This is a genomic window from Prolixibacter denitrificans (assembly GCF_003014495.1).
Lineage (GTDB): Bacteria > Bacteroidota > Bacteroidia > Bacteroidales > Prolixibacteraceae > Prolixibacter > Prolixibacter denitrificans.
This window is the reverse complement of the sequence record NZ_PYGC01000010.1, coordinates 57,672-115,342: the sequence shown is the minus strand read 5'-3', so window position 1 is coordinate 115,342 and position 57,671 is coordinate 57,672. Positions and strand designations below refer to the sequence as shown.

The window sequence follows — 57,671 nt, the reverse complement described above, 5'->3', positions numbered from 1 at the left end:
TAGTCTGGATGCTTCAGGCGAGAATGTAATAACCGACACCTATACCGATCCGGTTGACCCACGTTTGGATTTCACCGTAGGACGTCCTGGTATTCCATATCTTGACTGGGGTATTCAGGGAAATAAAACCTGGGTACGTGACCTGGGTAACGGTGGTCCTTACCTGTACAAGAAGAATATGTTCCTGAAATCAGAAAGAGGAACGTTGTCAACTACTTCCGGTTGGGCAACCGGTGTAAATGCGAACAACTACCGTATGTATCGTCTGGCTCACGTTATTCTGTGGCGTGCTGAAGTAGCTGCTCAGGAAAACGATTTGGGTACAGCGATGGATTTAGTCAACCAGATTCGTAACCGTGCGAAGAATAGTTCTGTCGTTACGTTTGATGATGGTACACCTGCTGCCAACTATGATGTCGAGCCTTATACTTCATTTCCTGACCAGGCGTATGCATTGCGTGCTGTTCAGTGGGAAATGCGCCTCGAGTTTGCCATGGAAGGTATGCGTTTCTTCGATCTGGTACGCTGGGGTATTGCTGCTGACGTAATGAATGCTTACCTGACAGAAGAAGCTACTAAGCGCACTCACCTTACCGGTGCCAGCTTTACGGCTGGAAAGAACGAATACTTCCCGATTCCTCAGCAACAAATCGACCTCTCTGTGGTTGATGGACAAAGTGTATTGCAACAGAATCCGGGTTACTAACAGAACGAAGAATACATGAAATATAAAAGGGGTGGTTTAACCACCCCTTTTTATTTGCTTAGGATTATGATTTCTTACTGTCGAATTCTGAATAGAAAGATTTTTTTATTGAAGAAGTATTGTCGCTGCTGGGATTATTCCAAATAATAAACGAACCCAATGGTGGCATTCAGAGTAGAAAGCGTGTAGTGATTACTCTCCTCGCTAATGACTACTCTGGTGGTGTTTGATCCGGTTCCTTTGTCTACTTCTTTTTCTTCGCGGGAAATTTTGGCGGACGATTGAAAGTAGCTCAGGCCAACCTGCAAATTTGTCCGGGGAGAGACAGCGAAGCGTAAAGCTGTTCCTGCTTTCCACGCAAATGCCAGGTTGTTCCGGTTTGTGGCATGATTAATATAAAACCAGTTATTGTTCGGATTGTCGTAAGTAAGCTGCTGGTCGGGTACCAAATTGACATTTACGCCTCCCAGGGCCTGAAAATCCCAACTGAAGGTGTTGAAATTGATACTGTATCTCGGCCCTACCAAAATACTTCCCCAGAGCCAAGAGTTGGAATTTAGTTTTAGGTAATCCCGCTCAGCTGCGGTGATGTCGTAGTTCTCGTTGAACATGTTTTCCAGCTTGGTGCCAACACCGTCCCGGTTGACAGGATTGTTGCCGAAATTGAGCATTCCGGTGAGCGACAGATTATCCTGGAGTGCGTAATTCGACTCAAGCGTCATGTTGAAGCCTTTTTCAGCATGACCGGCTTTCATATTGTCTGGATTATTGTTTTTGAAGGCATTCACCGGCCAGGCGCCACCCATTGACAACGCAAACGACCAGTTTTCGGATTGCGCTGAAGCATTGACGGTGAATAGCAGAAGCAATGAAAGGACAGATATGTATTTCATATAATTCATTTTTAAGTAAAATCAACCAGATTGCTTAAGCCAAAGTATATTTTTTATTCGTATTAATCAGGCGGAATCCGGAATTTCTTCCCGCCGTTGAACTCTATCTACTTGACGGGAAAAGACGCAATAACGTTTCGTTGTCGGTTGTTAAAACTGACAATTTCGTGAAAATGATTTGACAACCAGTGTTTATCTGTGATGAGAAAGACTTATTTTTTTGTATCTACTCTTCGGATATGTCTTTCGCGAAAAGCATTTATCGAAGAATAATTATGAAAGCTACCCGATTCAGGTAAAGATATGCTCCCGGATTTTTTTAAATTTACGCCTGATTCCGCTCCGGCAGTAACAAATTGTTACCTCATCCGGACCCATCCTGAAATATAAAACGCTTTTTATGGCATTGAATTACATTTGGATTTTCTTTTTTCTTACCGCATTTGTTTTCGGTTTGGTCAAGCTCATATTCTTTGGCGATACCTCGGTTTTTACCGATATGGTAGCATCCACTTTTGATATGGCCAAAACCGGATTCCAGATTTCTCTTGGTTTAACCGGCGTTTTAACCTTATGGATGGGAATCATGAGGATAGGTGAAAAAGGGGGCGTGGTGAAGATTTTTTCCCGTCTTATCGGGCCTTTCTTCAATAAGCTGTTTCCCGATTTGGGGAAAGACCATCCGGCTTATGGTTCTATTATGATGAACCTGGCGGCGAATATGCTGGGACTGGACAATGCAGCTACTCCGATGGGATTGCAGGCTATGAAAGAGATGCAGGCAACCAATCCATCGAAGAAGACTGCCTCGAATCCGCAGATCATGTTCCTGGTACTGAATACGTCGGGGTTAACGCTCATTCCCATATCGGTGATGGTGTACCGGGCACAATTGGGAGCGGCCGATCCTGCGGATATTTTTATTCCCATATTGCTGGCCACTTTTTTTTCTACACTGGCCGGTGTTATCAGCGTTTCCATATACCAGCGCATCAAACTCTATGATAAAGTGATTCTGGCTTATCTTGGCGGATTGACACTTTTGATCGTCGGGATGATTGCCTGGATGTCGACTCTGTCGAAAGACCAGGTGACGCTTTACTCGCAGGTGGGGAGCAATGTGATTCTGTTTTCCACCATCATCGCATTCATCACGTTAGGAGTTGTCAGAAAGATTAACGTGTATCAAACCTTCATCGAGGGGGCAAAGGACGGCTTTTCAACAGCGATTAAGATTATTCCATACCTGGTGGCCATTCTGGTTGCTATTGGCGTGTTCCGGGCTTCCGGGGCACTGGATTTTATCACGAGCGGGATTGCCTGGATATTCCATTCGATGGGAATTAACACCGACTTTGTAGATGCATTGCCCACCGCTTTGATGAAACCGTTGAGTGGTAGCGGCGCACGGGGGATGATGGTGGATGCGATGAAAAACTACGGTCCCGATTCATTCGTCGGACGGGTAGCGTCGACCGTGCAGGGGGCGACTGATACTACTTTTTATATCCTGGCTGTCTACTTTGGTTCGGTTGGTATCAAAAATACCAAGTATGCGGTAACCTGCGGATTGATTGCCGATTTTACAGGCATTGTCGCAGCCATCCTGATTTCCTATATGTTCTTCCATTAAAATAAAAAGCAGGAAAGGGGAGTTGCCCACATTCCTGCTAATCTGTTTATTTCCGGGAAATATCTTTATAGCTGATTAACTGCTTGTCTCAGGATGGTGAGCCTTTTCAGCATGTTTTCCAGTTTGTCGAGGTGGAGCATATTGGCTCCGTCCGATTTGGCACTGGCCGGATCGGGATGTGTTTCGATGAAAAGACCGTCCGCGCCCACCGCAATAGCTCCCCGGGCAATCGTTTCAATCAGCTCGGGCTTTCCTCCCGTAACTCCGGATGATTGGTTGGGTTGCTGCAGTGAATGGGTAATGTCCATCACAACCGGGCACTCATTAGTTTCCTTCATTTCCGGTATACCGCGATAGTCCACTACCAAATCCTGGTACCCAAAGGTGCTTCCCCTTTCGGTGATGACCACATTCGGGTTACCGGATTCTCTCACTTTATCTACAGCAAACTTCATTGCTCCGGCCGAAAGAAATTGTCCCTTTTTAATGTTGACGACTTTGCCGGTTTCGGCAGCTGCTACGAGAATATCGGTTTGGCGGCAGAGGAATGCCGGTATTTGCAGCATGTCGACATATTCGGCTGCCATAGCCGCTTCAGGTGCGCTGTGGAAATCGGTAACGGTGGGTACACCGAACGTTTCATTCACTTTACGCAGAATTTTCAGCGCCTTTTCGTCGCCGATGCCGGTGAAGGAATCGAGGCGCGACCGATTGGCTTTCCGGTAGGAGCCTTTGAAAATATAAGGGATTTTCAAATCGCCGGTGATGCGAACAATGCGTTCGGCAATTTTCAGCGCCATCGTTTCGTCTTCAATAGCGCAGGGACCGGCCAGAAGAAAGAAATTGTCGCTCTCTTTATGCCGGATATGGTCAATTCCGTTAAAAATCATGGTAATGTACTTGTTCTTTGCTTTTCAAACTATCCCGTTATCAAACATTTGTATGCCGAAAACGAGACTGCAATGGTAGTGAAAAACCATTGAATTTTGATTGAATTCTGCTTGTTTTCGTGTCCGGAAGTGGTTCCTGCAAGCTGATTATTTGGTGAAACGTTGTTTCCACCATTGTTTCAGTCGTTCCAGAATTTTCTGCTCTGCCGGGTTGTTTTGCGGATGATAGAACCGCTTCGAGCGAAGTTTCTCCGGAAGGAAATCCTGTTCAGCGAAATTTCCATCGTACGAGTGGGCGTATTTATAACCTTTCTGGTAGCCTAATTCTTTCATTAGTTTGGTCGGGGCGTTGCGCAGATGCAGCGGCACCGGTTGATGACCGGAATTCCGAACCTCTGCCAGGGCACTGTCGATGGCTTCGTAAGCAGAATTGCTTTTAGGCGAAGTGGCCAGGTAAATCGTACATTCCGAAAGGATGATCCGGGCTTCGGGCATGCCTACTTTGTGGACGGCATCGAAAGTGCTTTGGCTCAAAAGTAGTGCATTGGGATTGGCTAACCCAACATCTTCGGATGCCAGAATAACGAGACGCCGGGCAATGAATTTGATATCTTCTCCGCCATCGAGCATGCGGGCGAGGTAGTAAACCGCTGCATCGGGATCGCTGCCACGAACCGACTTGATGAATGCCGAAATTACATCATAGTGCATTTCGCCTTTCTTGTCGTACATCGACAGGTTTTCCTGCAGCCGGTTGGTGACTTTTTCGTTGTTTAAAACAATTTCGTCACCTTCCTCGGAGTTGAGAACGACCTCGAGAATATTCAGCAATTTGCGGGCATCGCCACCGGAATACCGGAACAACGACTCGTGTTCGTCTACTGTTATTTTCTTTTTCGAAAGCTCGGTATCTTCTGTCAACGCGCGATTGAGGAGCGTCATCAGGTCTTCCGCTTCCAGCGATTTTAAGACATATACCTGGCAGCGACTGAGCAGGGGAGAGATGACTTCGAACGAAGGATTCTCCGTTGTTGCACCAATTAGCGTTACGATTCCCTGCTCAACAGCGCCGAGTAATGAATCCTGCTGAGCTTTGCTGAATCGGTGAATCTCATCGATAAAGAGAATTGGGTTGGGTGATGAAAAGAATTGCTGTTTTTGCGCTTTGTCAATCACCTCCCGCACATCCTTTACGCCGGAATTAATAGCGCTCAAGACATAAAAAGGCCTGTGCAAGGTGTTAGCGATGATTTTAGCGAGCGTGGTTTTCCCCACGCCGGGGGGGCCCCATAAAATGATCGAGGAGATATTTCCTGATTCAATCATTTTGCGCAGGACGGCATTCTCACCGACGAGATGTTTCTGCCCGATATAATCATGCAGGTTCTTCGGGCGCAGACGTTCAGCAAGAGGCTGGTTGCTGCTCATAATTCTCCTTTTCTTTTTCGGTATTCCCGGTAGTATTTGTTCGAACGCAGGATAAATGGTGTCAACGGAAAGAGTAGTACGACCAGCAGGACGTTACTCCGACCGGTTGCCAGCAGAAAAACCTCAAGCGCTATGATGAGTCCAACTGCGGCCCAGATAAGTGCGCGCAGTTGATTGATTTTACGCTTTAATTCATCATCTGAAAGATTTTTCAACCGATAGTTGTCCATACATCAATTGCAATATTGTTTGATAATGCTGTAGGCTTCGTCAATTCCCAGCTCACCAGCTTTACTCAAATCCAACGCGCCGCCATCGATATCGTTCAGATAAATCCGGGTCAGCCCCCGGTTGAAATAGGCTTCCGCAAAGTCAGGCTCGAGCTTAATGGCTTTCGAATAGTCATCCAGGGCACTGTAATAATCTTTTTTCTTCACTTTGGTATTGGCCATGTTGAACCATGCAAAGATGAATTTTGGATTCATGTAAATCACCGTTTCGTAATCCTTGATGACTTTTTCGTAGTCGAGTATTTGTTCCTGTGTCTTCGGTTTGTTGTTCTGTGAAGCGGCGTTTTTTCCACCTAGATTGATGGTCTCGGGCTCTGGCAACGTATTCAATGATTGAATATAATCGGTCATTTGCATGCGGGCTGTCGCTCTGCCGAAGTAGGCCAGCAGGTTATGCGAATCCTGAGAAATCACCTTGTCATAATTCTGAATTGCCTCGTTGAATTTGTTATCCAAAGCGTAATAAATCGCCCGGTTCAAATAAGCCCTTTCGTCTTTTGGATTGGTTTGAAGAATGGCAGTTTCCAGTGCTATCCGATCGCGGTATTGCTGCATGCGCCAGTCGTTGTCTCTTGCCGGCTTGTTCGTGATAACCAGGAATGGGTCGTTGTGATTCTTTTGGTTCAATGCATCGATGGTCATGCTGTAATACTGCAGCTTGTCGTAATCAACCGAGTCTTTGTGGAACATCGAGATGGAAAAATCCGGCTCCAGTTTGATGATGACATTCCGGTTTTGAACTTTGCCATCGGTTATTTCCGTTTCTTTCACGTCTCCTTCATCATCCACCACGATGAGGCGGCGGCGGCGTTTTCGGGTGTATGGGCCGGTTGCTTTCGATTTATTGCTGGTTGAGTCAGCTGCAGCCAATGTGTTGCCAGCCTGCACAGAAGATTTAGTTGAAGTCGAATCGACTTTGGCGGCCGTATTTTGCTGTTGTGTGCTTCCTGCTTGTGCTGTCTGTTTTCCTTGTTGTTGACTTTTTTTCTGTGAGGATGAAGAACCAGCCGAAGCATAGTATTGCTGTTGTTGACGACGCTGTTCTTCTTCGTATCTTCTTTCTTGTTCGGCAAAACGTGGGTCGAGCTGTTTTGCCATCGCGTAATCTTGTTTTGCTCCGGGCCTTCCCAGTGTTTCCCGGGCGATCCCCCTGTTCAACCAGGCTACCGCGATATTCGGATTCAGCTTAATGGCCATGTCATAGTCGATAATTGCACCTTCAGGGTCACCCAGTTTGTGTTTGACAATTCCGCGGTTGACAAATGCTTGTGCCATTTTAGAATCCAGTCGGATACAGATGTCGTAATCTTTTAATGCACCGGCATAATCTTCCTTTTCAAATTTGGCAATACCGCGCATCAGCCAGGCGCTGGCAAAGTGAGGACGCAAATGAATAGCCTTGTTACAGTCGGCAATGGCACCGTCCAAATCTCCTTTCATTTGCTTGGCCGAACTTCGGTTCAAATAGGCATTGGCCATTGTCGGATCGAGCTCTATCGCCTTGGTGTAATCTGCAATTCCGGAATCGATGCTGTCCATCGATACTTTGGCAATTCCGCGATTGTTGTATATCGCGGCATTGTCATTATCGAGTTGAATTGCTTTATCGTAATCGGCTATGGCTGCTTTCAAATCACCTAGTTCGTGGTTCGCCATACCGCGCTCCATGTAGGCTTCCGGGTAGAATGGTTTGATGGAAATGGCTTTGTCCAAATCTTCCTTGGCTCCACGATAATCTTCGAGGTAATACTTGGCAACAGCACGATAGAAATAGGGCTCGGGAAGGTAAGGCTTCAGTTTAATAACGATGTTGAAATTTTCGATAGCGCCTACGTAGTTGCCAAAATATATTCGACTCTTGCCGACATAAAAATAGTGGTCGGTGTTGAGCTGGGCCATGGCCGGCAACACGCTCATTACAAGAAATAATAGTGAAATCAGTCTTTTCATCGGCAAGAATCCCGGATTATATGATGAACAAAAATAACATTTTATAGGTGTTTCGTACCTGATGGTTTTTTAATTTTACCTTACAACAAAAAACAAGCCATGATGCACCGATGTTCCTGGAGTACCAACGAAGATATTTATATCCGTTACCACGACGAAGAATGGGGCGTTCCGGTCCATGATGATCGGAAACTGTTCGAATTCCTGATTTTGGAAGGAGCCCAAGCCGGGTTGAGCTGGATAACTATTCTGAAACGGCGTGAAGCCTACCGGGATGCTTTCGACCAGTTCGATCCGGAAAAGGTGGCTCGTTATGATGAAGCCAAAATTGAAGACCTGCTGCAACGTTCCGACCTGATTCGCAACCGGCTGAAAATTAATTCTGCCGTTACCAATGCGCAGGCTTTCCTGAAAGTGCAGGAGGAATTTGGGTCGTTCGATAAATACATCTGGAGCTTTGTTGACGGGAAACCGATTCAGAACAAGTGGAAGAAACTGAATGAAATTCCTGCACAAACTCCGCTATCAGTAAAAATCTCGAAGGATTTAAAAAAGCGCGGATTCAAATTCGTCGGGCCTACTATCGTGTATGCACACATGCAGGCTACCGGTATGGTAAATGACCACCTGGTAGATTGTTTCCGGCACCGCGAGGTTGCCAGGTAGCTCCGTCACAGGTACCGTTTTTTCAGGAAGTTGGCACGCGAAAAATCCAGCAGCCGGTAATGCGGGTGGTAAAGCTTTTCGTAAACCTGGCTGTGATGCCCCACGTAATTTTCTTTTTGCAGCTGGTCTTCGAGCGCTTTTTCGTCTTCGGCAAAATTGTTGAGCGCAGGTGTGATTTCCCTGATAATTTCGAGAATATCATTCCACTCTGCTCTCCACTCCGTTATTTCAGGTGGATTCACGGACTGCGCACTTTCCAGGAAAAGCGGAAAAAAGACCTCGATTGGAATAACATCTTCTTTCAGCAGTTTCAGGTTAACTCTGAAAAACTGCTGGCGGTAACCCAGAGGAAGCAAATCGGGAACATCAAACTGTTTCGCTTCTCTGACCTCTCTTTCCAGGTAGTCATACGCACGGTCGACATCTTCTACCAGATGGCCGGGGCCATAACGGTCCTGGAAGAAGTTTTTATATAGATCCGCTAGCCTTGCTTCCGGATGCCAGCGAAGTTCCAGTTTTAATGCGTCAATGATTTTATTTTTCCTGATAGTGCTATCCATTTTCTTATTTTCTTTTCTGTCTTCGGTGCAAAATATGCCAACCATTAAATTAAGAAAATGTTGTGTATTCCCTTAATTTACTAAGGTTTTTTATTGTTTTTTCAAGTTTTATGACGGTTGCTTTCTGTTGAAAACTGTCATTACTTGCTTCGCGGAAGCAACACTTCACTAACCCATTTGAAATCAGGGGCTTCGGTTAGTAGTTCTTTCAATAAATTGTTTGCTTCCTTTTTTCGGTTCTCTTCCAGATATGCGTTGCTCAGCCACGCCCCGACATAATAATAAAACCAGTTTTTTTTCGCATCAGGTTCGGCATTTATCAGTTTCCATGCTTTTTCATAATTCCGGATGGCTGTTTCGCGACTGCCACCAAAAATAGCCGGACGAAAGAAGTAACTGTTTCCCTCTTCAAACCATACACTAGGTTCCTTTGGATCTAGCTTTTTAGCCAGCTCAATGTTTTCCTGACTTTGTGGCCCCAACCAGGGCGCTTTCCATGGTTTTAAACCTATTTGATAACCGATGAGAGCTGCTATTAGGGTATATAATTTTGCCGAATCGGGGTATTGAATAATGGCCTCATCGAGCGTTGCCATTGTCTTTTCGATGCGCTGTTTGGCTTCTTTCTTCTTTTTTTCCGAAAGGAGATATCCAATATAGCCATATTGCGCCTGACAGAGCGTAAATATGAAGTTGAAATCATCCGACTTTGGTTGGCGTTCAAGTTGGGCCATGAGTGACGGCCAGTTGTCCATTTTACTTTGAAGATAGCTGGTTTTTATTTGATGCCGGATGGAATCAAGAGGTGTTTCTTTCGGTTGTTTTTCTTGCGGAAAAGCGTTGGACAGACCGGCAACCAGAAGAAAACACACTGTTAGCCAAAAGGTATTTCCCGATCTTTCCATTTTACGGTTTTTTTGTGTTTCCCCAGAAGGTTCCGGGCGATGATGTTTGTTAAGGCAGCCATTTGTGCCGGATGATAGTAGAGGTTGGTCCAAACTGATTGGCCGCTGTGCAACGAGATGATTATTCTCAAAAGAAGAATTTCACTGATTAATATTAACATCCCTGTTACCGGAAGCATCAGCAGGGCCAACAAAATTCCCGGAATGGTTAGTACCCAGAATAGAAACATAACAGCTGAACTGCCTCCGAAATACTGATGAATGTTCCTCGAGAACCCCTCCACAGCTTCCCGGTAGGTGGAGTACATTCGACAGGAAACGTCACCGAAGTTTGCCAGCACTTCTGTTCGATAACCTGTTTTCTTCATTTTTTTCATAATCAGGATGTCCTCTACATTCTCCTCTTTCACCTGCTGATGCCATCTATTTTCGTGGTAGTTGCCTGCTTCGAATAGCATGAACTGACCATTGGCAGCCGCCAAAGAAGGTTTTCTGGAATACCTGACCAACGGCAAAGGCAGGAGACTAATCAATATCCAGTTCATTAACGGAACGGTTGATTTTTCTCCCTTCGAATACATAACCTGCCGGGGAAAGATGGAGAGAAGCGAAAGTTTTGCCTGAATAGCCCTGCTGATTATGGGAGACAGAAAGTCGCGTTGAATAGTGACATCTGCGTCGAGGAAGAGCAGGTAATTTCCGGTTGCCTTTCCGGCCAACTGATGGCAGGCAAAATTCTTTCCCAGCCATCCAGTGGGAAGTTCTTCACTGGTGAACCATCGAAAATTTCCTGTTTGTTGCGTGAATTTGTCCAATATCTCAGGGGTGCTGTCTGTGGAATGGTCGTCGCATATGATGACTTCGTAATCCGGATAAGTCAACTTGCTGAGGGATTTGAGTAAAGCCGGTAAGTTATGTTCTTCGTTTCGGGCCGGAATCAGAATTGATACCGTCGGATTTTCTTCCGGTAGGGAAACCGTGAAATTTGTTGGGCGGGTGAGGAAGTTCACCAAGGCAATGATAAGCCGTAAACACAGGAATACAAACGATATGATGGCAAATGTGTACATCCTTATTGGTTGGTTTGCTGAGCAATGCAGTCACGGTAAAAGTGGTTGAAGTCGTTCTCTATGTCTGGGTAGGAATAACTTCCGGAAAGTCCTTTATCCTGAAAGTAGAGATACAGTCCAGGGCGGCGGTTGGAAAAATAATCGACCATAGCCACGTAGTAAACAATCCGGAAATTAAGATTGCTCCGGTCTGTCAGGAACCTAATCCCTTTCTCGAAAGAAAAAGAGCGGTTATATATTGACTGGATTTTTCCCTGTGGGTAGATGACCACCATATTACCGGAGTCCTGCAGCAATTCGGCGGTGTAATTCATGGTTTCCAGGATGCTGCGGTTGCCTTTGTTGATGGAGTAAGCGCCGGCTTTGTTCAGAAACATCCGCTGTGTAAGCTCTTTTTCCAGCATCATCACATGAAAGCACTTGTTCCAAAACTTTCGGTTGAGGTGATAAGCGATGAATCCGTCCCACCACGAAAAATGGTTGCCGATTAACAGAATCGGTTCATCTGAAACCGGAGGTTGGTTGACGAATGTTACTTTGCTAAAGTCCCATCGGAGGATGAGCGGAACATAAACGTTGAAGAAATTAGTTTGCCAAAAGAGATGTTTCGCTTTTATCATGGTTATTGCTCTTTTGTTTGATAGAGTCGCCACCAGGGAATACGCGGAAATAGATGATGCTCGTGATGGTAGCCGAAGAAATAGCAGGTAAGCATCGCTTTCACATGGTTGCGTTTCTGTGTTCGGGTCCGGTGAATATCCATGTCTGGCGTGTGTGGTTTCCGGTGAGGAACATAAGTTCCATAATAGAAAAGTTGTAGTGTACCCAGAAAAGCCGGGATGACCCAGAAAGCGAAAATCGCCGGTTGAGGGAAGATAATCGCCAACAGATTGAACAGTACTGCCATGATAATTAGCTGGTACCAGGTGACATAATTTTTCATGAAGCCAAACCACCAGAGCCAGAAGTTCTGATGGCGCTCATTGAAATCGGGGTCTTTTTCCGTACCCGGAAATTGATGATGAAGCATGTGCTTGCGCCGTAGTCGTGGAAACCACATGCCGGCAAACAGAAAAGCTGCGAGCCAGCCCAGGAAATTGTTGATTTTCCGGTTAACGGAAACCGTGCCGTGCATGGCGTCGTGAGCTGTGATAAACAGGCCGGTGTACAGGTAGCCCTGAACCAGCATATGAAACCACATCCACGGGTTGGCGATGGATGTCTGGACATAAAGCAGGGAATAGAGAAGGTGTGCAGTCCAGAAAAGGATGATAATGATGGCCAGCAAAATTCCCATGATTACAATAAAATTCCCAGGAAAAGAAAAAATACGAGCTGTATCGCCATTAGTGGCAAGGCCATATGATTTTTTGTTTTCAAGCGAAACAGATGAAACAGATCGAGCATCACGACTGACGTGATGAACCATGCCAGGTAGTTCTGAAACGGAACTTCACCATTACTCCAGTTCCACATCCCGGTTTTAACGGCTGCCGGTTCCAGTATCAAATCGAACACGACCAAAATCACGGCTCCGACAAGCGCTTTCAGCCATAGCGGAAATGAAAACGGTTCTAATATCGTATAAACACAATAGATTTGAATAAGCCATAAAACACCAATAATAATAGGCGTTTCAAAGAGTTTCGGGCCGAGTGTCGTGCCGTATTCATATACTCCAAAAACATGTCCTGTTTTTACGCCCATAACTTCAACGAAGAAACCGATGGCAAAAACCAGGAACGATGCAATATACAATCCCGGAGTCGGATTTTCCTCGAAGAGATAAAGCAAAACAACGGTTGCAACCAGAAAAATGGGGGTGATGGCCTGGAAAAATGGCCTTGAATCAGGGAAAACCAGCCCGATAAGGCCAACGGCGTAAAACAACATCAACACTCTTCGTAGAGTAACTTGTGAAACGTTTTGTAATGATTTTCGAAGGTTTTTCATGGTCGTTATTCTTTGGGTATCATGTCGGATACAATTTTTGCCGAAGCCAGGCAAAGAGGAATTCCACCTCCCGGATGCACACTCCCTCCGGTAAAATACAGGCCTTTCAGTTGTTTACTGAAATTAGGATGCCGCATAAAAGCGGAGAAAATGTTATTGGAGCTTGAGCCGTACAGGGCCCCGGCTTCAGAGCTGGTACGGCGCTCGATATCTCTTGGAGTTAAACGTTTTTCGACTAAAATATGTTTTTCGATTTCCATGTTGAGTTGTGCTTCCAGTTTGGAGATGATATGCCGACGCGTCCGCTCAATTAAATTGTCCCAGTTTTGACCGCTGTCAGCCGGGGCATTTACCATGACAAACCAGTTCTCCTTGCCAGAGGGGGCATCTGCGGTTTCCATCTTACTGCTGATGTAGAGATAAATGGTCGGGTCGTCGCTGATAGCGGCTTGCGAAAACAACATTCTAAACTCTTCCATGTAGTTGGAACTGAAGAAAATGTTGTGCAGACCCGTTTCGTCGCTTTGGGTGTCCATTCCCCAGAAGAAAATTAACGCCGAGGAAGACAATTCCGGCCGTTCTTTTCTCTGAACTTGCTGGTTTAGAAACTGTCGCTTGAAGTGATGAATGTCGATATCGCTGATGACTATATCGGCCGGGATGTGCTGGTTGCCGGCTTCCACTCCGGTTACTTTTCCATTTGCGGTTGTAAGTGATTCGACCCGTGTGTTGAACTGAAAAGTTATTCCGTGGCGCATAGCGAGTTGATGCAATTCGCTGGCAATTTTGTACATCCCTCCCGAGGGGAAAAATGCGCCTGTATTGTGTTCCAAATGGGAGATGATCTTCAGGGTTGCGGGAGCCCGGAATGGATCGGAGCCGTTGTAAGTGGCATACCGGTCGAATATCTGCTGTGCTTCCCTGGTCTGAAAAGCTCGTCTGTTAGCCTGATGCAGTGACCGAAACGGATCTAGCAAGCCGGGACGCATCAACGTGCCGAACGTTTTCCGGTTACGGAATGTTTTTAATCGATGAAGAGATGAGAAAATAAACAGGTCCGCTGTAAAGTGGTACAATCGTTTTGCCTTTTTCAGGTAGCGCAGTGTATTCTCTTTGGGTTCTCCTAATTTCGACTCAAGTTCATCGCTGAATCTTTCCGGCGATGTCCAGGCACGAATCCTTTTTCCTTCCGGATAAAAATAGCGGCACGATTCTTCCAGTCTTTGAATGGAAAGATAGTCTTCGGCTTTTTCGCCCAGCAGCTCAAATAGCTCTTCTACCAGGTGAGGTAAGGTTAACAACGACGGCCCCGTGTCGAAACGAAAATCTCCGGCCCGGATTTCGGACATCTTTCCGCCGGGTTGTGATTCCTGCTCAATAACAGTGACTTGGTGATTTTTCGCTGCCAAACGAATTGCTGATGCCAATCCTCCTATTCCTGCTCCGATGACGACTACCTTTTTCATGCGAATTATGTGGTGATTATCTTTTTATTTGTGTAAATTATACATAATTTAAGCTGTTGTCCTTGACATACTTGCAGCCTGACTAAATAGAATTTCTAACATTTTAATGAAAATAACCATTGCCCTTTGAACCAAAGGAAAACAATTTTGTTTAACTTTACGAATAAAAAATTAAACAATATTTTGATTTCTTACTGTTTTTAAGGACTCAATTTAATGATTTATAAAGCAAGAATCTTTCTAATCTATTGACGAATGGAAAAATCAGTTATAGTTGTTGGTGCCGGTCTTGGAGGCTTGTCTACCGCACTCCGTTTGTCGTCTGACGGGTATCGGGTGATGGTGGTAGAGAAGAATAACCAGGCCGGAGGCCGGTTAAATCTTTTACAGAAGGATGGTTTTTCCTGGGACCTGGGGCCGACCTTTTTTAGCATGAGTTACGAATTTCGCGAACTCATGGATTATTGCGGGTTGGAGATGCCCTTCCGTTTTGTAGAGTTAGATCCATTATATGCTGTTCATTTTGCTGACGAAAATAAACCACGCTTAATTTACAAGAATCTGAGCCTGCTGGCTAATGAATTCCGGGATGTAGAACCTGATTTTGAATTGAAGATGCGCCGTTTTTTGGATGAAACGGGCCGCTTGTTTCACGATACCGAACAGGTGATCATTCGACGAAATTTTGATTCGATTTTACAGTACGCGTTGCAATTAACGCGGGTTCCGCTGAAGCATGCGCCGAAATTGTTTCGAACGATGTGGAAAGAGCTGGAACGTCATTTTACCTCGTTCGAAGTAAAAGTGATTTTTTCGTTGGTTGGCTTCTTCCTGGGAAATACGCCGTTTAATACACCGGCGGTTTTCACTCTGCTGTCATATACCGAAATGGAACACGACGGCTATTACAACGTGGAAGGTGGCATGTACAAAATTGTCACTACGCTGATGGATGAACTGAAGAAGAGAGGCGTTCAGTTCGCCTTCGATACCGAGATTGTCGACTACCAGGCGGATGGTAAAAAGATAACCGGTTTGGTAGACGGTGAAGGAAAGGTTTGGAATGCCGATGCCTATGTGATAAACGCTGACGCAGCCTGGTTCCGTGGAGCAGTTTTGAAACGACCGGCTTATTCTGAAGCCAAGCTGGATAAGATGAACTGGACCATGGCCCCGTTGACGATTTACCTCGGAATCAAAGGGAAGCTGGATGACATGTATCACCATAACTATTTTCTGAGAAAGAACTTTGAGGAATATGCAGGGGGAATTTTTGAAAACAAAGTGAGCCTCGATCAGCCGTATTATTACGTCAATATTCCTTCGATGCATAATCCGGATTATGCTCCGGAAGGGCACGAAAGTGTTTTTATCCTTTGTCCTGTTCCCGATAGGAGATATAAGCCCTCCTGGGACGATGCCGAAGAAATTGCCGATCGGATTATCGATGACTTTTCCGAACGGACCGGAACGAATTTGAGGGAGCGCATTGTCTCGCGAACGGTTTTCTCACCTGTCGAATGGGAGTCGAAGTTCCGGTTATTCCGCGGAAGCGGATTGGGATTGGGACATAACCTGATGCAGGTTGGGGGATTACGTCCCCGAAATTTCGATGAATATTTCCGCAATGTATTTTATGTTGGAGCTTCGACCACGCCCGGTACGGGTTTGCCAATGACGGTTATCAGCTCCCGGTTAGTTACTGAACGAATAAACCAGGCTTATGGACTTGTATCTGAAAACCAGCATTGACTGTAGTCGTGTTACCACCCGTAACTACAGCACATCGTTCTCGCTGGGGATTTTGATGTTGAAACCCCGTTACCGTGATGCGATTTACTCCATTTATGGTTATGTCCGTTTTGCGGATGAGATTGTCGATACCTTCTTCGAGTATCAGCAGCGGGAGCTTTTGCAGGAGTTCCGGAAGCAAACCTACGAGGCAATTGAGCGGGGCATCAGTATGAACCCGGTGCTGAACAGTTTCCAGTATGTGGTAAACAAATATCATATTGCTCATCAGCTCATCGACGCTTTCCTCGACAGCATGGAGATGGACCTGGATTTTGATGTGTACGATGAAAAGCGGCTCAAGACCTATATTTATGGCTCAGCCGAAGTGGTTGGATTGATGTGTCTCAGGGTTTTCTACCCCGATGATGACAAGACTTACCAGGAATTAGTTCACCCGGCGAGAAAGTTGGGAGAGGTTTTTCAGAAAGTGAATTTCTTGCGCGACATCAAAGATGATTACCAGGGGAAAGGACGCCTTTATTTTCAAGATATCAACTTTTCATGTTTCGATGAGGAAGCCAAGCGAAAAATAGAGGAGGATATTGAAGCTGATTTTAAAGAGGCTTTTCAGGGAATCATCAGGCTACACCGCGACGTTCGTCTTGGAGTTTATCTTGCCTATTTGTATTATCGTAAATTATTCGAAAAAATTAAACATACCAAACCAAATCATATCCTGAAAGCGCGGCTACGTGTTCCGGGATTTCGAAAAATGACATTGCTTTTTACGGCGTATGCCCGTCATGCTTTTGGTTTGATTATTTAATTAAATGGCTACCGGAAAGTATACATATTTTATTCTTTTATTCCTGAGCCTTCTCGGGCCGTTATTGCTTAGTTTCGACAAGAAGGTGCATTACCATAAGCGTTGGAAATTTCTGTTTCCTGCCATCTTGCGGGCAGCGGTCTTATTCATCTTGTGGGATATCATTTTTACCCAGGCCGCTATCTGGGGGTTCAATGAAAAGTACATTGTTGGATGGCAGATTTGGCACCTTCCGGTGGAAGAGTGGCTTTTTTTCCTGATTATCCCGTTCAGCTGTCTGTTTATTTTTGATGTAATTGTTTTTTATTTCCCGGGAGCGGAATTTCGGTCAAAGCGTTTAAATAGAGCAATTTTGGTTGTTTTAGCTGGCCTCTTGTTAGCTTTCTCTCTTTATTTCAGAAGCCGGTACTACACCTTTATTGTGTCACTTCTGACTGCTTCTTATCTCGTTATGATTCTCATTTTCAGACGTCGTATCAATTGGCTGGCCCACTTTCTGATTGCCTACCTGATTGCCTTAATTCCATTCTCGATTGTGAACGGAATCCTCACCAGCCTTCCGGTGGTTCGGTACAACCCGTCCGATAATATCGGCATTCGTTTTATGACGATTCCGCTGGAAGATTTTATCTATTTGTTTTTGCTGCTTTTAATGGTGACTGATTTTTACAAAGTGCTTTTGCGGAAGAATAGTAAGTGACAGGTAATAAGTGTATTTGAAACACGAGAATACCTTTTTCGTTAATTTCCCGTTAACCAATTGTGATCTTAGTCGTTTGTTGCCGTTAATTATTTTCATATTTTCGTTGGCTATGAGTTAATTGTAGTTAACATATAAATCAAATATCTCTAATGAATCGATTTAAGTTTTTTATGCTCCTGGCTGGATTATTAGCATTTACATGGAATGTCTCGGCACAGGACAAGGAGAAGAGTAGCAAAGAAGAAGGCTATCATTTTACGACCGTCAAAGAGTTACCCCATACTTCGGTTAAAGACCAATATCGTTCGGGAACCTGCTGGGCATTTAGTGGACTCTCTTTTCTCGAGTCGGAAATGTTGCGTATGGGCAAGCCGAAGGTTAATCTTTCGGAAATGTTCGTGGTTTACCATTGCTATATCGACAAGGCAATTAAGACTGTACGTTTGCACGGAAACCTGAATTTTGGTCCCGGTGGTGCATTTCACGATGTGACCTACGTGCTGAAAAACTACGGTATTGTTCCGGAAGATGTGTACACCGGTCTTAACTACGGAGAGAAGAAGCACGTTCATGGCGAGATGGACGACGTTTTGAAAGGCATTGTTGACGCAGTGATTGAAAACAAAAACAAGAAGCTTTCTACTGCGTGGGAAGAATCAGTAACCGGAACGCTGGATGCGTATCTTGGTGACTTGCCGACAAAATTTGAATACAAAGGGAAAGAATATACTCCGAAGACTTTTGCCAACGAATATTGCGGTTTGAATCCTGATGATTATGTCGAGATTACATCGTTTACACATCATCCTTTCTACTCTAAGTTCAAGCTCGAAGTGCCTGATAACTGGGAGTGGGACGAAGTGTACAATGTTCCGCTGGACGAGATGATGAAAATTATCGACAATTCGTTGAATAGCGGTTATACCGTTGCCTGGGCTGCTGATGTGAGCGAAAAAGGATTTTCTACTTCGAAAAAAGGAGTGGCAGTTGTTCCGGATGCGGACGTGAAGGATATGACAAACACGGAGCTTTCAAAGTGGGAGAAACTGACTGCAAAAGAGAAAAACGAGCAACTCTACAAACTGGACAAACCCGGAAAAGAGAAGCACATTACCCAGGAAATGCGGCAGGAAGCATTCGACGATTGGCAAACAACCGACGATCACGGAATGCATATTATCGGTTTGGCTAAAGACCAGAACGGTACCATGTACTACAAAGTGAAAAATTCGTGGGGTGACTATAACGCATGGGACGGATACTTCTATGCTTCGAAACCTTACGTTCGTTACAAGACCACTTGTATCATGGTAAATAAAAATGCTATTCCGAAAGCAATTAGGGAAAAGCTGGGACTTTAAGAAGAAGTGCTGAAAAATATAAAGAGGTTGCGGGCTTGATGTCTGCAACCTTTTCTTTTTTAGAAAAATAAAGCCCGACATGATTGCCGGGCTTTTTTGAAGAAAATCGAAAAACTAACTCACTTGTGCTGTATACTTAATCTAAAACCTCTGTATTGAAAATTATTTATTTTACTCCCCAGTATTCATTCGATGTCATCCAGTTTTCCATTGCCAGTTTCTGGTCTGATTCTTTTTCAGGTCCCATCCAGTAGCTGTTGGAGGTCATCCAGTTTTGGATGGTCAGCGGGCTGTCCGATACATTCTCGTTTTCGTTAACTCCCCAGTAGTTTTCATTGCTCATCCAATCTTCTATATTCAACTGGTTGTCTTGTTCGCTGCCGGTCCAGTAGTTGTCGTTGCTCATCCAGTTTTCTACTTCCAGTGAATTATCGACTTCAGCTGTAACGTTCATGTCCGAAAGTGCTTCCAGAGAAGTGCTGGCGAGACTTGCTGCGGGTGAGAGCATGGCGATGAATGCCGAAATTCCCTGAGCATTTGCAATACTGGTTAAACCTAATGTTAAAACTATCATGATGGTAGCGATGACCCTTTTTGTTGATTTTAATGCTTGTGCTTTCATGACTTTATTTTTTTCTTGTTTTTTTGTCCGTTTGCCTGTGTTATAACAGTTTGCGTGCCAAAAAGTGTAAGTTATTCATACCTAGGAAGTAAAGGGACTTCTTGTTTGCTCCCGAGTTGTATCATTTTGAACGAATTAGAACACACTGTGTACGATTCCGAACATTTGGGAGTGAATTTTTTCGGTGGATGGAACAGTTGATTTTGCTGGTAAAATGTGGGAATCAGATCTGGAGCTCTGGGACGATAGCCTTTTAAGTGTAAAAAAAGAGTGCCCGAAAAAAAAAACGGGCACTCTTTCAATACAATTACTCAATAACTGGTGCTGTAATCAAATTCAAAACCAATCTTTTTAAAATATCTTGAAAATCATTTTCCTTAAACTCTGCACTTGGTTTATTACATAAAGTGTGCCATAATTGATTGTTAAGAAGACTTTTTGAGAAAGAGTGACTCAGAAAGAGGTTCTTCTGGCGAAGGTAAAAACCTATGAGCAACAAAAAACCCGGAAGGTTATTCCGGGTTTGGGGTATATTGAATTACAGGAGAGGGCACATCGGATGTTTATTTGCCACTCCAGTAATGATTGTCGTGCATCCACTCTTCAACCTTTAGAGGTTCTTCCTCAATTACTGAAGGGTTAAGTAATGCTTCACATGGTACACCTGTCCAGTAGTAATCACAGTACATCCACAATTCGATGTCCAGTTCATTGTCGGTTTCGAAGCGGTTAAAGACGACAGTCCGCCCGAAATTTTCTTCTGCTTCCGAAGTATTCGTGTTCAACTGAAGATCATTTTCGTATGCCTCGATTGCGGCTGTATAGGTTGCGTTTTCATTCAAAGCCAGTTGTTCATCTGAACTTTGTGAATAAGCCCGAAAGACGAATGTCAGGCTCAGAAGAACTGCCAAAAGGACTGCTGCCAGTTGGAAGTTCACTTGTGCGGTTAATACTTTTGCTTTCATTTTATGGCCCTCCTCATTAAGATTTTTAATCACCTACCCTAAAGCATGATGTGTGCCATAGTATATAATTATCAGTATATTAGTGTTTTATATTTGTTTTAGATGTTTGGTGAAGTCAAAAAAGTGAACGAATTGGTTCGTTCACTTGTGCGAATCCGAACAAAATTTTGATTTATGTTGAGAGACTGGCTTCGTATCAGACAGCATCTGATGGGATTATGTCAAAATGATAGGTCGGATTGGTTAGTGGCAAGCCTATGGCTGCTTAGGGGGAAAGTAAGCGTTGCCTGTCTATTAAATATAACGAATTGCAAAAAGGAGCATTTTCAAAAATAAGCTGCGTTATAGCGGGTAAAATTATGAGGTTATAGATTAGGTCGTATTGCTGTTGTTAATGGAGTGTGTGTGAAATTGAGTCTGGACGGCTCCTGTAATAAACAGCAAAGGGGAGGTAATCGGTTGATTTCCTCCCCTGATTATTTTAGTTCCAGATATTTCTATTCGTATCGAAGTGATTCGGCCGGGTCGGCGTTAATTGTTCTCCACAATTGGCGATAAACAGTAAATATAGCTATTGCGAAAACAGCTGCCGAAACAAACAGGTAATTGGTAATGCTGAGATTGACCTGATAGGCAAATCTCGATAGCCATAACCTGGATATTTGGTAGGCGAGCGGCAGTGCCAGCAAACTGGCTAATACGACTAATTGTAGTGTTTCTTTCGATAGCAGGAAGACCAACTCCCGTGTACCGGCGCCCAACACTTTTCTGATGCCAATCTCTTTGGTTCGGTATACCGTTATCAACGCCATGAGCGAGTATAACCCCATGCAGGCAATGAATATGGCAAAGAACGAAAATGCTACAGCTACCTCACCTGTCGAGCGTTCTTCGGTATACTGTTTTTGCAAATTGTCCGACATGGAAAACTCACTAAACAAGGTGGTTGGGTTTTCCTCTTCCCATATTTTCTTCACTTCTGCAATATCTTTATCGGAAGGCGGAGATTTAAAACGTATGGAGGTGAACCTGCTGAAACGCGGAACTTCCGGTAGAAAAATCAGTGGTTGCACTTCTTCGTGAAATGATTCGAAATGAAAATTACGAACGACTCCTTTTACTGTATACTCAACCTGGTCGCCATTTTGAAGCAAACGGAGAAGATGCTTACCAACCGGGTCTTTAAGTCCCATGTATTGCACCGCTTTTTCATTGAGAATTACAGCGATTGGTTTTGTTTCACTACCTGCTTGAGCCGTTGAATCGTTTAACTGGCTGAACAAATGCTTTGGTTCGGTCGATTTGCCCGGTATTGCTTTAGTCGAATCGATAAAGTGCATACCATAAGTCTTGAGAAAATGATTGTCCGCCCAGTTTACCTGCAGAAGATAGTTCTGGTTGGTCGAATCATTCATTTTATGAAAGGTATACATATCAATTAGCTGACCCGGAACAGCACTTGAATAGGACAGATCCGTAACGCGCGGAAGAGCTTTTATTCGCTCAGCGAATGCGTCACGATTGTCTCCCAAGCCGGTTGAATTGTCCAAAACGAGCAAGTTATTCTTATCGAAGCCAATGCTTTTGGATTGAATGTAATTCAGTTGCCGGTAGATGGTCGATGTTGAATAGATGATCACAATGGAAAACAGGAACTGAAGAATCACTAATACGCCTCGTAAACCTTTGGCGCGTGGACCCAGTTTTTTCTGGTTCTGCAAAATAGTGGCAGGTGTGAACCGGGTAACGTAAAAAGCAGGATACAAGCCCGCAATAATTCCCGTAACCAAAGCAATTCCGAATATTATCGGGGAGAGTTTGAGCAATGACTGCGACAATGACGGACTCGAAAACTGATACATCTTTTCGAGCTGTGGAAAAGCCAGCTCAACAATGACCAGGGCCAGGAATAGCGAAATAAAACTGATGGTAATCGACTCAGCTAAAAACTGGCGGGCCATATCCCTCCGGTGTGAGCCTAACAATTTGCGGATTCCGATTTCACGCGTTCTTCCGGCCAATCGTGCGGTAGACAGGTTAGCGTAGTTGATGGCAGCAATGAGGATAATTAACAGCGAGATGGCTCCAAGAACGATTAGCGTTTCAATATTGGCATTCTTCGACATCTCGTAGTTGAGATGCGAGAAAAGATGAATTCTCCTAATTTGTTGCAGTTTGATAATGAAATTATTCCCCATGTCATGGAATTCCTGGGGAGTCATCTTGGTAGTTCGCTCAATTTCCGGTGTCGCGGCTTTAAGGTATGCCTGCAGCAATTTATATTCAATATCGGTAATGCCGCCAATGGCATTGGGCGGAGCCGGTTTGTCCATATCTACTCCCGGCTTAAAGCGGTAGTAGGTGTAGAGAAAGCTCGATAGCCAGGAGTTGTTGGGTAACTCCAGTGTAGGAAGCGAGGCTAATGCACTGTATTGAATTTGCGTGTTATACGGACAATCTTCAACCACACCGGTAATTGTCCATTTGGTATCGTTCTCCGAGATAATCTTCTTTCCTATGGCTCCCTCCGGGAAATAGGTTTTCGCCATAGACTTGGTAATAACGATGCTTTTTTCTTTCGACAGGCAGGTGGCAGGATTACCTTGCAGAAGTTTAAACCCGAACATATCGAAAAACGTGGAATCGACAAAAAGGAGTGACGGTGCATCCAGGACTTCGTCATTCTTTGTTTTCAGCAGAATTTTTCGTTCGCTTTTGTATATACGACACGCCTGTTCAATCTCGGGAACGCGTTTCTTCAAACCAAAAGCAAATCGGGGAGGGGTAACTGCAAAGTTGGTTCCGATACTTCCCATTTTCGATTCGATAGTGGCCCGATACAACCGGTTGTCATCCGGATGAAAATCATCGAAGTGTGTTTGGGTCCATACATGAAGCATTACCAGTATAGCACAGGCCATACCGATCGCCAATCCGAAAACGTTGATAAAAAAGTAATCCTTGTTTCGGCGGAGGTTCCGGATCGCCAGCTTTATGTAGTTTTTGGTCATCATGATATTGCGACGATTAAATTCCGGTTGGCATCGTGAAATTTTCGGTAACAACGTGTCCGTCGAACAGGTGGATGATACGTTGTGCCCTTTGTGCATGCATTTTTGAGTGGGTGACCATTACAATGGTGGTACCTTCCTCATTTAAACTGGTTAACAGCCGCATGATTTCTTCGCCATGCGTACTATCCAGGTTTCCGGTTGGCTCATCAGCTAAAATAATGCGCGGCCGGCTCACGATCGCTCTGGCTACGGCAACCCTTTGCTGTTGACCTCCCGAGAGTTGCTGGGGAAAATAATCGGAGCGGTGCCCCAGGTTGAAACGGTCAAGTAAATTGTCTACTCTCTTCTTGCGTTCGGTCGAATGTATTTTCTGGTAAATCAGTGGTAATTCAATGTTTTCCCGGACGGTTAATTCGTCAATCAAATTAAAGCTCTGAAAAACGTACGAGAAACTTTCTTTTCTGATATCGGTTCGTTGACGTTCACTTAAGCTCGAAACGATCCGGTTGTCAAAATAATAGGTGCCGGAGCTGGGAGTTTCAATCAGGCCCATAATGTTCAGCAAGGTTGTTTTTCCGCAGCCGGAAGGTCCCATTACACTGACAAATTCTCCTTTATCTATTGTTAGGTTTATATTGGTTAATGCTCTGGTTTCCACTTCTCTTGTTGTGAAAACCTTAGAGATATCCTGTAAATTTATCATAAGTTATGTAGTTCGAATGCTTTTATCCTTTTATGACAAATGCAACCATGAATTGTGCCAACTTGCAATGGTCATATAATCAGGCAAATATAATTTTATCTTTTAATTTTTATGTCCGAATGCGTACAGTTTGTGTTCGAATTCGTACATTTATTTCAGTTCCTGAAAGTACAGAAAATTTATTTTAGTAAATTGCATTTACCGAGTATCTGTTGATAGTTACCCGATTAGGATTAAGAAATAACCGGACTCTGCAGAATGCTCCGAATTGTGGCTTAATACTTGTAAATGCCTGTAAAAAACTACCTATGGAAAAATTTGGGAAGATTCTCGTTGTAGATGACAATGAGGATATTTTGTTTTCTCTCCGCCTTCTTCTGCGACAGCATGTAGAAAAGGTAACTACTGAAAGCGATCCGGGAAATATTCCGGTTTTACTGAAAAAAGAAGAGTTCGATGTCATCCTGCTTGATATGAACTTCACCAAGGATGCTATCAGTGGGCAGGAGGGCTTTTTCTGGTTACAGAAAATACTGGAAATTGATCCATCGGCAGTTGTTCTTTTCATCACGGCTTATGGTGATGTCGAGAAGAGTGTTCGGGCAATAAAGGAAGGTGCCACCGATTTTATTCTGAAACCCTGGCAAAATGAGAAGCTTCTGGCGACTATCAATTCAGCCCTAAACCTTTGTAAATCGAAGAGAGAGCTGGCTCAGCTGCGCATTCGGCAGCAGGCCATCAACCGGGTGATGAACAAGTCTTTCGCCGATTTTGTCGGTAAATCGCCCGAGATGCAGGATGTGTACGATTCGATTAGCAAAGTGGCCGGAACAGATGCCAGTGTTTTGATTCTCGGTGAAAACGGTACCGGAAAAGAGTTGGTTGCCCGTGCTTTACATGCTAATTCCCTTCGGAAGGATGAGACGTTCATCAGTGTCGATTTGGGAGCCATTAGTGAAACGTTGTTCGAAAGTGAACTTTTTGGACACGTGAAGGGCTCGTTTACCGATGCAAAAAACGATCGACCGGGACGATTTGAAATCGCTTCCGGCGGAACCTTGTTTCTGGATGAGATTGGTAACCTGTCGCTTCCCTTGCAGGCTAAATTACTGACCGTTCTGGAACGAAGGGAAGTCTTACGGGTTGGTTCAAATAAACCAAAACCAATTGATGTCCGGTTGATTTGTGCAACCAATATGAACCTGCCGCAGATGATTGTTGAAGGCAAATTCCGGCAGGATTTACTTTACCGGATCAATACCGTGGAGGTTGATTTGCCTCCATTGCGGGAACGCGAAGGCGATATCCCTTTGCTGGCCAACCACTTTTTTGCGGTGTATGCCCGGAAATATAAAAAGGCTGTTCGGGGCATAACGAAGGATGCGATGCAGCGACTCGAAGAATATAAATGGCCGGGAAACGTCAGGGAGCTTCAGCATGTGGTTGAAAGGGCAGTCATCATGAGTGAAGGCGAGTGGATTAATGCTGACGATCTTCAATTGCGTACGGTTTCACAGTCCAGCGAAGGACTTGACCTCGAAAATTATAATCTCGATGAGGTGGAAAAAACGGTTATTCTGAAGGTGATGAAGATGCATCATGGCAATATATCCAAGGCTGCTTCGGAGCTTGGACTGACAAGAACCTCACTTTACCGCAGACTTGAAAAATATGGGCTCTAGAAATTTTCGGCTTTCTGTTGTGTTAAGGGTTTTGGCCCTGCTTGCTACCATTGTATTGATGGTAGTTCTCTTTCTGTTGACGGACTATTATTTAACGAGTCTGTTGGTGTTGGCCGTGTTAATTTATGAGGTTTATTCGCTCATTTCATTTGTCGAAACGACCAATACGTTACTAACCAACTTCCTTGAGTCGCTCCGTTATTCCGATTTTTCCAGGACGTATGAGATTTCCGGTGCCGGCAAATCGTTCGCCCGATTAAGCGAATCGTTTAATCAGGTTATCAGCGATTTTCGGAAGGTGCGGGAAGAAAGGGAACAAAACTATTTCTATCTGCGAACGGTGGTTGAACACATCGGGATTGGTTTAATTGCCTATCGGCAGAATGGTGAGGTTGAGCTAATAAATAATGCCACGAAGAAACTGTTCCAGCTTTCGCAACTGAAAAACCTGAAGGAACTGGAAGCGGTTTCGCCGGAGTTGAAGAACGGTTTGATGAACATCAGCAACGGAGAGAATATTCTGGTTAAGATTCGGGAGAAGGACGAAATTCTGCAGCTGGCAATTTATGCAACCGAGTTCAAGGTGGCCGATAAGAATATTCGTTTGGTTTCCATCAAAGATATTCAAAGCGAGCTGGAGGAGAAGGAGATGGAGAGTTGGCAGAAACTCATCAGGGTGCTGACACACGAAATCATGAACTCCATTACGCCTATTGCCTCGTTGACACAAACGCTTGATTACCTGATTAAAGATGTACGGGAGCGGTATGATAATATTTTCTCAGATGAAGGTGAGGCCGAAGTTGTCGAAGAGGTTGAAATGGCTTTGAAAACGATTCATAAGCGAAGTACCGGATTACTTCACTTTGTGGAATCGTACCGGAATTTGACCCGGATTCCCAAACCCAATTATACGATATTCCAGGTTCAGAAGTTGTTCGACACGATTTCATCCCTGATGAAAGAGGAAATTCACCGGAAAGGAATTACCTGCGATATCTCCGTTGAGCCGCCTAATCTGGAGCTTTCGGCAGACGAGCAACTCATTGAGCAGGTTATTATCAATCTCATTCGCAATTCAATTCAGGCACTGGATAAAACGGATAATCCAAAGCTTTCAATGAAGTCATCACTCGATCAGCGGGGCCGAATCCTGATACAGATTTCCGATAACGGACAGGGAATATTGCCTGATGTGTTGGACAAAATTTTTGTACCTTTCTTCACCACGAAACCGAAGGGGAGCGGTATTGGTTTGAGTTTGTCGAGACAGATTCTGAGACTTCATGGTGGAACGTTAACTGTGCATTCGGAACCTGATGTAGAAACTATTTTTACTCTTCGGTTCTAACCGAAAGAATTTATGATGAGACGTTGGTGGCAGAAAAAATTGAGCAAATGGATAGTCGGGAGTATATTGACGGGTTTTGTTCTGTTGCTCACGGGTTATTTTATTGTGTCCGTTTATTCACATCGATATCTTTATCAGTCGCTCACCGAAATTCCCGCGAATAAATGTGGACTGGTTCTGGGAACGAGCAAGTACGTCTCCGAAGGAACTGAAAACCTGTTTTACCGCTACCGGATTGAAGCAGCTGTTCGCTTGTATAAAAGCAAGAAGGTTCGCTACCTGATCGTGAGTGGCGATAACCGTTACCGGAATTATAACGAGCCGGTAACCATGCAAAAAGATTTGGTGGATGCAGGTGTTCCGGCTGATCGGATTTATTTAGATTATGCCGGTTTTCGAACGTTTGATTCAGTCATCCGCTGTCGTGAGATTTTTGGACAGCAGAAATTTACAATCATTAGCCAGCCTTTTCACAACGAACGGGCTGTGTTTATTGCACGTTTGAAGGGGATTGATGCCATTGGCTACAATGCTCGTGAAGTTTCCGGGATACCGGCCTGGAAGGTCCATCTTCGCGAAGCTGGTGCGAGAATTCGGGGATATTTCGATCTGTTGTTCGGATCTCAACCTCATTTTCTGGGTAAAAAAATAACAATTCCTGAATGAGTCCTTTCCAGGAAGGATAACGACCTTCTGATTTCATAATTCTTGTTAAAAGAGCCTGTGAGCGGCGAAGAATCGCTATTTTTAGCCATTCAACACGTAAAACTTATCCTATGAATTTTCGGAAAGCGCAACTCTCGCTCGTTTTCATTATTGCACTACTGTTTCATTTCAAGGCCTTTGCCGGACAATCGGGAAAGCAGTTCATCGACGCGGCCAATTCGGCTATTCGGTATGTAGGGCGGATTGATTTCTCAGATAAGGAAAATCCTCGTTTCGACTGGGGCGGAGTCTATATTCAGTTTCAGTTTACCGGAAAATCATGTGCAGTGAAAATGAGTGATACCCGGCACGATTATTTTCAGGTAATGGTTGATAATCTTCCCGCAAAGGTGATGAAGGTAACCGGTGATACAATTTTAGTGATTGCCGATAATCTCAAAAATAAACTACATAAGGTAGAGATAGTTAAAAGAACTGAAGGAGAGCAGGGAACAGCCACTTTTAGCGGTATTTACCTGGATGAGGGAGCTGTCATTTCTCCCTGGCCGAATGCACCTAAACATAAAATCCAATTTATCGGTAACTCGATTACCTGTGGTTATGGGGTGGAGGGGAAATCGAAGAATGCTCACTTCAAGCCGGAGACCGAGAATAGCTACAAAAGTTATGCGCCAATTACGGCTCGTGCTTTTGATGCGGACTACCACCTGGTGTCTCATTCGGGATACGGAGTAGTAAGGAATTATGGCTATAAAGGGAAAATATCGCCGGAGCCCATGCCGTCAAAGTGTGACCAGGTGTACGATATGAAGGAGCAGCCTAAATGGAATTTTTCGAATTGGATACCTGATGCCGTGGTGATTAATTTGGGTACTAACGATTTTTCTACTCATCCTTTTCCCGATAAAGCTGTATTTCAGAGAGGTTATGAAAACCTGATTTTGCGGGTACAAAAGAATTATCCGGGAGTGCCGGTGTTTTGCATCGTTGGCCCTATGATTGATGAGCCTTGTTATTCTTACGTGAAAGAGATGGTTGAAGCATTTCGTCAGGTTCATCAGGTGAATAACGTTTATTTTGTTGGTGTTCCTACCTACTTAATGATTCCCGGACACGATCTGGGGGCGGACTCTCATCCCAACTATTCGGGACAGAAAAAAACGGCTGCATTCTTGGTTCCTGTGATGTCCTCCGTTTTGGGGTGGAAATACAACGGAGACGAATTCTTGAATAAATAGCTGAAATAGCCGAAAAATATAGAGAAATAGCAATGAAATAATTGTGCCGATAGCCGGCATTTTTCTTTTGTTCTTCAATTCAAACGAAAAGTGTTGATAAGATGTGTAAGAATATATATCACTGGTATTTGAATCTCTGAAAAAATATGTATTTTTGTGATATGGATTACCGTTTAGGTCTATCTGTTTTTTGGGGATGCTACTTAAAATAGGGGTTTAATTTTACTGAAAGCTATCACGTTCCTGAAATAACACTGGCCTTTACTTATGCATGTGTAAAATTTGTGTGGATAGTTAACGTATTTCGAAAAATTCATAATTTATGGATGAGTTTTTTTCGCCGGATGATGTACGTAATTTTATGAACAGAAGTACGACCGATCGGCAACGGTTAATACTGTTTCTCTTATATAATTACGGAATTACTGTACCTGAAATGATTCAGATAACTTCGGGGCAATTCATGGTAAAACGTGAATTTATTATCTTCAAGTTTATCAGGGAGAAGACAAAGAAGGAACATCACTATAAAATTCAGTTCGAGAATTATCGTCTTTTTTATAGGGTATTAAAAGGTCTTCAGGCTCAGGAGCCTTTGTTACACAAAGATAAAAACCTGCCTGTGTCAGAAGCATTGATTAAGAATGATTTATTCGATGTCGCTGTTACCATGAATCAGAAAATAACGCCCGGAAGTTTATTCGACAGTCATTTGTTTTGGCTGTTTAGAAAGGGAGTAACCTTTCCGCAGGCCGTAGCCGAATATGGTATATCTATGTCGGGAAAACCCTATAAAATATGGGAGAAAGCGATGTTGGCCGGTATGCAGTGGCCGTACCTGCTGGAACCTTAACGATACGAAACAAAGAAAACAGGCTCACATTTCAATTTGTGAGCCTGTTTTTTTATATCGTTTTCTTCGACTTACCAGTTATCGGTCCGAAAGGGCGAAGCCGGTAGATCTGCGCTGTTATACAGATTGACATCATCCGGATTGTCTGCCCACCCGTAACGAACAGCCACCGGGTTCTTCACTTCAGAACTGAAGACAACAACCGTGGTTGGATTGACAACAACCGCTTTTGCCCAGTGGAATTTCTTATCGGCACCGGCTACCGCAAAGCCCTTCAGATAGCCATATTTATCGCGAACCTTGAGTCCGTCGCCCACATGATTGAATGTGAGGAAAACTCTTGATTTATCGATATCCATGTAGTCATACATTGGTCCCGAATATACCAGGTCTTTGTTATAAGCGATTTTGAGTGCCGGCAACGAAAGTCGGTACCCGACGGATTGTTTGTTCTTAGGATGAATATTTCCTCCTTCACCTATATCAATAGCTACAGCCATTCCGGTATTGGGTAACGCCAGCGTTTTGGTTTGAGCTTCGCGCAAACGCGCCCAGTTGCTATCACCTGGTTCTTTAGCCGGAGCCATGTAATTCGCTAGCTGAACGAAAAGGAATGGAAAATCGCCTTCGTTCCAGTGCATGCGCCAGTCTTTGATCAGGTTCGGAAAAATGCGCTGATACTGGGTAGGTCGGTCGGCGTTCGATTCTCCCTGATACCAGATAACTCCTTTTATTCCGTAGCCTGCTATCGGACTGACCATTCCATTATACAACAACGTAGGATAGTCATTCGGTCCCAGAGATATTGCGTTGGTATCTATCTTACCAAACTTAAATTTCCAGTCGCCTGCCAGTGGAATGTTTTTGCCGTCAATCTGCAGGTTCAACTGGTTCGCGCTGCCATATATTCCACCGCCGCCTCCAGTGTCTTCTACTCGTACCGTGATGACATTTTTGCCAGTTTTCAGCAAACCTTCCGGAATATCATAATGCCTGTTTTTGTCATATGCATTCATGGTCTTGCCTACCGGGATTCCGTTTACCCAGGTTTGGTCCGAATCATCAATCTTCTGAAGGTTCAACTTCGCCGCTTTCCCGGCATCTTCGGGCGATATCTCGATGGTTTTCCGGAACCAGGCAATGCCATCGATTGATTCATAGCCACGACTTTCCCACAATCCCGGGAGTTGCATCGACTTCCACGCAGAATCGTCGAAATCTGGTGCAGCCCAAACTGCTTTGCCGTCAACCAAACCTTTATCAACGGTGGGTAAATCGCCCAGTTTCGCTTTGATTGCAGCTTCTTTGCTTTCCTTGTATTTTTTCAGATCCAGTTTTTGCAATGCAGCCAGCATTGGAGCAAAATCAGAATCATTTGCCATCGTTTCGGGACTGGTCCATGATTCAGCTACCGTTCCTCCCCATGATGAACAAATCATTCCAATAGGCACGCCCAGCTTTTTGTATAAATCGCGGGCAAAGAAATAACCAACTGCCGAAAAGTCTCCTACAGTTGCTGACGAACACTCGAGCCATTCGCCATCATCCATGTCCTTTTGTGGCGTTTGGGCAATTTTTCGGGGAACCGTGAAAAGCCTTATTTCGGGATAGTTGTCTGCATCTGCCATTTCCTTTCGATAGTTATTGACTCCACGATAGCTTTGGTCGATGCTATCGACCGGAAACTCCATGTTGGATTGTCCTGAACATACCCAGACTTCACCGACCATAATATTTTCGAAAACAATGGTGTTATTCCCTTTTATTTTCATGGAGTAAGGACCACCGGCATTCATTTCGGGCAGCTTTAGTTGCCATTTTCCGTCGTTGTCCGCCCTGGTTTTAACAGTATTCCCGTCGATGGAAACAGTCACTTTTTCGTGAGGCGAGGCCCAGCCCCAAACGGGAACTTCCATGCCTTCCTGAAGCACCATGCCACAGTTGAATATCCGCGGCATCGTTATCTGCGCCTTTCCTTCCAAAGAAAAAGACAAAAAGACCAACATTACCAGTGTTATCCTGGTAAGATTGCTTAAAAAAATCTTCATAACGTGTGTTTTTGTATAGTAGTTTGAATCGTGTTCTGTTTTTACAATGTGATGGTTCCTTCGAGGAATGTTTTAACCTGGCCGGAAATCAGAACGCGGTCTCCGGAAAGATGACACCGAAGTTTTCCGCCACGCTCACTCAGTTGGAGGGCGTCAAATTCCAGCTGATTCATCCGGTGTGCCCAAAATGGAGTTAACGAGGTATGCGCAGAGCCGGTTACCGGATCCTCATTGACCCCAACGGCGGGAGCAAAGAACCGGGAAACAAAATCGCTTTCATAGCCCGGAGCTGTTACGATGACGCCCCGCGCTTCGACGTTGGCCAGACGGAAAAAGTCCGGAGCCATTTCTTCAATGTCTTCCTGGGCGGGATAATATAGCAGGTAATCAGTTTTCCCTTTCCAGATTTCTTCTGGTTTTTTGCCCAATGCTTCAATCAATCCTTTGGGAGGAAGGGCCGGTTCCAGCTTATCAGCCGGAAAATTCAGCGTTAATAAGCCTTTGTCTTTTTTCACCTGCAATTCACCGCTTTTACGGGTTTTGAAGATGAGCGGATTTTTGGTACTTCCTAAATGATGAAAAAGGACATGTGCTGTAGCCAACGTGGCGTGTCCGCAAAGGGCCACTTCCACCTTGGGTGTAAACCACCGGAGTTCGTAATCGTGGAGATTGCGCACAAAGAAGGCTGTCTCCGATAAGTTGTTCTCCATGGCAATATTCTGAAGGACTTCGTCTTCGGGCCATTCTTCCAGCGGACAAACAGCAGCCGGATTTCCTTCAAATAGCTCGGAAGCAAAGGCGTCGACCTGAAAAACCTGTATTTTCATGTGTTTGTTTTTAACGATTTTCTATTCAACTTTAACAGGAATGAAGGTTAGCGATCGGTCATCAGTTTGGCGGTTTTACTTTTGGAAATGAAAGGCATTTTGTTCCTCAATCCGCCGAAAATCAAAGATAGTAACTTTTGTTTTCGTTCGGATCTTTTCAGTCTGTAGTTCTAACTCCAAACACCCTGAACGGGTGTGTGACAGAATTGGCATTTACCCTCTGTCAGATTGTTTTGCATGATGCGAAATCCCTTTCGTTCAATGACTACCTGATGGCATTTGGGGCATAATGTGTTCGATGCATCGCTTCCCGGTAGGTTACCAATGTACACGAATTTCATTCCTTTCTGCATCGCAATGTTGCGTGCTTTGGTAAGTGTTTCGGCTGGAGTAGCCGGCAGCTGCTGTAGTTTGTATTGCGGGAAGAACCGGCTGAAATGTATCGGAGTTTCTTCAAAGCCATTTTTCGTCAGCCAGCCGCACATCTCTTTTATCATGTCCATATCGTCGGTCCAGCCGGGAATAACCAGGTTGGTAATTTCGAGCCAAACACCTTCCTCTTTTAGGATTTTCAGGGTATGGAGAACAGGTTCCAGCGAGCCGGTGTTCAGCCGTACATAAATATCGTCGCTAAAGGATTTTAAATCGATATTGGCTGCATCGATGACTTTGGCGAGTTTGCGCAGTGGTTCTTCATTGACGTAACCGTTAGAAACGAGGATGTTTTTGATGCCTTCCTGATGTGCTTTCTCCGAAGAATCATACGTGTATTCGTAAAAGACAAGCGGTTCGGCATAGGTATAGGCAATCGATTGGCAGTTATTTCCGATGGACGACGCAACCACTTGTTCAGGAAACAGTTCCTGATTCCGGGTTTCAGCTGGAGTAGCCTGTGAGATTTGCCAGTTTTGGCAATTCAGGCAAACAAGATTACATCCTGCAGTGGCAATGGAAAAGGAACGGCTTCCCGGTAGGAAATGGTACAATGGTTTTTTCTCGACCGGGTCGATATGAATGGCGCACGGGTTTCCGTAAGCTGTTGTGTATAGTTTATTATCGCGGTTGATTCGGGTCCGGCAGTCGCCGGTATCATTCAGGCTGATGTTGCACTTATTCGGGCAAAGTGTACACTTCACTCCGCGACCGGTAACTTTGTAATAACGTGCCTCGCGCTGGTATTTTCTGGGAACCGAATCATTGGCTGCCAATGCCGGAATAAAAGCCATGCCCAGCGTTCCGATGAGCCCGGTTTTGATACATGTTCGTCTCGATATCGAAGGTGCTTTCATGACGAAAATTTTTGGCGTTTGCGTTTTTCAGGTTGAAACCGAAGAAGTTCTGTGTTTCGACACAAAGGTCAGGAGGAGATGCATCATTAAAAGTACGATGAGTGTCAGGTTAATTCCAAGCAACGGAACCAAAAACACCGATACTAACATGGCGCCTCCGGCCGAGCCGTACAGATCAGCTTTGTACACCATCGCCGGAGCTTTCGTTTGTGGCTGGTATTGGCTGGAAATTAGTTGGAACATTCGCCCGGTTAGCCATCCGGTTAGGGCAATCAGCAGCAGTTCCGAGGTAATGTAAATGACCGTTCTTCCGGGAGAAAGCCATCCCGCGATGGCCCACTGCAGTATCAGCAATAACATAAACCAGATATGCTGCCGGTAAATCAGGTGATTGCCCTTGGGGCCTTCGGCTATTTTCCAGCGTGCACCCAGCGTGAGTCCGGCCATGAAGAGCGTGAAAATAACGCCAATCAGGTAATAGGAATATCCGAATGCTGATTGAATCAGTACAAGCGGAACAATCTCCATCGTGGATGCAGTAAATCCGGCAGCAAACATGCTTCTGGAAATGCCGCGTGTGAAACTTATCAGGAAGATGAAAATGACAAAGAGTATGGTCCCGAAAAGAATGTAGGAAAGACCATGCTTTTTCAACCAGAAACCGGTAAAATAGCTGACTGCAATGGGATGATTGGCCGATACCGTTGGTACTCCATCTTTCATCATTTCCGCATATTCGTGGCTCCGGGTAACCAATTCCGATTCGTCGACAAAATAAGCGATGTAATTGGTCATGATGCCCAAATCGTTGACCCTGGTTAAAATGTTGGCGTGCAATTTGCCATTTGAAACCAGCAGAATATCCCGGTTTCCGGGAAGGATAAGCCAATGTTTGAAATAAGGTTGGATAGTTGCGACGACGGATTGATAGAGACGAACCGTGGTTGGATCGAGATAGTTGGCGGTTGACAACAAAGGGATGGCAACGACTCCGCTATCGGAGAGATTTTTCCGGATGCTTCGGAAGAATTCCTGGGTGTAATACCGGCTGGCTGATGGCGTTTCGGGAGGTGGAATGTTTAAAAGTACACCGTCATATCGAGCAGGATGTTGAGCAATCCAGCGCTGAAAATCGGTCCGGTGGCTATGAATAACAGAGTCGTCCGGAATCGTAATGCTTTGTTTTTCCAAATCGAGCAACTTGCCATTTACTTCGAAGTAATCGATACGGTTTGGATGGTATTTCAGACATTCTGATAGAACGCCGGTTAATGCTCCGGAAATTACTGCTATGTGATTGACGCGTGCAAGCTGGGATAAGGCATAATGGACTGGTTCTTCTGCTGCCGAAGGACTTCCCTGGGAGTAGAGCAGTCGACTGTTTTCGAATACATTGGATTGGCTTTCTGCCTTTGTAATTACCAGTTCACCGGAGATGCTTTGAATAATGCTTTGAATTTGCTGCCCCGGGAAAAGTGAAGCTCGTGTTAACTTCTCGGGCGGAAAAATGAACAGGAAGACTAGAAGTATTGTAATGGCTGAGGTTGTGTAAAGAGGAATTTCTTTCATCCTTCTTCGAAGGAAGAGTAATAATGCCAGGCTGATAATGCCGGTGAGCGCCACGGTTTGAATAGGCGAGATGAGAAATACCCACACAAAACTGAATAACATACCTGAAAGCAAACTGCCCGCTGACTCCCACGAGTAAATCAGACCGGTGGTTTCGCCCGGCCGATGCTGGCTTAAAACCGGAAATAGCAATCCGCCGGTGAGACAAAGAGGTGCCAGCGTAAACAGGGCAAAGAAAGCAAAGCTTAACGGACCGGTTTCTGTTCCCGTTTCGAAAAGCCAGCCGTGTGTTACCCGAATAATCAGGATGCTGACAGATGGAAGTACGGTAATTAGTAGTAACATTCGGATTATCGTAGTAACCGAAAAAGCTTTATTCCGGGCCAATTGTGTGCCGAGTCCGGTAAGGATTAACCAAAGGGAAAGCAAAATGCCGACATAGAGGGCATTGCCTCCAAAGATAGCCAGGTAGTCACGAAACAGAACCAGTTGTCCCGTAAGGGTAACAAGTCCCAAAATAAATGGAAAAAGTAGAGGTGTTTTTCGAATGTAGACTTGTTTCTCTTCTGGTGTTTTCGTTGACTTTCGTTCCGTCTCTTTTCCAAACAAGCGTTTAAAGTAGTTGAGGTGCCAAAAAATATGCAACAGGCCGATAATACTCATGGCAATCCCAAAGTCAACATGCACCGGTAAGGCTTCGTCGAGAAAGGCAAACTTCAGGTTATAGTTGGCTTTCAGTGCCAGCAACAGTCCCAGAACGATTGTGAAGAGAAAAGTAATCAGCAGTAGTATATTCCATATTTGCCGGTGGACGTTACGGGAAATCCATTTCCGACGACTCAGTATCCAGGTAATGAAATAAGCGAGCAGGGTACCTGACAAAATGGGTATGATGCTGTAGGGCGTATTCATGTTTATTTTTCATGAAAAACAATGGCTTCATAGGTGTATAGTTCGGCATCTTTCCAGCCGTTCCAACCGATGCCGGCTTTGTCGCGGGCGCAATGGCTGAGCATTTTTTCCCGGTCCCAACCGGTTTGCTCGGCTACCTGCGGTAAATATGTTCCGCCACGGTTCCCTTTTTTGATGTAAATACCTTGTTTCCCAGGAGTGAATTCCTCCACATTTTTGATTTTGTGCAGCGGAGTCAGAACTGAAATTTCGATTTCAATGGATTTCATTTCGGATAGCAGAACCGGCTGAAAACGCGTGTCTTTGGTGGCGGCGGCAATCGCCATATTCCGGACGACTTCCACCAATGGAATCGACGGATTGAATTGCCCGATGCAACCACGTAATTTTCCATCTTCGATCAGTGTGACAAAGGCACCACAATGTTGCTGAAGGCCTTCAGGATAACCTGGGGCAATTTTCTGCACTGTGCCGGATTTTAAATAGGTTTCAATGCTGCTTCTGGCCAGTTTGAGTAAATAGCTTTGGTCATTTTCGGTCAGATGAAATGTCTGCTCGTTGTCTCTTGTTACCGAAATAGCATAGTAACCAACTACCCGGCTGGGATCGCCTGCAGAGCTAACGCTGGAATTCTGATAAATAATTTGATGGTAATGATAGTCAGGTTTTCCCGAGACCATCTCCATGAGTGTGAGCACGCCACTTTCGCCGCAGAGGCGGGTTAACACATTTTCCGGCGGATTGGGGGCTGTTTCTTGACAAACCTTTTGCAATTGCTCCGGTTTCCCGGAAAGAATTGCATCAGCTGTTTCCTTATCTACTTTTTGTGCGGTTGCATTGGCAGGATAGTGCGAAAAATCGGTGCTGATGATGAAGAGATTGTCGCTGGTAAAGTAGGGCAGAAGTGCTTCCGCCAGTTTCCGGGTAGTGGCCGGATTGGAATCACCGGTCAGAATGGGAACAATGCGATATCCCTTTTTCAAATGATATTGCAGAAAAGGCAACTGAACTTCAATAGAGTGTTCACTTTGGTGTGCTTCGGGAACAAAATGGATGAAGCTGTTCTCTGCTATTAGCTTCTCGGCTAATGTGTCGTTTACCTGAATTTTCCCCAACGGCGTAATGTAATTCCCGTGAGGATAAATGGAAACGCCGCTGAAACGAACGCGGTGTGATACGCCAATGACAAACACATTCTTGTATGCTTTCCCGATAGGAATTTGGGCGTATCCGGTGGCGGCTACTTTTCCTGAAAAAATGTAACCGGCATGGGGAACAATCAGGGCGGCAATTGACGAATCAGTTTGAGTACTCGTATTTTGAAAGAGTTGACTCAGCTCTTTTTTCAACGCATCTGCATTTCCCGGATAGAAGGAACCGGCTACGGCAGGCTGCCTGTCTTGTGCTAGCAGCTGTCCAGGGAATAGCAGCAGCAAAACCACGATGACCCGAAACAAAATGTTTGTTCTCATGGCTCAGGTATTATTGGTTTACCTCTAAAATTAAGAAATAGCTTGAATCATCCATCAAGAATTGTCGGAGATTATTGGTTGTGAAATATTCGTATGGTGTTGATTATAATAAGTATAAATAGTACCGGGATAAAATCCCATATCGGTACGGAATTGCCGGATGAATGGCATTCTATTCTGAAAATGACTATTTTCGGGAAAAACTGACGAGCTATGAGACCGTATATTCTTGCTGAAACCAATTGGAAAACCGTTCGTGAAATTGATTATGAACTGGCTATTCTTCCCTGGGGGGCCACCGAGGCTCACAATCTCCACTTACCCTATGCCACCGATGTTTTTGAATCGGAATATTTTGCCTGGGAATCGGCAAAAATCGCATGGGAAAAAGGAGCGAAAGTGATTGTTTTACCGGCTATTGCTTATGGTGTGAATACCGGACAGCCGGATGTGAAACTTGATATGAACCTGAATCCCTCGACGCAGTTGGCGATTCTCGACGATTTGATTACTGTGCTGAATCGTCAGGGAATAAAGAAGCTGGTGATTTTGAATTCGCACGGTGGCAACGACTTTAAAATGCACATCCGGGAATTAAATCTTCGTTTTCCGGAAATGTTGCTGTCGCAGTGCCATTGGTTCAAAATGCCCGGAATAGAGGACTTTTTTGAAGATGTCGGTGAACATGCCGGCGAGATGGAAACCAGCCTGATGCAATTGTTTCGACCCGATTTGGTGCGCTCGCTGGAAGATGCTGGCGAAGGTAAAGCGAAAGTTCCCCGTATTCCGGCTTTACGCGAAGGTTGGGCCTGGTCCGAACGCAAATGGACGCAGGTAACTTCTGACACCGGAATCGGAAATCCGAAAGAGGCTACAAGGGAGAAAGGCGAAGGCTTTTTCCGGCATGTTTCCGAAAAGGTTGGTACCTTTTTTTACGATATGGCTACAACAACTCCGGAAGATATGTACATCGACCCGGATTAGCTCTGATATTCAGGAGATCAGAATGTGAGCACTTTCCAGCCGTCTTTCAGGTAACTGGTTAGCGGTACGCCCATCGGACGCACGTCGATGCCCAGCTGATGGAGTTGATCGGTTATGCCGTACATACTGGCACACGTCGCGCAGGCTTCAACGGTGAGTCCGTTATTCAGCATGTCACGTATCTGGTTTTGTAAACTTTCGTTTTCGGTCAGCAGCTTGGCCGATGGACCCCATACGATTAACCGCACTTCCTGAAACCAATGTTGAAGATGCGCGTTGTGGGTGTACATGAGGCAAACCTTTTCGGCAACATCCGGATCGCCACTTGCCCAAATAACTGCTAAGTGATCGTCATGATCTTTCATATCTCAGGTATTTTGTGATTCTACAAGTGAGTAATTTAACGTGCAATTGCTCTGCTTCCTTAAATTTACAATAAAGCTTCCACGGCGAAAAGAATTTCCTGTTTAATAATGTGAAGAGATGTTACCATTGGTTTTATACTTCTTTCTTTTGAATGATTTCAGCGGCGCTGGAAACCTGCGATTATTTCGTTCGTTCGCGAAAATGATGTTTTTGCACTGTAGGACGATGAATTGAGCTTTGCAAATGAGAGAAAACGAAAACTGGAGTACCTTAAAATAGCCCCAAACGTTACTTTAGATAATTCTTTCCGGGGTATCTTGCCAAGAAGTTAATCAAGTAATGTTTATTATTAAGAATTATTCTTAAAAGCGGCGCGCGACGTAAACCATGGAGCTTTCCCGTTGTTTACTAAAGTGAAAATGTTGCGGGAAAATGGTCATGATATCCCGGAAACAATTTTCGTTAAAAAGCATTTATCAAAATTCTATCAGGTGTTGATTTGGTTGATGATTAAAGTTGCTTGATAAATGCCTTTAACACGGAGAGGATGTTCTGAAAAGGACATCCTCTTTTTTTTTTGCAAAAACGGTTGTAAATATGGTTACCGGGCGGGAGTAAAGCGGATGGCAGCACCTCCGCCGGGGGCTAAGTTCAGGCGTAATGTGGTACGACGGTTAACTTCCTTTTTGGTGATCTCAATGGATACCGGGTTGTTGCTGTAGTTGGCCTGTGGCCCGTCGAGGTACATCTCGGCCGTGTATTTTCTTCCCTTTGCCAGGAAACTTAACGGAACTTCAATCTTTCGCGGGTCTTCATCCGTAATAGCTCCCAGGTACCAATCGCGGCTATTCCGGTCTTTCCGGATAACCGTTACATAATCGCCAATTTCACCATTAATAGCTTTGGAATACTCCCAATCGACGGGAACATCGTGAATGAATTGAAAAGCCGGGTGGCCCTGGTAGTTCTCGGGTAAATCGGGAACCATTTGCAGCGGACTGTAGAGTACAACATAAAGTGCTAATTGCTTGGCCAGCGTTGTATTTACCTGGTTGTTGGGCTTGTCTTTCAGCGTAAGCTCAAAAATACCAGGTGTAAAGTCCATCGGGCCAGCCAGCAAGCGGGTAAAAGGCAGAATGGTTGTGTGTTCCGGCGGGTTGCCGCCATCTTCGCTCCACGCATTATATTCCTGTCCGCGGGCCCCTTCTCCCGACATTAGATTGGGATAGGTTCGTCGCAAACCAGTAGGGATGATGGGCTCATGAACATCGAGCATGATGTGACGTTTGGCTGCTTCCTGAACCACACGCAAATAATGGTTGACCATGAACTGGCCGTGATGCCACTCTTTGCCGTTAACGCGCGAACCAACGTAACCGGTTTTCACATAATGAACACCGTATTTTTGATAGAAGTTAAAAGCTGAGTCGAGTTGCTGTTCGTAATTGGCTACATCAGCGCCGGTCTCATTGTGACCGATTAGCTGCACACCCTTTTTGCGCGCGTAGTCGGTTATTTTTTTGATGTCGAAATCGGGATAAGGCTTGGTGAAACTGAATTTCCAGTCTTCCCAGCCTTGGTTCCAACCTTCGACGAGCACTGCCCCAATGCCGGCCTTCGCGGCAAAGTCGATGTACTTCATCACATTTTGCGTGTTAGCTCCATGTGTGGGAGAGTACTGCCAGGTTTCTTTTCCGAGGTGCAACGACCACCAGATTCCTACAAATTTTGTTGGTTTTATCCAGGAAACATCTCCCAGTTGATTCGGCTCATTCAGGTTGAGGAGCATTCGTGAATTCATCAATCCGGCGGCGGTTGAGGAAACCAGAACGGTCCGCCAGGGAGTAACCCGGGGAGCTGATGTTTTTACTTTCACACCATCGGACCACGGCACCAGATCGCAACGCAGTTTATTATTTCCCGAATGATATAATGACATGGAAGCATAATCGACCAGTGCAGCTTCATGTATACTGATATAGTTTCCGCTTTTGGTTTCCAGCGTAAGCGGTGTACAAACAGTATCTGTTAATTCTGAAAGAGGATGGCTGGTGTAAAGATACTCGTAACGGTTGTCGCCATATGCCGGAATCGACCAGGCAGTGTGGTCGCCGCTGAAGGCGAACCCTGTCACTTCGTTGGATATTTCGAAATCTTTCAGGTTTTCTTGCCCCGGGAACTCGTAACGGAAAGCAAAGCCTTCGTTGTACACTCTGAATATAATGTTCATTTTCCGGTGCAAACCATGCTGTTCTTTCAGTTCAATCTTTAACTCACGGTAGTTGTTCCGAATCTCCTTTTGCTCACCCCAGGGCTGTGTCCAGGTTTGGTCGACCTGATCGCGGTCGAACCGGGTGGCAACGAAATCATCGAGTAGATTGGGAGCGCCTTTTAATTCGAAGCCCAGTTGCGATTTATAGAATAGTGGTTTTTCGCCCAGTTTGGCCGAATAGAAGGGTTTTCCTTCGTGGTCGAGATAGAAGGTCACGTTCAGTGTTTCGTCGGGAGAGACGACTGTTCGGGAAGTGGTTGGGTTTTCCTCGCAGCGACTTAAAATGAATATGGCAGCGATGATTAGAAATACGGTACTGATGGCGGGAAATATGTTTGGGTATTTTTTCATATGTCTGTTAGATTAGGCTACGTTTATTAGTACAAATAATTTACTGAAAAAGTTTGAAACGGCCTCAGTGATTTTGATTTGATACTTTAGTTAAAGCTATCGGAAACGACACGGGGAATGGAATTTGCGCTGGCGTTATGATTCCTGTTCAACGAAAAATGCTTTTCTTTACGCCGGACAGATAGCTTTAGAATTTCCGGGCGAATCCTTACATTTGAACTGCTAAAACCATTGATGCATTGAAAAAGACGACACAACAACATATCATCGGATTATTTGAGAAAACGTTTGGCGAGAAAGTAACGGATATCGAGGTATTGCCACCTTCCGGTTCCTATCGGGAATATTGCCGGTTGGTTTCGGACAAACGTAACGTGATTGGTGCCTGGAATGAAGACGATAAAGAAAACCGGGCGTTTATCGAATTTTCGAAAGCGTTGCGGACAAGTGGTATCAATGCGCCGGAGATATACAGCGAGGAAACCGAAAAGCATATTTATCTGCAGCAGGATTTGGGGAATACCACCTTGTTCCAGTTTCTGAGTGATGTTCGTGAAAAAGATGGTTTTTCGGAGAAGATAGTCGATGTGTACCGCAAGGTGGTGTCGCAGTTGCCAAAAGTACAGATTGAGGCCGGGAAGAATATCGATTATAGCTATTGTTATCCGCGCGATGCATTCGATCGGCAATCGATGATGTGGGACCTGAACTACTTCAAGTATTATTTTCTGAAGTTGGCCAAGATTTCGTTCGACGAACAATCGCTGGAGGACGATTTTCAGCGTTTCACCGATTATTTGCTGGAGGTTGAAAGAGACTTTTTCCTCTATCGCGATTTCCAAAGTCGCAACGTGATGTTGATGGACGGCGAACCCTGGTTCATCGATTACCAGGGAGGACGAAAAGGAGCGTTGCAATACGATTTGGCATCATTGCTGTATGATTCGAAAGCCGACATTCCGCAACCGGTTCGAGATGAGTTACTGGAAGCATATCTCGATGAATTAGAAAAATATCATCCGGTTAACCGGAAAGATTTCCGTGAATATTTCTACGGCTACGTTTTGATTCGTATGATGCAGTCGATGGGGGCGTATGGATTCCGTGGATTTTATGAAAAGAAAGAGCACTTCCTGAAGAGTATCCCGTATGCGTTGGAGAACCTGGTGATTGTGCTCGATAAATTTTCGTTCCCAATTGAGTTGCCGGAACTGGAAAAGGTTCTCCGTTCGTTGCCGGAATCAGAAACACTGAAGAAGATTGCGTCGAAGCAGGATGAAATGACGGTTCGGATTACCAGCTTTTCATATAAGAAAGGAGTACCACAAGATCCTTCCGGGAACGGAGGCGGCTATATTTTTGACTGTCGCGCTGTGCACAATCCCGGTAGGTACGATCAATACAAAACCCTGACGGGAAAAGACCCGGAAGTCATTTCTTTCTTTGAAGAAGAATCGGAAATGGAAGATTTTCTCCGGCCTGTTTTCAATTTGGTCGATCAAAGCGTGGAGAAATATATCGAACGCAAGTTTAACCATCTGATGGTGAGTTTTGGGTGTACCGGAGGGCAGCATCGCTCGGTGTACGCGGCGGAACGGCTTACAGAACACCTGAAAAACAAATATCCGGTTCGTGTTGTTACTTTCCACAGAGAGCAGGAAGCTCTGTGATTAGTAGCAAAAAGTAGTTATGTCAAAAACTTTGTGTAAGTCGAAGAAGGAGTACAAACCTCCTGAGAATCCTAAGTACGAGTGCAAGAAATGCGGCAAAGTGACCTTGAAGGAAAAAAAGGTCTGCAAGCCTCGGAAAGTAAAAAGTTAATTTATTCAACAGAATACATGATGTCGGCGGTTTACTCTGTGAACCGCCGATGTTTTTTTATTTTCGTGAAGAAACAAAAAGTCAATTTTTAAATATTGCCGAAACCTATGAAAGCCCTGATTTTTGCAGCGGGTCTGGGAACCCGCCTTCGTCCGCTCACCGATAACAAGCCCAAAGCCTTGGTGGAAGTTGCCGGAAAAACTTTGCTTCAACGAGCCATCGAAAAGGTGAGTAGTGCCGGCTTTGAAGAGATTGTGGTGAACATTCATCATTTCGGCGACCAGATTATTGACTTCCTGGAAAGGAATAACAACTTTGGACTGGATATCCGAATTTCCGATGAGCGCGATGAATTGCTCGATACAGGCGGAGGCATACTGAAGGCCCGGCCGTTGCTGGAAGATTCGGAACCTTTCCTGGTGTACAATGTAGATGTATTGTGCTCCCTCGATTTGAAAAAGTTACTGCAATGGCACAAGGAACGTAAGGCGCTGGCTACATTAGTTGTTCGCAGGCGGGACACTTCTCGTTATTTGTTGTTCGATGAGGATATGCAATTGTCCGGTTGGACCAATATCAAAACCGGTGAAGTGAAAATGGCCCGGCAAACACCGAAAGTCGAAAAGTTCGCTTTTAGCGGCATTCATATCATCGAGCCTTCCGTTTTTCCCTTAATTACTGAAACGGGCAAATTTCCAATTATTCACATGTATTTGCGGTTAGCTGCGCAGAATGCCATTTATGGATTCGAAGATACTTCGGATTTGTGGATGGATTTGGGCAAACTGGAGCAGTTGCAGGTTGCCGAAGAAAGACTCTCAGAATAACGAACATCCCGGTAGGAAAATATTTAGGAGAGGTCAATTGCTACACGTGCGGCATGGGCTGCTACAGGTCAGTGGTGCGTTGCTACACATACGGCGTGGCCTGCTACCTGTCAGTCTTGTGTTGCTACACATACGGCACGGCTTGCTACCAGTCAGTCGTGTGTTGCTTCGTGCGGGGTACTTACTGCTACACGCGGGTATCGGTGGGATGTGGCAGAGACTGAAAGCATTTCGTCCTAAAACGAATTTTCGGATGCAAAAAAGGTGTCCCTGTCGGTTGACTCCAGCGTTTGGAAACTGCAGAGCTACCTCGGGGACACCTTCTTTTTTTATCCTATCGGGAATGCCGGTTATTTGTCTTTTGTTCCTTTTTCAGGAAGCAACGCAACACTTATGTAGTTGTTGAAATCCCAAACCCATTTGGCCGCCTTCTGCAATTCTTTCGGGTTCAATGCATTTACTTCAGTGTTGAACTGGTCGAAAGTAGAGAAATCACCGTCATGATTCAGGTAGTACGATTTCAGTGCGCTCAGCCAGTAGTCGTTCTCGCGAAGATTGGTTTCGCGTTCACGCAGCATTTTCTCCATCGCCTTGTGCACTTCTTCCTGCGACGGACCGTTCTTGAGCAGATCCTTGATTTCATCGAAAACAGCGGCTTTTAACGTGTCAACTTTCTCCGGAGCGGTACCATAATAAATCGTCATGGTATATTCCGGTTCCGGAAGTTTATTGAACGAAGGTTGTGCTCCGATGTAATATACACTGGATTTGTCCTCGCGAATACTTTCCAGCAAACGGGTGGTAAGAATTTTAGCGAGTGCGTCGAGTTCAACGATGTCTTTCGTATCGTAGTTCAGCTTACCGTGGAATTGGATGTACTGAATACTTTTCGGTTCAGTTCCTTTGTACACCTTCTTCTCGACAGCACCTTTCGGCGGACGGATACCCAAATCCTTCCAATGATCGGTTTTGCCCGTTGTTGGCAGCGAAGCCAGGTAGGTTTCTACCAGTGGTTTCATTTTATCGAAGTCGATGTTACCAACAAAGATGAATTTGAAATCGCCTGCATTGGAAAACCGGTCTTTGTCGATGGCTTTGATGCGATCGAAATTCGCCTCCTTCAATGTCTTTTTAGTCAATGGACGAACCCACGGACTGTAATTGCTGGCAACCACGCGGAAGGTATCGGAGAAGGCCGCTTCCGGAGAAGCTTTCCGGTTGTCGAGCTGACTCTCCATCCGGGTCATGAAAGAGTTGAAGGCCGATTGGTCAACGCGTGGATGGGTGAAATAGAGGTTCACCAGTTTCATCAACGTTTCAACATCTTTTTTCGAAGAAGAACCCTGGAACCCTTGAGTAATCTGGCGAATGAACGGTTCGACATTGGCTACTTTGCCTGCCAGTTTTTTGTCCAGTTCGGGAGCCGTAAAGTCAGAAAGTCCGCTCATCTGCATGATGGTTGCTGCAAAATCAGTGGAAACATCGTCCGATGGCGAGTAAACCGAATATCCACCCGGTCCGTAAGCTGAGAAAAGAATTTCGTCATCTTTGAAATCCGTTTTCTTCAGAATGACTTTGGCACCATTGGAAAGTGTCCACTCTTCTGCATTTACTTCCGGAATTTTCTTCTCGCTGACAATCTTACCAGGAGTTGGTTGTTCAGGCATCAGCGGTGCATCGGAAACCTGATCTTTATATGGCTTGATTTTAGCCGTGTCTACTTCCGCCAGAAGCTTTTTGACATCGTCGTTGGTCGGAACCGGAACGCCTTTCACGTCCGGAGCGGTGATAATTACCACGCGGTTATCCGGTGTCAACCACTTTTTCGCCAGTGCATCCACATCAGCGAGTGTAATGGTCGGCATCAATTCCTTATAATATTGATACTCCTTGTCAAGTCCGGGAACGGGCTCTTTCCGCTCCAGAAAGTTGCGGCTGTATTCGTTGGCAATACTGATGGATTGGCGTTTGTCACGATCGTTGTAAGCGGTTTCCATCGAGCTCATCATCGACGCTTTTGCACGCTTCAATTCACTTTCGGTAAAGCCATAATCTTTTACTCGCTGGTTCTCGATAAGCACGGCTTTCAATCCTTCCGGAATTTTTCCCGGATGGGTAACGACCATGGAGGAATAAACATCCACCGGGCCGACCAAGCCGCCATAGCTGGAGCGTGCAAATACAAACGGAGGATTTTCTTTTTGCGCAATTTCCGACAAACGAGCATTGATCATGCTGTTGTACAGGCTGTGCATCATCATTTCGCGGTAGCCACCAACGGTTGTGTCGAGCTCCATGGGATGCTTGATGTACAAATTAGCTGATGAATAGGTTGCTTCCGGGTCGGTGACAACTTTGATGAGGGTACCTTTTTGGAAAGGAACATCGAATGAAGGCTTTTTGCGTTCGTTTTTGTGAATCGGAATTTGAGAGAATTTCTCTTTTACTTCCTGAACCATTTTTTTCTGGTCGAAATCGCCCACAACAATGACAGCTTGCAGATCGGGACGATACCAGTCGTTGCGGAAGCGGCGAACAGCTGACGGAGGACAACTGTCTACGACCGACATTTTCCCGATAGGTAAACGGTCGGCATAATGCGAATCTTTGAAGAACACCGGCAACCACTGTTTCATCATGCGTTGCTGTGCTCCTTGTCCGCCACGCCACTCTTCGTGAATGACACCACGTTCCTTGTTAATTTCGTCGTTCGAATCGGTTACCTGGGAAGCCCAGTCGTAAAGAACCTGCAGGCCTTTGTTCATGTATTTGACACTGTCGAGTGGTACCTTCAACATGTAAACGGTCTGGTCGAAGCCGGTGTAAGCATTGATTTCCGGTCCGAATTCCATACCGATGGATTCGAAGTAATTCACGAGCTCATTTTTCGGGAAATTTTTGGTCCCGTTGAAGCTCATGTGCTCGCAAAAGTGGGCGAGTCCTTGTTGGTCGTCATCTTCTAGAATGGAGCCGGCTGATACAACCAGCATCAATTCTGCACGGTTTTTCGGGGTATGGTTGGCCCGAACATAATAGGTTAGTCCGTTTTTCAATACACCTTTGTCCGTCTTCGGATCGAAAGGAATTTTAGCTTTTAAATCCGGCACCTGGGCATAAGAACCCATCGCCAAAAAAATGGTCAACAGACCAAGGATTAACTTTTTCATAAGCAATTTGTCTTGGAATAATAATTAATATGATTTTTGTGGGTGTTTCACAATTGGTATAGTGTTTGGCTAATTCGTTACAAATGTTGTCGAACAGCATACGAAAATCCGTCTTCATGGTGAGCCCGGCTGTTCCGGTAACGAAACTTCAATTCGTCAGGCGCATTGTCGACAACATACGAGAGCCGGGTGTAATCGAGCAATTCCATATCGTTAAAATCGTTTCCGATACCCAGCGTATTTTCTTTGGGAATGCCTGTTAACTGGCAAACCGCTTCCACACCGTGTGCTTTGGTAACTCCTTCCGGGAAGATTTCCATCCAGGTGAAATCGGGATGCAGCGGCGAAGTGGCCCGTATAACACTAACGTGCGGAAATTGCTTCAGTACTTTTTGCTTGATGACGTCAAAATGTTCTGCGTCGCGCGGAAGAAATATTAAAACCTGGGAAATGGGAAAAGCATCGTTTTCTTTTAATTGAACCGCGTCTCCCAACACCTTGTGGTAATTGAGGTAACGTTCAAATTCTTCACAGGGGCTACTTCTCCACCAGGCAAAATGGTGATTGTCCGGAATTTCGCGCGAAACTTTGAAGTTGAGTTTTTCGGCCATCAGAAACTGAATAATTTCTCCTGTTTCATCGGCCGGAATACTCATGGCCATCAGCAACTTTTGTTGTTTCCAGTTAATCAAACCTGCACCAGAGCTGAAGATGACAAAATCAAACGGCATATCGGGCGTAAGTACCTGTTTTACCTTCATCAGATTTCTTCCGGTGGCTGCTACCCGGCATATTCCCAATTTTCCCAACTCTACCAGTGTTGCGTAGTCTGCTTTACTGATGGAATGATCTGCCTGCAACAGCGTGCCGTCCAGGTCGGTTATCACCATTTTTATTTCTGTCATTTGAAAAAAAATAATCGAAATTATATTAGATAATCAATGGGTTAAGAATTTTGGGCCGGAAAAGTTAAAATTTCCCAAAACCAATAGTCTTTCCGAATGTTTATCTGACGCCAGCCTGCGTCAAGCAGCCAGCAAACAACGTGCCGAAAAAATAATTTTGCCGGCAGAATGGTTGAAGTTACAATTCCTGAAGAAGGTTTAAAAGTGAAACTTTAAAATTTTAACAGAGGTTTGATTATATAACATAATTTGAAAGATTTAGCCGTTAAAGAAGGGGAGTCTTTTAGGGTGAAATATGTTTCCGGGTTGTTAAAAAATTGTTAAATTCGGGCGCCGGAAGAAATTAAGTTACCGTGTTTTATCATTTCTTTGTCGGTGAGCGATCGGGCCGGGGTTACCGTGGCGATGGTATTTGACCGAAGAAGGCTCGGAGCATATAGATTTTAAGGGATGTTGTTCGGTTCGTTGATGACATTACAACCTGTATTTTCTCTTCTTTTTTTTGTCAGGGGAATTGTATCTTTCGAATTCAAATTTTTGGCGTGTAGACAACCAAAATCAATGCATACAACAAATAACTAATAGATATGGACAACAGACTTCAAGAGCTGACTGATAAGATTTATCAGGAAGGAATCTCGAAAGGAAACGAGGAGGCCGAAAAAATTGTGTCCGATGCCCGTGCGGAGGCAGAGAAAATTTTGGCTGAAGCAAAGAAGAAAGCTGAGAATATCGTTTCTGATGCCGAGAAAAAATCAGCCGAATTCGATCAAAACACCAAATCCGAACTCAAGCTGGCTTCCCGCCAGGCAGTTGATGCCCTGAAGCAAGAACTCGTCGGTATCATTAACGGTACCATTACTACTTCCGAAGTAAAAGCAGCGATGGGGGATACCAAGTTTATCCAGAAAGCCATCGAAACTGCTGTGAAAAACTGGGCTGTACATAACGATGAAACCATCGACATGCAGGTTCTCATCCCCAAAGAGGACGAAAAAGCCATCAGCGATTACTTTGCCGGTACTGCAAAAGGCGTGCTCGATAAAGGTTTTTCTATCGAAACAGTAAATGACCTGAAAGCTGGTTTCCAGGTGGCTCCGGCCGACGGAAGCTACAAGGTTAGCTTTACTGATGAGGATTTCATCAACTTCTTCAAAGAGTTCTTGCGTCCGAAAATCGTTGAACTTCTTTTCGAAAAGTAATAAGAACACAGGGTTAGTACCCAGTGCTTTTGGATGAGAACCTTTTACGAATGAGACAACCAACCGGGCCAGGATTCCTGTTCCATACTTTTGCTCAGCAAATCAAGGAATAAAAATCATTTTTACTGAATCCGGCAGGCTGTTTGTTTTGGAAAACCATTTCGAATGAAAAAATATTACTGTCTGGTTGCCGGGCTTCCCGAAATTCGCATAGATGACAACAAACAGAACTTCGATTTGAAGGAGTTCAAGGAGGAGTTGCGTGCCAACTTGTCGGAAGGCGATTTTGAGTTGATCAAACTCTTCTACCGGAAATTCGACAACCTGAACCTGATAGCATACCTGAAAGATGCCGAGGCTAAACTTGACGACCGGGGAAATCTAACTCAGGATGACTTCACTGAAATCCTTCGGATGGTGAAGGAGGAAGAAAATCCGAAAGATGAGCGAATTCCGGTGTACTTTAAAGAGTTTATTCCTGCCTGGCTCGAAGAAAAACCGCTGTTCCCCGATATGGCGTGGGAAGATCAGCTGGCAACGCTCTATTACGACGATGCCCTGAAATGCCGGAATGAATTCTTTAGCAGCTGGTTTGCCTTCAATCTGAATGTGCAGAATATCCTGACCGCTATCAACTGCCGGAACTATGACCTGGATCTGGGGCCGGCTATCGTTGGAAACAGCGAAATCGCCAATACCATTCGCGAAAGCAACTCGAAAGATTTTGGTCTGGCAGCCATCTTCCCTTACCTGGATGACGTGCTGCATATTTCTGAAGAGGCCAATCTTTATGAACGTGAACGTCGCATTGATGCACTCCGTTGGAAGTGGCTCGAAGAAAATGCATTCTTCAAGTATTTCACGGTAGAGAAAGTCTTTGCCTATCTGCTGCAACTCGAAATGATTGAACGATGGGTGAAACTGAGCCAGGAAACCGGCCTGAAGATTTTCCGCGATTTTGTTCAGGAACTGCAACACTCGTTCGAGTTCCCCGAAGAATTTAAATTAAACAAGTAAACAACGAATATGTCTACGCAAGGTAAAGTCAAAGGAATTATTGCCAACCTGGTGACAGTGGAAGCCGATGGTCCGGTAGCGCAGAACGAAATCTGCTACCTCCAGACCCGCGGTACCGACCTGATGGCTGAGGTGATTAAGGTCAATGGAGCCAACGCCTTTGTCCAGGTTTTCGAAAGCACCAGGGGACTGAAAATCGGTGATCCTGTGCGGTTCACCGGACATATGCTCGAAGTAACGCTCGGGCCAGGCATCCTCTCCAAAAACTACGATGGTCTGCAAAACGACCTCGACAAAATGGATGGTGTCTTCCTGAAAAGGGGAGATTATACCAATCCGCTGGATGATGACACTCTCTGGAACTTTAAGCCGCTGGCCAAGGCCGGCGACGAAGTGGAAGCTGCCAGCTGGCTGGGTGAGGTAAACGAGAATGGTAAACCTCACCGAATTATGGTGCCATTTGTGTTTGAAGGTAAATACACCGTTAAATCGGTTGTCGAAGCAGGCGAATATAAAATAAACGACACCATTGCTGTCTTGGTGGATGCCGACGGCAAAGAACACAACGTGACCATGGTACAGAAGTGGCCGGTGAAAAAAGCCATTACTGCCTACCGGGAAAAACCCCGTCCGTTCAAACTGCTCGAAACCGGTGTTCGTACCATCGATACCATTAACCCGATTGTAGAAGGTGGTACAGGATTTATTCCCGGACCTTTCGGTACAGGTAAAACCGTATTGCAGCACGCTATCTCGAAGCAGGCGGAAGCTGATATCGTGGTGATTGCTGCCTGTGGTGAGCGTGCAAACGAGGTAGTGGAAATCTTTACCGAGTTCCCCGAACTGGATGACCCGCACACAGGTCGTAAACTGATGGAGCGTACCATCATCGTGGCCAACACGTCAAACATGCCGGTTGCTGCCCGTGAAGCTTCGGTTTACACCGCGATGACCCTTTCGGAGTATTACCGTTCAATGGGATTGAAGGTGCTGATGATGGCCGACTCTACTTCCCGTTGGGCTCAGGCCTTGCGTGAGATGTCGAACCGTTTGGAAGAGCTGCCCGGACAGGATGCATTCCCGATGGACCTTTCGGCCGTTATTGCCAACTTCTACGCCCGTGCAGGTTTTGTTTACCTGAATAACGGTGAATCAGGTTCTGTAACCTTTATTGGTACGGTATCACCTGCCGGTGGTAACCTGAAAGAGCCGGTAACTGAGTCGACCAAGAAAGTGGCCCGTTGTTTCTACGCGTTGCAGCAGAGCCGCGCCGATGGAAAGCGTTACCCGGCCATCAACCCAATCGAATCGTATTCCAAATACCTGGAATATCCCGAGTTCGAAGAATATATTGCGAAACGTATTGGCGACAAGTGGATCGCTTCCATTAATGAACTGAAAACGATCCTACTTCGTGGACAGGAAGTTAGTGAGCAGATCAATATTCTTGGTGATGATGGTGTACCGGTGGAATATCACATCCGTTTCTGGAAGTCGGAAGTTATCGACTTTGTGATTCTTCAGCAGGATGCATTCGATAAGGTCGATATGAATACTCCGCTCGAACGTCAGGAATATATGTTGAATAAGGTGATGGGCATTTGCCATACCGATTTTCAGTTTGAATCGTTCACTGAAGTGGGGAGCTACTTCAAACGAGTGATCAACAACCTGCGCCAAATGAACTACTCGGAGTTTGAAACTGACGAGTTCAAGAAGTTTGAAGAAGAATTGAATCAGATCATTAACGAAAGAAAAGTAGCATAATGGCAACGAAAGCTTTTCAGAAAATATATACTAAAGTCACACAGATTACGAAAGCAACCTGTACCCTGAGAGCTGAAGGGATTGGCTACGATGAACTGGCCGAGATTAACGGCCGGCTGGCACAGGTAGTGAAAATCATTGGTGACGATGTGACCCTGCAGGTGTTTGGTGGTACAGAAGGTATCCCGACCAATGCAGAGGTAACTTTCCTTGGGAAATCGCCTTCGCTGAAAGTAAGTGACCAGCTTGCCGGACGCTTTTTCAACGCTTTTGGCGACCCGATTGATGGCGGACCTGATATTGAAGGTCAGGAAGTTGCAATTGGCGGACCGTCGGTAAACCCGGTACGTCGTAAGCAACCGTCCGAGTTGATTGGAACCGGTATTGCCGGTATCGACCTGAACAACACGCTGGTATCGGGACAGAAGATTCCGTTCTTCGCCGACCCGGATCAGCCGTTCAACCAGGTAATGGCGATGGTAGCACTTCGTGCAAAAGCCGACAAGATTATTCTTGGTGGTATGGGACTGACGAACGACGACTACCTCTTTTTCCGCAATGTATTCGATAATGCCGGTGCGCTCGACCGTATCGTATCGTTTGTGAATACAACGGAGAATCCACCGGTGGAACGTCTGTTGGTACCTGATATGGCACTGACAGCAGCCGAATATTTCGCGGTAGAAAAAAACGAAAGCGTGCTGGTACTGCTGACCGATATGACGCTGTACGCGGATGCGCTCTCGATTGTATCGAACCGTATGGACCAGATTCCGTCGAAAGACTCGATGCCGGGTTCGCTCTATTCCGACCTTGCTAAGATTTATGAGAAAGCAGTTCAGTTCCCGAGTGGTGGTTCTATTACCATTATCGCGGTAACTACGTTGTCGGGTGGTGATATTACCCACGCTATTCCTGATAACACCGGTTACATTACCGAAGGACAGTTGTTCCTGCGCCGTGATTCGGATGTCGGCAAAGTAATTGTCGATCCGTTCCGTTCGCTGTCGCGACTAAAACAGTTGGTTATCGGGGATAAGACCCGTGAGGATCACCCGCAGGTAATGAACGCAGCCATCCGTCTGTTTGCCGATGCTGCCAGCGCTAAAACGAAACTGGAAAACGGTTTCGACCTGACGGAATATGACCAGCGTACACTGGATTTTGCCAAAGAGTACTCCAATGATTTGCTGGCTATTGACGTCAACATCGGTACGGACGATATGCTGGACACGGGCTGGAAACTTCTCGGCAGACACTTCAAACCTGAAGAGGTAGGTATCAAGCAGGAGCTGATGAATAAGTACTGGCCGAAAGAGGCATAAATAATAAATTGAAAATTGAGAATTGATAATTGAGTATGAATGAAGTAACTGAGGTTGAATACTCTTACTTCCATTATCCGTACTTCAAAAGGTATTGGGAAGTCTTAATTTTCAATTCTCCATTCTCCATTTTCAATTGTAAAGAATATGGCAATAAATTTTCAATACAATAAAACCGCTTTACAGGGACTCGAGAAGCAACTCAAGGTTCGGGTGAAGGCTTTGCCTACCATTAAGAACAAAGAGTCGGCGCTGCGGGTCGAAGTAAAGAGGGCTAAAGATGAGGTGAAAAGGCTGAACAAGCTCCTCGAAGAGACCATCGAAGAATACGATTCGATGATGGCACTTTGGGGCGAGTTCGACGTTTCACTCGTTAGGGTAAAGGATGTGAAGATGTCGGTGAAAAAGATTGCCGGTGTCCAGACACCTATCCTCGACGGTGTGGAATTCGAAATAGCTCAGTTCAGCGTTTTCAGTAAACCCAAATGGTTCCTCGATGGCATCAAAGTAGTGAAGGAATTGGCCGAAATCGGGATCGAGCAGGAGTTTTTCAACCAGAAAATGATACTGTTGGATCATGCCCGTAAGAAGACCACCCAAAAGGTGAATCTCTTCGAAAAGGTACAGATTCCGGGATACGAAGATGCCATTCGAAAAATCAAACGATTCCTGGAAGATAAGGAGAACCTCTCCAAGTCGGCCCAGAAGATTGTGAAATCCCGTCAGGAAACAAGGGAGGTGGAATCATGATTATACGAATGAAAAAATACACCTTTCTGGTATATCACCGGGAGTATGAAATGTTTCTGGACGCTGTCCGGGAGCGGGGATTACTTCACGTGAAAGAACGGAAAGGTGGAGAGGTCGAAGACGCTGCCCTGCGTGAGAAGATGCAGCTGTTGAAGCGCATCCGGGATGCGGTCCAATTTCTGCATCATCGCGAAGCGGAACCGGTAGAAATTACCGGAGACATTGATGCGATGAAAGTGCTTCATGATTTCGAGGCCATGCGCCGCGAACGGGAAGTTGCTGAACAGGAGTTGCAGACGCTGCAAAAAGACGTTCATCAGCTGGAGCCCTGGGGCGATTTCTCCTGGGAGTCCGTTGAACGCTTGGCGGAAGATGGTTGGGAGATTAACTTCTACTCTACATCATCGCGCCGCTGGGAGAAAGACTGGCCCGAGAAATACAACGCCTTTATCATTTCCGAGACCGGTACAATAACCTTTTTCGTAACGGTTACCCCGAAAGGTGAAAAGGTTGATATTGATGCCGACCCGGTTCGCTTGCCGGAACATTCGATGAGTTATGTTCGCGGTGAAATAAGCAAGCTCGGGGAGAAAATCGCGGAAATTGACGCAGCGTACGATGAGTATGCAGCCAAATACATTCCTGCGCTGGAACAGTTGCAACTGAAAGTTCAGCAGGAGTTCGACTTTGATAAGGTGGTACTCAACTCTCCGCGTTCGGCTGAAGACAAAGTCGTTGTGCTGGAGGGATATATTCCTGAAAATGAATCGAAGGATTTCGACCAGTTCCTGGAAACGCAAGGAGTCTACTACGAAGCTACTTATCCTGATTTGAAAGAAAAGGTGCCGGTATTATTGAAAAATAACTGGTTTACCCGGATGTTCGAAACCATTGGTGATCTCTATGCGCTACCTAATTACAAGGAGTTGGATTTAACGCCGTACTATGCACCGTTTTATTGGATCTTCTTCGGATTTTGCCTTGGAGATGCCGGTTATGGTCTGGTGCTGGCTTTGATCGGATTCATCATGGCAGGTCGCGTAAAACCGGATATGAAAGGCCCGATGAAACTGTTGGGAACGCTTGGACTGGCGACCATTATTTTTGGTCTCATCAGTGGAACGGTTTTCGGAATGAGTTTGTACGAAATGAAGTTCTCCTTCTACGGCACATTAGCTGATCGCATGGCTGCCAAAGGAAAAACCATCAACGACGAACTCTTTACCATGGCCCTGGCACTGGGAGCTATCCAAATTTTGTTCGGTATGTTTATCAAAGCGGCCAACGAAAAACACCAGTTCGGATGGAAATATGCCTACGGAACAATTGGCTGGTTGGTATTGATAGTCGGTGGCTTGATCGTGTACCTGATGAGCCAGCTGGGAGTCAATCCATCTGTAGTCAATATCGTGATGTATGTCGTAATCGGAGTCGGTTTTCTCGGTGCATTCCTGTTCAATAACCCCGAAAGGAACGTGTTTATCAATTTCGGAGTTGGCTTGTGGGATGCCTATAATATGGTAACCGGCGTGATGGGTGACTTGTTGTCCTACATCCGTTTGTTTGCCCTGGGAGTTTCCAGTGCGATTCTCGGATACGTATTCAACAGCTTGGCAATGCAGCTGTCACCCGATATTCCGGTGTTGAAGATTGTGGTGATGATCATTATTCTACTCATCGGCCATGGCATCACCATATTCATGTCAACGCTGGGAGCGTTCGTTCACCCGATGCGTTTAACTTTCGTGGAATTTTACAAGAATTCCGGTTTTGCCGGCGGTGGTTTGCGCTACACGCCTTTCAAAAAAAGAATTTCATAAATAAGTAAATAATTAAAGTTATTAACCTGTATAAATAATCAAGAAATGGAACCTATTACATTAGCTTACATTGGAATTGGACTGATGATTGGCCTGTCCGGTATCGGTAGTGCGTTTGGCGTAACCATCGGTGGTAACGCTGCCATTGGTGCAATGAAAAAGAATCCTGATGCATTCGGTAGTTATATGATTCTTTCGGCTCTTCCAGGTACCCAGGGACTTTATGGTTTTGCTGGTTACTTCGTATTTGCCAACTTCGGAACTGCTCTTAGCCCGGACATCACCATGTTGCAGGCGGCCGCTATCTTCGGCGCTGGTTTGGCACTGGGTGTAGTTGGTTTGTTCTCTGCAATCCGTCAGGGACAGGTCGGTGCCAATGGTATTGCTGCCATCGGTGCTGGTTATGACGTATTCGGTAATACACTGATTCTTGCTGTATTCCCCGAACTTTACGCTATTGTAGCGTTTGCGTCTGCCTTCCTTATCAACGGCGCTATTCAATAAGCAAAATATTTGTTGATATATGATGAGCCCGGGCCATTGGTCCGGGCTTTTTTTGTCTGACATCTTCCTGGAAAGATCCGAACCGTGCAATGAAGACGCTACAAGTTAATTATCATAATGTAGTGATTTGTCGGAGAATAAATGTTCTTGAACATCTGTATAAAACAATTTTTGTTTCAATGCTGTTACATCTTGAAGTATAAATAATTACGATTTGTAGGGGAACATTCTGTTAACACTGGCTTAACAAATTATTTTATAAAATCGTTGAGGTCTGTTTAAATAATTACTTATTTAGACCAAATATAAGCCTGACTTAAAATGAAGCAACAGACGAATCCGGATGAC

At 45.1% G+C, this 57,671-nt stretch carries 48 protein-coding genes (2 of these 48 cut by a window edge); 23 read left to right on the top strand and 25 right to left on the bottom strand.

Features of this window, described 5'->3' with window-relative positions:
• On the top strand, positions 1-706 hold the end of the coding sequence (locus tag CLV93_RS16445; RefSeq protein ID WP_106543307.1) for a RagB/SusD family nutrient uptake outer membrane protein. 1,016 nt of this gene lie to the left of the window's left edge; only the last 706 of its 1,722 coding nucleotides appear in the window; its start codon lies beyond the left edge, outside the window; it ends in the stop codon at positions 704-706.
• A 134-nt stretch (positions 707-840) separates the two neighbouring features.
• Here the strand turns inward: CLV93_RS16445 and CLV93_RS16440 are convergent, their stop codons facing one another.
• Positions 841-1,599, bottom strand: a complete 759-nt coding sequence (locus CLV93_RS16440) for an outer membrane beta-barrel protein (RefSeq protein ID WP_170108979.1) — start codon at positions 1,597-1,599, stop codon at positions 841-843.
• Between the two features lie 400 nt (positions 1,600-1,999).
• On the opposite strand from CLV93_RS16440, the gene CLV93_RS16435 reads away from it, so the two are divergent.
• Positions 2,000-3,232 (top strand): nucleoside recognition domain-containing protein, encoded by a 1,233-nt coding sequence (locus CLV93_RS16435; protein ID WP_106543305.1) that lies wholly within the window; start codon positions 2,000-2,002, stop codon positions 3,230-3,232.
• A 65-nt stretch (positions 3,233-3,297) separates the two neighbouring features.
• Here the strand turns inward: CLV93_RS16435 and kdsA are convergent, their stop codons facing one another.
• From kdsA to CLV93_RS16415, 4 genes are all read right to left on the bottom strand, one after another.
• Positions 3,298-4,122, bottom strand: coding sequence for a 3-deoxy-8-phosphooctulonate synthase (kdsA, locus tag CLV93_RS16430; RefSeq protein WP_106543304.1), 825 nt, complete (start codon positions 4,120-4,122; stop codon positions 3,298-3,300).
• A 147-nt stretch (positions 4,123-4,269) separates the two neighbouring features.
• Positions 4,270-5,550, bottom strand: a complete 1,281-nt coding sequence (locus CLV93_RS16425; protein WP_106543303.1) for a replication-associated recombination protein A — start codon at positions 5,548-5,550, stop codon at positions 4,270-4,272.
• Positions 5,547-5,780, bottom strand: coding sequence for a hypothetical protein (locus tag CLV93_RS16420; protein WP_106543302.1), 234 nt, complete (start codon positions 5,778-5,780; stop codon positions 5,547-5,549). The genes CLV93_RS16425 and CLV93_RS16420 overlap by 4 nt, the downstream gene beginning before the upstream one ends.
• A 3-nt stretch (positions 5,781-5,783) precedes the next feature.
• Complete coding sequence (locus CLV93_RS16415) at positions 5,784-7,790, bottom strand: tetratricopeptide repeat protein (protein ID WP_146142046.1); 2,007 nt, start codon at positions 7,788-7,790, stop codon at positions 5,784-5,786.
• Between the two features lie 99 nt (positions 7,791-7,889).
• On the opposite strand from CLV93_RS16415, the gene CLV93_RS16410 reads away from it, so the two are divergent.
• The gene (locus CLV93_RS16410; protein WP_343262001.1) at positions 7,890-8,456 is read left to right on the top strand and encodes a DNA-3-methyladenine glycosylase I; all 567 of its coding nucleotides are present in this window, start codon (positions 7,890-7,892) and stop codon (positions 8,454-8,456) included.
• Positions 8,457-8,461: 5 nt separating this feature from the next.
• Here CLV93_RS16410 and CLV93_RS16405 read toward each other — a convergent pair whose 3' ends face one another.
• From CLV93_RS16405 to crtD, 7 genes are all read right to left on the bottom strand, one after another.
• Positions 8,462-9,016, bottom strand: a complete 555-nt coding sequence (locus CLV93_RS16405; RefSeq protein ID WP_146142045.1) for a hypothetical protein — start codon at positions 9,014-9,016, stop codon at positions 8,462-8,464.
• A 140-nt stretch (positions 9,017-9,156) separates the two neighbouring features.
• Entirely contained in the window at positions 9,157-9,921 is a 765-nt protein-coding gene (locus CLV93_RS16400; RefSeq protein ID WP_106543299.1) for a tetratricopeptide repeat protein, read from the bottom strand.
• A complete protein-coding gene (locus tag CLV93_RS16395) occupies positions 9,891-10,991 on the bottom strand; it encodes a glycosyltransferase family 2 protein (RefSeq protein WP_106543298.1) in 1,101 nt (366 codons plus the stop codon). The genes CLV93_RS16400 and CLV93_RS16395 overlap by 31 nt, the downstream gene beginning before the upstream one ends.
• A gap of 2 nt (positions 10,992-10,993) precedes the next feature.
• On the bottom strand, positions 10,994-11,611 hold the full coding sequence (locus CLV93_RS16390) for a 1-acyl-sn-glycerol-3-phosphate acyltransferase (RefSeq protein WP_106543297.1): 618 nt from the start codon (positions 11,609-11,611) through the stop codon (positions 10,994-10,996).
• 2 nt (positions 11,612-11,613) lie between these two features.
• On the bottom strand, positions 11,614-12,288 hold the full coding sequence (locus CLV93_RS16385; protein WP_106543296.1) for a fatty acid desaturase: 675 nt from the start codon (positions 12,286-12,288) through the stop codon (positions 11,614-11,616).
• A gap of 2 nt (positions 12,289-12,290) precedes the next feature.
• Positions 12,291-12,944 carry a carotenoid biosynthesis protein gene (locus CLV93_RS16380; protein WP_106543295.1) on the bottom strand — a complete coding sequence of 218 codons (654 nt, stop codon included), beginning with the start codon at positions 12,942-12,944 and terminating at the stop codon, positions 12,291-12,293.
• Between the two features lie 5 nt (positions 12,945-12,949).
• Positions 12,950-14,410 carry a 1-hydroxycarotenoid 3,4-desaturase CrtD gene (crtD, locus tag CLV93_RS16375; protein WP_106543294.1) on the bottom strand — a complete coding sequence of 487 codons (1,461 nt, stop codon included), beginning with the start codon at positions 14,408-14,410 and terminating at the stop codon, positions 12,950-12,952.
• Positions 14,411-14,665: 255 nt separating this feature from the next.
• Here crtD and CLV93_RS16370 point away from each other — a divergent pair, with 255 nt between their 5' ends.
• The 4 genes from CLV93_RS16370 (at position 14,666) to CLV93_RS16355 (ending at position 19,034) form a co-directional block, all read left to right on the top strand.
• Positions 14,666-16,162 carry a phytoene desaturase family protein gene (locus CLV93_RS16370; RefSeq protein ID WP_106543293.1) on the top strand — a complete coding sequence of 499 codons (1,497 nt, stop codon included), beginning with the start codon at positions 14,666-14,668 and terminating at the stop codon, positions 16,160-16,162.
• Complete coding sequence (locus CLV93_RS16365; protein WP_106543292.1) at positions 16,134-16,970, top strand: phytoene/squalene synthase family protein; 837 nt, start codon at positions 16,134-16,136, stop codon at positions 16,968-16,970. The genes CLV93_RS16370 and CLV93_RS16365 overlap by 29 nt, the downstream gene beginning before the upstream one ends.
• Positions 16,971-16,974: 4 nt before the next feature.
• The gene (locus CLV93_RS16360) at positions 16,975-17,670 is read left to right on the top strand and encodes a lycopene cyclase domain-containing protein (protein ID WP_106543291.1); all 696 of its coding nucleotides are present in this window, start codon (positions 16,975-16,977) and stop codon (positions 17,668-17,670) included.
• 152 nt (positions 17,671-17,822) lie between these two features.
• Positions 17,823-19,034, top strand: a complete 1,212-nt coding sequence (locus tag CLV93_RS16355) for a C1 family peptidase (protein ID WP_174821588.1) — start codon at positions 17,823-17,825, stop codon at positions 19,032-19,034.
• 166 nt (positions 19,035-19,200) lie between these two features.
• Here CLV93_RS16355 and CLV93_RS16350 read toward each other — a convergent pair whose 3' ends face one another.
• The 4 genes from CLV93_RS16350 to CLV93_RS16335 form a co-directional block, all read right to left on the bottom strand.
• Positions 19,201-19,656, bottom strand: coding sequence for a hypothetical protein (locus CLV93_RS16350; protein WP_106543289.1), 456 nt, complete (start codon positions 19,654-19,656; stop codon positions 19,201-19,203).
• A gap of 563 nt (positions 19,657-20,219) precedes the next feature.
• Positions 20,220-20,621 (bottom strand): hypothetical protein, encoded by a 402-nt coding sequence (locus tag CLV93_RS16345; RefSeq protein WP_106543288.1) that lies wholly within the window; start codon positions 20,619-20,621, stop codon positions 20,220-20,222.
• A 497-nt stretch (positions 20,622-21,118) separates the two neighbouring features.
• Positions 21,119-23,635 (bottom strand): FtsX-like permease family protein, encoded by a 2,517-nt coding sequence (locus CLV93_RS16340; RefSeq protein WP_170108978.1) that lies wholly within the window; start codon positions 23,633-23,635, stop codon positions 21,119-21,121.
• Between the two features lie 13 nt (positions 23,636-23,648).
• Entirely contained in the window at positions 23,649-24,338 is a 690-nt protein-coding gene (locus CLV93_RS16335; RefSeq protein WP_106543286.1) for an ABC transporter ATP-binding protein, read from the bottom strand.
• Positions 24,339-24,646: 308 nt separating this feature from the next.
• Here CLV93_RS16335 and CLV93_RS16330 point away from each other — a divergent pair, with 308 nt between their 5' ends.
• The 5 genes from CLV93_RS16330 to CLV93_RS16310 all read left to right on the top strand — a co-directional run bounded on the left by CLV93_RS16330 (position 24,647) and on the right by CLV93_RS16310 (position 30,128).
• Positions 24,647-26,020, top strand: coding sequence for a sigma-54-dependent transcriptional regulator (locus tag CLV93_RS16330; RefSeq protein WP_106543285.1), 1,374 nt, complete (start codon positions 24,647-24,649; stop codon positions 26,018-26,020).
• A complete protein-coding gene (locus tag CLV93_RS16325) occupies positions 26,010-27,371 on the top strand; it encodes a sensor histidine kinase (protein ID WP_106543284.1) in 1,362 nt (453 codons plus the stop codon). The genes CLV93_RS16330 and CLV93_RS16325 overlap by 11 nt, the downstream gene beginning before the upstream one ends.
• Positions 27,372-27,383: 12 nt before the next feature.
• Positions 27,384-28,037: a SanA/YdcF family protein gene (locus CLV93_RS16320; RefSeq protein ID WP_106543283.1), complete on the top strand. Its 654-nt coding sequence runs from the start codon at positions 27,384-27,386 to the stop codon at positions 28,035-28,037.
• 110 nt (positions 28,038-28,147) lie between these two features.
• On the top strand, positions 28,148-29,275 hold the full coding sequence (locus tag CLV93_RS16315) for an SGNH/GDSL hydrolase family protein (RefSeq protein ID WP_106543282.1): 1,128 nt from the start codon (positions 28,148-28,150) through the stop codon (positions 29,273-29,275).
• A gap of 322 nt (positions 29,276-29,597) precedes the next feature.
• Positions 29,598-30,128 (top strand): site-specific integrase, encoded by a 531-nt coding sequence (locus CLV93_RS16310; RefSeq protein WP_106543281.1) that lies wholly within the window; start codon positions 29,598-29,600, stop codon positions 30,126-30,128.
• 71 nt (positions 30,129-30,199) lie between these two features.
• Here the strand turns inward: CLV93_RS16310 and CLV93_RS16305 are convergent, their stop codons facing one another.
• The 5 genes from CLV93_RS16305 to amrB form a co-directional block, all read right to left on the bottom strand.
• Positions 30,200-32,176: a sialate O-acetylesterase gene (locus CLV93_RS16305; protein WP_211297881.1), complete on the bottom strand. Its 1,977-nt coding sequence runs from the start codon at positions 32,174-32,176 to the stop codon at positions 30,200-30,202.
• Between the two features lie 41 nt (positions 32,177-32,217).
• On the bottom strand, positions 32,218-33,003 hold the full coding sequence (locus CLV93_RS16300) for a PhzF family phenazine biosynthesis protein (RefSeq protein ID WP_106543280.1): 786 nt from the start codon (positions 33,001-33,003) through the stop codon (positions 32,218-32,220).
• Between the two features lie 170 nt (positions 33,004-33,173).
• Entirely contained in the window at positions 33,174-34,292 is a 1,119-nt protein-coding gene (gene amrS, locus CLV93_RS16295) for an AmmeMemoRadiSam system radical SAM enzyme (protein ID WP_106543279.1), read from the bottom strand.
• Positions 34,293-34,319: 27 nt separating this feature from the next.
• Positions 34,320-36,773 carry a spermine/spermidine synthase domain-containing protein gene (locus CLV93_RS16290; protein ID WP_106543278.1) on the bottom strand — a complete coding sequence of 818 codons (2,454 nt, stop codon included), beginning with the start codon at positions 36,771-36,773 and terminating at the stop codon, positions 34,320-34,322.
• A 2-nt stretch (positions 36,774-36,775) separates the two neighbouring features.
• On the bottom strand, positions 36,776-38,245 hold the full coding sequence (gene amrB, locus CLV93_RS16285) for an AmmeMemoRadiSam system protein B (RefSeq protein WP_106543277.1): 1,470 nt from the start codon (positions 38,243-38,245) through the stop codon (positions 36,776-36,778).
• A gap of 213 nt (positions 38,246-38,458) precedes the next feature.
• Between amrB and CLV93_RS16280 the strand changes: the two genes are divergently transcribed.
• Positions 38,459-39,229, top strand: coding sequence for a creatininase family protein (locus CLV93_RS16280; RefSeq protein WP_106543276.1), 771 nt, complete (start codon positions 38,459-38,461; stop codon positions 39,227-39,229).
• Positions 39,230-39,246: 17 nt separating this feature from the next.
• Here CLV93_RS16280 and CLV93_RS16275 read toward each other — a convergent pair whose 3' ends face one another.
• Complete coding sequence (locus CLV93_RS16275; protein WP_106543275.1) at positions 39,247-39,594, bottom strand: DsrE family protein; 348 nt, start codon at positions 39,592-39,594, stop codon at positions 39,247-39,249.
• A 602-nt stretch (positions 39,595-40,196) separates the two neighbouring features.
• A complete protein-coding gene (locus CLV93_RS16270; RefSeq protein ID WP_106543274.1) occupies positions 40,197-42,218 on the bottom strand; it encodes a glycoside hydrolase family 97 protein in 2,022 nt (673 codons plus the stop codon).
• A gap of 239 nt (positions 42,219-42,457) precedes the next feature.
• Here CLV93_RS16270 and CLV93_RS16265 point away from each other — a divergent pair, with 239 nt between their 5' ends.
• On the top strand, positions 42,458-43,888 hold the full coding sequence (locus CLV93_RS16265) for a RapZ C-terminal domain-containing protein (RefSeq protein WP_106543273.1): 1,431 nt from the start codon (positions 42,458-42,460) through the stop codon (positions 43,886-43,888).
• Between the two features lie 258 nt (positions 43,889-44,146).
• Positions 44,147-44,866 (top strand): nucleotidyltransferase family protein, encoded by a 720-nt coding sequence (locus CLV93_RS16260; protein ID WP_106543272.1) that lies wholly within the window; start codon positions 44,147-44,149, stop codon positions 44,864-44,866.
• Between the two features lie 350 nt (positions 44,867-45,216).
• On the opposite strand, the gene CLV93_RS16255 is transcribed toward CLV93_RS16260, so the two are convergent.
• Positions 45,217-48,033: a M16 family metallopeptidase gene (locus tag CLV93_RS16255; RefSeq protein WP_106543271.1), complete on the bottom strand. Its 2,817-nt coding sequence runs from the start codon at positions 48,031-48,033 to the stop codon at positions 45,217-45,219.
• 77 nt (positions 48,034-48,110) lie between these two features.
• Positions 48,111-48,938 (bottom strand): HAD hydrolase family protein, encoded by an 828-nt coding sequence (locus CLV93_RS16250; RefSeq protein ID WP_106543270.1) that lies wholly within the window; start codon positions 48,936-48,938, stop codon positions 48,111-48,113.
• A gap of 587 nt (positions 48,939-49,525) precedes the next feature.
• On the opposite strand from CLV93_RS16250, the gene CLV93_RS16245 reads away from it, so the two are divergent.
• From CLV93_RS16245 to CLV93_RS16210, 8 genes are all read left to right on the top strand, one after another.
• Complete coding sequence (locus CLV93_RS16245; RefSeq protein WP_106543269.1) at positions 49,526-50,140, top strand: V-type ATP synthase subunit E family protein; 615 nt, start codon at positions 49,526-49,528, stop codon at positions 50,138-50,140.
• A 165-nt stretch (positions 50,141-50,305) separates the two neighbouring features.
• Positions 50,306-51,157: a DUF2764 family protein gene (locus CLV93_RS16240; RefSeq protein ID WP_106543268.1), complete on the top strand. Its 852-nt coding sequence runs from the start codon at positions 50,306-50,308 to the stop codon at positions 51,155-51,157.
• A 9-nt stretch (positions 51,158-51,166) separates the two neighbouring features.
• Positions 51,167-52,924: a V-type ATP synthase subunit A gene (locus tag CLV93_RS16235; protein ID WP_106543267.1), complete on the top strand. Its 1,758-nt coding sequence runs from the start codon at positions 51,167-51,169 to the stop codon at positions 52,922-52,924.
• The gene (locus CLV93_RS16230; protein ID WP_106543266.1) at positions 52,924-54,249 is read left to right on the top strand and encodes a V-type ATP synthase subunit B; all 1,326 of its coding nucleotides are present in this window, start codon (positions 52,924-52,926) and stop codon (positions 54,247-54,249) included. Before CLV93_RS16235 ends, CLV93_RS16230 begins: the two co-directional genes overlap by 1 nt.
• 147 nt (positions 54,250-54,396) lie before the next feature.
• Positions 54,397-54,999, top strand: a complete 603-nt coding sequence (locus tag CLV93_RS16225) for a V-type ATP synthase subunit D (RefSeq protein WP_106543265.1) — start codon at positions 54,397-54,399, stop codon at positions 54,997-54,999.
• Positions 54,996-56,819, top strand: a complete 1,824-nt coding sequence (locus CLV93_RS16220) for a V-type ATP synthase subunit I (RefSeq protein WP_106543264.1) — start codon at positions 54,996-54,998, stop codon at positions 56,817-56,819. The genes CLV93_RS16225 and CLV93_RS16220 overlap by 4 nt, the downstream gene beginning before the upstream one ends.
• A gap of 45 nt (positions 56,820-56,864) precedes the next feature.
• On the top strand, positions 56,865-57,323 hold the full coding sequence (locus CLV93_RS16215) for a V-type ATP synthase subunit K (RefSeq protein ID WP_106543263.1): 459 nt from the start codon (positions 56,865-56,867) through the stop codon (positions 57,321-57,323).
• A 321-nt stretch (positions 57,324-57,644) separates the two neighbouring features.
• Positions 57,645-57,671, top strand: partial view of an RNA polymerase sigma-70 factor gene (locus CLV93_RS16210; protein WP_106543262.1) — the beginning only. It continues 522 nt past the right edge of the window; the window shows 27 of its 549 coding nt (coding positions 1-27); it begins with the start codon at positions 57,645-57,647; its stop codon lies beyond the right edge, outside the window.

Bases quoted from the DNA above. Each gene is read 5' to 3' on its own strand.
- CLV93_RS16320 (WP_106543283.1), top strand. From the start codon at position 27,384: ATGATGAGACGTTGGTGGCAGAAAAAATTGAGCAAATGGATAGTCGGG.
- CLV93_RS16420 (WP_106543302.1), bottom strand. From the start codon at position 5,780: ATGGACAACTATCGGTTGAAAAATCTTTCAGATGATGAATTAAAGCGT.
- CLV93_RS16270 (WP_106543274.1), bottom strand. From the start codon at position 42,218: ATGAAAAAATACCCAAACATATTTCCCGCCATCAGTACCGTATTTCTA.
- CLV93_RS16275 (WP_106543275.1), bottom strand. From the start codon at position 39,594: ATGAAAGATCATGACGATCACTTAGCAGTTATTTGGGCAAGTGGCGAT.
- CLV93_RS16370 (WP_106543293.1), top strand. From the start codon at position 14,666: ATGGAAAAATCAGTTATAGTTGTTGGTGCCGGTCTTGGAGGCTTGTCT.
- CLV93_RS16345 (WP_106543288.1), bottom strand. From the start codon at position 20,621: ATGAAAGCAAAAGTATTAACCGCACAAGTGAACTTCCAACTGGCAGCA.
- CLV93_RS16240 (WP_106543268.1), top strand. From the start codon at position 50,306: ATGAAAAAATATTACTGTCTGGTTGCCGGGCTTCCCGAAATTCGCATA.
- CLV93_RS16410 (WP_343262001.1), top strand. From the start codon at position 7,890: ATGATGCACCGATGTTCCTGGAGTACCAACGAAGATATTTATATCCGT.
- CLV93_RS16365 (WP_106543292.1), top strand. From the start codon at position 16,134: ATGGACTTGTATCTGAAAACCAGCATTGACTGTAGTCGTGTTACCACC.
- CLV93_RS16300 (WP_106543280.1), bottom strand. From the start codon at position 33,003: ATGAAAATACAGGTTTTTCAGGTCGACGCCTTTGCTTCCGAGCTATTT.
- CLV93_RS16230 (WP_106543266.1), top strand. From the start codon at position 52,924: ATGGCAACGAAAGCTTTTCAGAAAATATATACTAAAGTCACACAGATT.
- CLV93_RS16385 (WP_106543296.1), bottom strand. From the start codon at position 12,288: ATGGGAATTTTGCTGGCCATCATTATCATCCTTTTCTGGACTGCACAC.
- CLV93_RS16340 (WP_170108978.1), bottom strand. From the start codon at position 23,635: ATGATGACCAAAAACTACATAAAGCTGGCGATCCGGAACCTCCGCCGA.
- CLV93_RS16440 (WP_170108979.1), bottom strand. From the start codon at position 1,599: ATGAAATACATATCTGTCCTTTCATTGCTTCTGCTATTCACCGTCAAT.
- CLV93_RS16355 (WP_174821588.1), top strand. From the start codon at position 17,823: ATGAATCGATTTAAGTTTTTTATGCTCCTGGCTGGATTATTAGCATTT.
- CLV93_RS16310 (WP_106543281.1), top strand. From the start codon at position 29,598: ATGGATGAGTTTTTTTCGCCGGATGATGTACGTAATTTTATGAACAGA.
- CLV93_RS16350 (WP_106543289.1), bottom strand. From the start codon at position 19,656: ATGAAAGCACAAGCATTAAAATCAACAAAAAGGGTCATCGCTACCATC.
- CLV93_RS16245 (WP_106543269.1), top strand. From the start codon at position 49,526: ATGGACAACAGACTTCAAGAGCTGACTGATAAGATTTATCAGGAAGGA.
- CLV93_RS16330 (WP_106543285.1), top strand. From the start codon at position 24,647: ATGGAAAAATTTGGGAAGATTCTCGTTGTAGATGACAATGAGGATATT.
- CLV93_RS16290 (WP_106543278.1), bottom strand. From the start codon at position 36,773: ATGAATACGCCCTACAGCATCATACCCATTTTGTCAGGTACCCTGCTC.
- CLV93_RS16380 (WP_106543295.1), bottom strand. From the start codon at position 12,944: ATGAAAAACCTTCGAAAATCATTACAAAACGTTTCACAAGTTACTCTA.
- CLV93_RS16325 (WP_106543284.1), top strand. From the start codon at position 26,010: ATGGGCTCTAGAAATTTTCGGCTTTCTGTTGTGTTAAGGGTTTTGGCC.
- CLV93_RS16305 (WP_211297881.1), bottom strand. From the start codon at position 32,176: ATGAAGATTTTTTTAAGCAATCTTACCAGGATAACACTGGTAATGTTG.
- CLV93_RS16280 (WP_106543276.1), top strand. From the start codon at position 38,459: ATGAGACCGTATATTCTTGCTGAAACCAATTGGAAAACCGTTCGTGAA.
- CLV93_RS16405 (WP_146142045.1), bottom strand. From the start codon at position 9,016: ATGGATAGCACTATCAGGAAAAATAAAATCATTGACGCATTAAAACTG.
- CLV93_RS16250 (WP_106543270.1), bottom strand. From the start codon at position 48,938: ATGACAGAAATAAAAATGGTGATAACCGACCTGGACGGCACGCTGTTG.
- CLV93_RS16395 (WP_106543298.1), bottom strand. From the start codon at position 10,991: ATGTACACATTTGCCATCATATCGTTTGTATTCCTGTGTTTACGGCTT.
- CLV93_RS16390 (WP_106543297.1), bottom strand. From the start codon at position 11,611: ATGATAAAAGCGAAACATCTCTTTTGGCAAACTAATTTCTTCAACGTT.
- CLV93_RS16235 (WP_106543267.1), top strand. From the start codon at position 51,167: ATGTCTACGCAAGGTAAAGTCAAAGGAATTATTGCCAACCTGGTGACA.
- CLV93_RS16225 (WP_106543265.1), top strand. From the start codon at position 54,397: ATGGCAATAAATTTTCAATACAATAAAACCGCTTTACAGGGACTCGAG.
- CLV93_RS16335 (WP_106543286.1), bottom strand. From the start codon at position 24,338: ATGATAAATTTACAGGATATCTCTAAGGTTTTCACAACAAGAGAAGTG.
- CLV93_RS16360 (WP_106543291.1), top strand. From the start codon at position 16,975: ATGGCTACCGGAAAGTATACATATTTTATTCTTTTATTCCTGAGCCTT.
- CLV93_RS16415 (WP_146142046.1), bottom strand. From the start codon at position 7,790: ATGAAAAGACTGATTTCACTATTATTTCTTGTAATGAGCGTGTTGCCG.
- CLV93_RS16220 (WP_106543264.1), top strand. From the start codon at position 54,996: ATGATTATACGAATGAAAAAATACACCTTTCTGGTATATCACCGGGAG.
- amrS (WP_106543279.1), bottom strand. From the start codon at position 34,292: ATGAAAGCACCTTCGATATCGAGACGAACATGTATCAAAACCGGGCTC.
- kdsA (WP_106543304.1), bottom strand. From the start codon at position 4,122: ATGATTTTTAACGGAATTGACCATATCCGGCATAAAGAGAGCGACAAT.
- CLV93_RS16260 (WP_106543272.1), top strand. From the start codon at position 44,147: ATGAAAGCCCTGATTTTTGCAGCGGGTCTGGGAACCCGCCTTCGTCCG.
- amrB (WP_106543277.1), bottom strand. From the start codon at position 38,245: ATGAGAACAAACATTTTGTTTCGGGTCATCGTGGTTTTGCTGCTGCTA.
- CLV93_RS16425 (WP_106543303.1), bottom strand. From the start codon at position 5,550: ATGAGCAGCAACCAGCCTCTTGCTGAACGTCTGCGCCCGAAGAACCTG.
- CLV93_RS16255 (WP_106543271.1), bottom strand. From the start codon at position 48,033: ATGAAAAAGTTAATCCTTGGTCTGTTGACCATTTTTTTGGCGATGGGT.
- crtD (WP_106543294.1), bottom strand. From the start codon at position 14,410: ATGAAAAAGGTAGTCGTCATCGGAGCAGGAATAGGAGGATTGGCATCA.
- CLV93_RS16315 (WP_106543282.1), top strand. From the start codon at position 28,148: ATGAATTTTCGGAAAGCGCAACTCTCGCTCGTTTTCATTATTGCACTA.
- CLV93_RS16435 (WP_106543305.1), top strand. From the start codon at position 2,000: ATGGCATTGAATTACATTTGGATTTTCTTTTTTCTTACCGCATTTGTT.
- CLV93_RS16400 (WP_106543299.1), bottom strand. From the start codon at position 9,921: ATGGAAAGATCGGGAAATACCTTTTGGCTAACAGTGTGTTTTCTTCTG.
- CLV93_RS16215 (WP_106543263.1), top strand. From the start codon at position 56,865: ATGGAACCTATTACATTAGCTTACATTGGAATTGGACTGATGATTGGC.